Origin of the sequence: Pandoraea sp. PE-S2T-3 (assembly GCF_002179965.1) — a bacterium.
Classification (GTDB): Bacteria; Pseudomonadota; Gammaproteobacteria; order Burkholderiales; family Burkholderiaceae; genus Pandoraea.
On record NZ_NGUQ01000009.1, the window covers coordinates 1 to 57671 of the forward strand.

45 protein-coding genes and 2 pseudogenes are annotated in these 57671 nt (G+C 64.6%); 19 read left to right on the forward strand and 28 right to left on the reverse strand.

All coding sequences use genetic code 11. The annotated features are described in order from the left end of the window. Window positions 1-203 (forward strand): annotated as a pseudogene (locus CDV46_RS06845) (hypothetical protein); the annotation flags it as partial. A gap of 45 nt (window positions 204-248) precedes the next feature. Here CDV46_RS06845 and CDV46_RS06850 read toward each other — a convergent pair. Together CDV46_RS06850 and CDV46_RS06855 are read right to left on the reverse strand one after the other, a co-directional pair. Next, complete coding sequence (locus tag CDV46_RS06850) at window positions 249-1607, reverse strand: ATP-binding protein (RefSeq protein WP_087722164.1); 1359 nt, start codon at window positions 1605-1607, stop codon at window positions 249-251. Further along, the gene (locus CDV46_RS06855) at window positions 1607-2329 is read right to left on the reverse strand and encodes a response regulator (RefSeq protein WP_176399028.1); all 723 of its coding nucleotides are present in this window, start codon (window positions 2327-2329) and stop codon (window positions 1607-1609) included. Before CDV46_RS06855 ends, CDV46_RS06850 begins: the two co-directional genes overlap by 1 nt. Before the next feature lie 392 nt (window positions 2330-2721). Between CDV46_RS06855 and dacB the strand changes: the two genes are divergently transcribed. Beyond that, on the forward strand, window positions 2722-4266 hold the full coding sequence (gene dacB, locus CDV46_RS06860) for a D-alanyl-D-alanine carboxypeptidase/D-alanyl-D-alanine endopeptidase (protein WP_087722165.1): 1545 nt from the start codon (window positions 2722-2724) through the stop codon (window positions 4264-4266). Window positions 4267-4432: 166 nt separating this feature from the next. Continuing rightward, the gene (locus tag CDV46_RS06865) at window positions 4433-5329 is read left to right on the forward strand and encodes a sterol desaturase family protein (RefSeq protein ID WP_058377647.1); all 897 of its coding nucleotides are present in this window, start codon (window positions 4433-4435) and stop codon (window positions 5327-5329) included. Here the strand turns inward: CDV46_RS06865 and CDV46_RS06870 are convergent. The 5 genes from CDV46_RS06870 to CDV46_RS06890 form a co-directional block, all read right to left on the reverse strand. Next, window positions 5255-6334, reverse strand: a complete 1080-nt coding sequence (locus CDV46_RS06870; protein ID WP_087722166.1) for an L-threonylcarbamoyladenylate synthase — start codon at window positions 6332-6334, stop codon at window positions 5255-5257. The genes CDV46_RS06865 and CDV46_RS06870 overlap by 75 nt on opposite strands. 3 nt (window positions 6335-6337) lie before the next feature. Continuing rightward, entirely contained in the window at window positions 6338-7531 is a 1194-nt protein-coding gene (locus CDV46_RS06875) for a 5-(carboxyamino)imidazole ribonucleotide synthase (protein WP_087691599.1), read from the reverse strand. A 42-nt stretch (window positions 7532-7573) separates the two neighbouring features. Further along, the gene (purE, locus tag CDV46_RS06880; protein WP_087722167.1) at window positions 7574-8089 is read right to left on the reverse strand and encodes a 5-(carboxyamino)imidazole ribonucleotide mutase; all 516 of its coding nucleotides are present in this window, start codon (window positions 8087-8089) and stop codon (window positions 7574-7576) included. A 17-nt stretch (window positions 8090-8106) separates the two neighbouring features. After that, entirely contained in the window at window positions 8107-8997 is an 891-nt protein-coding gene (locus CDV46_RS06885) for a phosphoribosylaminoimidazolesuccinocarboxamide synthase (protein WP_087722168.1), read from the reverse strand. A gap of 88 nt (window positions 8998-9085) precedes the next feature. Then, window positions 9086-11083: a hypothetical protein gene (locus tag CDV46_RS06890; RefSeq protein WP_140413310.1), complete on the reverse strand. Its 1998-nt coding sequence runs from the start codon at window positions 11081-11083 to the stop codon at window positions 9086-9088. Between CDV46_RS06890 and CDV46_RS06895 the strand changes: the two genes are divergently transcribed. Beyond that, a complete protein-coding gene (locus tag CDV46_RS06895) occupies window positions 11077-11667 on the forward strand; it encodes a hypothetical protein (protein WP_087691602.1) in 591 nt (196 codons plus the stop codon). The two genes, CDV46_RS06890 and CDV46_RS06895, sit on opposite strands and share 7 nt — an antisense overlap. A gap of 37 nt (window positions 11668-11704) precedes the next feature. Here the strand turns inward: CDV46_RS06895 and fba are convergent, their stop codons facing one another. From fba to CDV46_RS06920, 5 genes are all read right to left on the reverse strand, one after another. Next, on the reverse strand, window positions 11705-12769 hold the full coding sequence (gene fba, locus CDV46_RS06900) for a class II fructose-bisphosphate aldolase (protein WP_058377640.1): 1065 nt from the start codon (window positions 12767-12769) through the stop codon (window positions 11705-11707). A gap of 123 nt (window positions 12770-12892) precedes the next feature. Beyond that, on the reverse strand, window positions 12893-14326 hold the full coding sequence (gene pyk / locus CDV46_RS06905; RefSeq protein ID WP_058377639.1) for a pyruvate kinase: 1434 nt from the start codon (window positions 14324-14326) through the stop codon (window positions 12893-12895). Window positions 14327-14565: 239 nt separating this feature from the next. Next, complete coding sequence (locus tag CDV46_RS06910; protein WP_058377638.1) at window positions 14566-15771, reverse strand: phosphoglycerate kinase; 1206 nt, start codon at window positions 15769-15771, stop codon at window positions 14566-14568. An 88-nt stretch (window positions 15772-15859) separates the two neighbouring features. Beyond that, complete coding sequence (locus tag CDV46_RS06915) at window positions 15860-16183, reverse strand: AzlD domain-containing protein (protein ID WP_058377637.1); 324 nt, start codon at window positions 16181-16183, stop codon at window positions 15860-15862. Next, a complete protein-coding gene (locus CDV46_RS06920; RefSeq protein WP_087722170.1) occupies window positions 16183-16920 on the reverse strand; it encodes an AzlC family ABC transporter permease in 738 nt (245 codons plus the stop codon). Before CDV46_RS06920 ends, CDV46_RS06915 begins: the two co-directional genes overlap by 1 nt. A 413-nt stretch (window positions 16921-17333) precedes the next feature. Between CDV46_RS06920 and CDV46_RS06925 the strand changes: the two genes are divergently transcribed. From CDV46_RS06925 to CDV46_RS06945, 5 genes are all read left to right on the forward strand, one after another. Next, a complete protein-coding gene (locus tag CDV46_RS06925; RefSeq protein WP_058377636.1) occupies window positions 17334-17531 on the forward strand; it encodes a zinc-finger domain-containing protein in 198 nt (65 codons plus the stop codon). 103 nt (window positions 17532-17634) lie between these two features. Next, window positions 17635-18660, forward strand: a complete 1026-nt coding sequence (gene waaF / locus CDV46_RS06930; protein ID WP_058377635.1) for a lipopolysaccharide heptosyltransferase II — start codon at window positions 17635-17637, stop codon at window positions 18658-18660. Window positions 18661-18708: 48 nt separating this feature from the next. Further along, window positions 18709-19164: a nuclear transport factor 2 family protein gene (locus CDV46_RS06935; RefSeq protein ID WP_058377634.1), complete on the forward strand. Its 456-nt coding sequence runs from the start codon at window positions 18709-18711 to the stop codon at window positions 19162-19164. A gap of 24 nt (window positions 19165-19188) precedes the next feature. Further along, window positions 19189-20226, forward strand: a complete 1038-nt coding sequence (locus CDV46_RS06940) for a YheT family hydrolase (RefSeq protein WP_087722171.1) — start codon at window positions 19189-19191, stop codon at window positions 20224-20226. Further along, the gene (locus tag CDV46_RS06945; protein WP_087722172.1) at window positions 20219-20929 is read left to right on the forward strand and encodes a DUF2946 family protein; all 711 of its coding nucleotides are present in this window, start codon (window positions 20219-20221) and stop codon (window positions 20927-20929) included. The genes CDV46_RS06940 and CDV46_RS06945 overlap by 8 nt, the downstream gene beginning before the upstream one ends. 3 nt (window positions 20930-20932) lie before the next feature. Here CDV46_RS06945 and CDV46_RS06950 read toward each other — a convergent pair whose 3' ends face one another. Beyond that, the gene (locus tag CDV46_RS06950) at window positions 20933-22234 is read right to left on the reverse strand and encodes an MFS transporter (RefSeq protein WP_140413311.1); all 1302 of its coding nucleotides are present in this window, start codon (window positions 22232-22234) and stop codon (window positions 20933-20935) included. A 145-nt stretch (window positions 22235-22379) separates the two neighbouring features. Beyond that, complete coding sequence (locus CDV46_RS06955; RefSeq protein ID WP_441339314.1) at window positions 22380-23864, reverse strand: M48 family metalloprotease; 1485 nt, start codon at window positions 23862-23864, stop codon at window positions 22380-22382. A 201-nt stretch (window positions 23865-24065) separates the two neighbouring features. Here CDV46_RS06955 and moaC point away from each other — a divergent pair, with 201 nt between their 5' ends. Beyond that, a complete protein-coding gene (gene moaC / locus CDV46_RS06960; protein ID WP_058377629.1) occupies window positions 24066-24542 on the forward strand; it encodes a cyclic pyranopterin monophosphate synthase MoaC in 477 nt (158 codons plus the stop codon). 31 nt (window positions 24543-24573) lie between these two features. Here the strand turns inward: moaC and CDV46_RS06965 are convergent, their stop codons facing one another. Further along, complete coding sequence (locus tag CDV46_RS06965) at window positions 24574-25458, reverse strand: EamA family transporter (RefSeq protein ID WP_176399029.1); 885 nt, start codon at window positions 25456-25458, stop codon at window positions 24574-24576. Between the two features lie 77 nt (window positions 25459-25535). Here CDV46_RS06965 and CDV46_RS06970 point away from each other — a divergent pair, with 77 nt between their 5' ends. Next, the gene (locus CDV46_RS06970) at window positions 25536-26066 is read left to right on the forward strand and encodes a MarR family winged helix-turn-helix transcriptional regulator (RefSeq protein ID WP_087722175.1); all 531 of its coding nucleotides are present in this window, start codon (window positions 25536-25538) and stop codon (window positions 26064-26066) included. A gap of 18 nt (window positions 26067-26084) precedes the next feature. Here the strand turns inward: CDV46_RS06970 and CDV46_RS06975 are convergent, their stop codons facing one another. Continuing rightward, complete coding sequence (locus CDV46_RS06975) at window positions 26085-27296, reverse strand: MFS transporter (protein ID WP_087722176.1); 1212 nt, start codon at window positions 27294-27296, stop codon at window positions 26085-26087. Window positions 27297-27399: 103 nt separating this feature from the next. On the opposite strand from CDV46_RS06975, the gene CDV46_RS06980 reads away from it, so the two are divergent. Next, window positions 27400-28347: a LysR substrate-binding domain-containing protein gene (locus tag CDV46_RS06980; RefSeq protein ID WP_058377625.1), complete on the forward strand. Its 948-nt coding sequence runs from the start codon at window positions 27400-27402 to the stop codon at window positions 28345-28347. Between the two features lie 153 nt (window positions 28348-28500). Here the strand turns inward: CDV46_RS06980 and groL are convergent. The 3 genes and pseudogenes from groL to CDV46_RS06995 all read right to left on the reverse strand — a co-directional run bounded on the left by groL (window position 28501) and on the right by CDV46_RS06995 (window position 32151). Further along, window positions 28501-30146: pseudogene (gene groL, locus CDV46_RS06985) on the reverse strand (chaperonin GroEL). 47 nt (window positions 30147-30193) lie between these two features. Beyond that, entirely contained in the window at window positions 30194-30484 is a 291-nt protein-coding gene (locus CDV46_RS06990) for a co-chaperone GroES (RefSeq protein WP_058377623.1), read from the reverse strand. Window positions 30485-30741: 257 nt separating this feature from the next. Further along, window positions 30742-32151 (reverse strand): isoprenylcysteine carboxylmethyltransferase family protein, encoded by a 1410-nt coding sequence (locus CDV46_RS06995; RefSeq protein ID WP_087722177.1) that lies wholly within the window; start codon window positions 32149-32151, stop codon window positions 30742-30744. Window positions 32152-32442: 291 nt separating this feature from the next. Here CDV46_RS06995 and CDV46_RS07000 point away from each other — a divergent pair, with 291 nt between their 5' ends. Then, window positions 32443-33453, forward strand: coding sequence for a serine hydrolase (locus CDV46_RS07000; protein ID WP_176399030.1), 1011 nt, complete (start codon window positions 32443-32445; stop codon window positions 33451-33453). A gap of 95 nt (window positions 33454-33548) precedes the next feature. Here CDV46_RS07000 and CDV46_RS27560 read toward each other — a convergent pair whose 3' ends face one another. Then, a complete protein-coding gene (locus CDV46_RS27560; RefSeq protein WP_140413312.1) occupies window positions 33549-39740 on the reverse strand; it encodes an autotransporter outer membrane beta-barrel domain-containing protein in 6192 nt (2063 codons plus the stop codon). 299 nt (window positions 39741-40039) lie between these two features. On the opposite strand from CDV46_RS27560, the gene CDV46_RS07010 reads away from it, so the two are divergent. Both CDV46_RS07010 and CDV46_RS07015 read left to right on the forward strand, forming a co-directional pair. Next, window positions 40040-40798 (forward strand): response regulator transcription factor, encoded by a 759-nt coding sequence (locus tag CDV46_RS07010; protein ID WP_087691617.1) that lies wholly within the window; start codon window positions 40040-40042, stop codon window positions 40796-40798. Next, a complete protein-coding gene (locus tag CDV46_RS07015) occupies window positions 40708-42720 on the forward strand; it encodes a sensor histidine kinase (RefSeq protein WP_087722180.1) in 2013 nt (670 codons plus the stop codon). The genes CDV46_RS07010 and CDV46_RS07015 overlap by 91 nt, the downstream gene beginning before the upstream one ends. On the opposite strand, the gene CDV46_RS07020 is transcribed toward CDV46_RS07015, so the two are convergent. Continuing rightward, window positions 42717-43244, reverse strand: a complete 528-nt coding sequence (locus CDV46_RS07020) for an eCIS core domain-containing protein (protein ID WP_254915956.1) — start codon at window positions 43242-43244, stop codon at window positions 42717-42719. The two genes, CDV46_RS07015 and CDV46_RS07020, sit on opposite strands and share 4 nt — an antisense overlap. Before the next feature lie 255 nt (window positions 43245-43499). On the opposite strand from CDV46_RS07020, the gene CDV46_RS27270 reads away from it, so the two are divergent. Then, window positions 43500-44675, forward strand: coding sequence for a hypothetical protein (locus CDV46_RS27270; RefSeq protein ID WP_087722181.1), 1176 nt, complete (start codon window positions 43500-43502; stop codon window positions 44673-44675). Here CDV46_RS27270 and CDV46_RS07030 read toward each other — a convergent pair. After that, window positions 44659-46167: a sensor histidine kinase gene (locus tag CDV46_RS07030; protein ID WP_087691652.1), complete on the reverse strand. Its 1509-nt coding sequence runs from the start codon at window positions 46165-46167 to the stop codon at window positions 44659-44661. The genes CDV46_RS27270 and CDV46_RS07030 overlap by 17 nt on opposite strands. Continuing rightward, complete coding sequence (locus tag CDV46_RS07035) at window positions 46167-46910, reverse strand: response regulator transcription factor (protein WP_058377568.1); 744 nt, start codon at window positions 46908-46910, stop codon at window positions 46167-46169. The genes CDV46_RS07030 and CDV46_RS07035 overlap by 1 nt, the downstream gene beginning before the upstream one ends. A 278-nt stretch (window positions 46911-47188) precedes the next feature. On the opposite strand from CDV46_RS07035, the gene msrB reads away from it, so the two are divergent. From msrB to msrA, 3 genes are all read left to right on the forward strand, one after another. Further along, the gene (gene msrB / locus CDV46_RS07040; protein WP_170936116.1) at window positions 47189-47803 is read left to right on the forward strand and encodes a peptide-methionine (R)-S-oxide reductase MsrB; all 615 of its coding nucleotides are present in this window, start codon (window positions 47189-47191) and stop codon (window positions 47801-47803) included. A gap of 127 nt (window positions 47804-47930) precedes the next feature. Next, window positions 47931-49811, forward strand: a complete 1881-nt coding sequence (locus tag CDV46_RS07045) for a cytochrome c biogenesis protein DipZ (protein ID WP_087722182.1) — start codon at window positions 47931-47933, stop codon at window positions 49809-49811. Between the two features lie 19 nt (window positions 49812-49830). Then, complete coding sequence (gene msrA, locus CDV46_RS07050; RefSeq protein WP_087722183.1) at window positions 49831-50649, forward strand: peptide-methionine (S)-S-oxide reductase MsrA; 819 nt, start codon at window positions 49831-49833, stop codon at window positions 50647-50649. Window positions 50650-50655: 6 nt separating this feature from the next. On the opposite strand, the gene CDV46_RS07055 is transcribed toward msrA, so the two are convergent. The 5 genes from CDV46_RS07055 to CDV46_RS07075 all read right to left on the reverse strand — a co-directional run bounded on the left by CDV46_RS07055 (window position 50656) and on the right by CDV46_RS07075 (window position 57208). Further along, on the reverse strand, window positions 50656-51033 hold the full coding sequence (locus CDV46_RS07055; protein ID WP_087722184.1) for a VOC family protein: 378 nt from the start codon (window positions 51031-51033) through the stop codon (window positions 50656-50658). 163 nt (window positions 51034-51196) lie between these two features. After that, on the reverse strand, window positions 51197-51886 hold the full coding sequence (locus tag CDV46_RS07060) for a helix-turn-helix transcriptional regulator (RefSeq protein WP_087722202.1): 690 nt from the start codon (window positions 51884-51886) through the stop codon (window positions 51197-51199). Between the two features lie 122 nt (window positions 51887-52008). Then, on the reverse strand, window positions 52009-53265 hold the full coding sequence (locus CDV46_RS07065) for a cytochrome c (protein ID WP_087722203.1): 1257 nt from the start codon (window positions 53263-53265) through the stop codon (window positions 52009-52011). A gap of 191 nt (window positions 53266-53456) precedes the next feature. Continuing rightward, complete coding sequence (locus CDV46_RS07070) at window positions 53457-54179, reverse strand: (2Fe-2S)-binding protein (RefSeq protein ID WP_087722185.1); 723 nt, start codon at window positions 54177-54179, stop codon at window positions 53457-53459. Then, window positions 54176-57208 (reverse strand): xanthine dehydrogenase family protein molybdopterin-binding subunit, encoded by a 3033-nt coding sequence (locus CDV46_RS07075; RefSeq protein WP_249277743.1) that lies wholly within the window; start codon window positions 57206-57208, stop codon window positions 54176-54178. The genes CDV46_RS07070 and CDV46_RS07075 overlap by 4 nt, the downstream gene beginning before the upstream one ends. Between the last annotated feature and the right edge of the window lie 463 nt (window positions 57209-57671).

The following is a 57671-nucleotide window of genomic DNA, read 5'->3' on the forward strand; positions in this document are numbered from 1 at the left end:
AAGGCAACTGCAACCGGGAAACCCCGGCGGACAATGCCATCGTCGGCAAGTCACTGACCGAAGCCAAGTCGCTGCTGCAAGGCTGCCCGTGGCGCATCGGCGAGCAGGACGGCAAGGCCATGCCGCTCACACGCGATCATCGCCCCGAGCGCCGTACGCTCACCATTGAAAACGACAAGGTCACGAACGTGACGCGTGGGTGAGGTCAGGCAGCGCGGCGCAAGATTGCGTCGCGCGTCTTCAACACATCAAAGCGCTGGCGGTACACCAGATGCGGCGGCGTCGAAACTCACACGAACGCGCAAACCATGGTCGCCGCGCGCATCCAGCAACTCGACTCGCGCGCCGTGCGCCTGCGCAATATTGCGCACGATCGCCAGCCCGAGGCCACTCCCTTCCGCACGGGCATCGCCCGTCTTCGACGGTTCACCGTCCCCACCCCGGAAGAATCGATCGAACACGCGCTCACGCTCGGCCGGCGCAATGCCCGGGCCGGTGTCCTCGACCTCTACGGTCACCGGGCCAGCGCTCACAAGCCGCACGTCGATTCGCCCGCCTTGCGGTGTGTATTTCAGCGCGTTATCCACGAGGTTGCCGAACAGCGTCTGCAACGCGTTGGCGTCGCCATGCACGCGCGCACGCGCAGCCATGTCGTCAGGCGCATCCAGCCCCAGATCGATACCGCGTGCCACCGCCAGCGCCGCGTGATGCGCCACCACATCATGCAGCACCGGCGTGAGCGGCAACTCGGTGAACGCACTCGCCGCGCGTGCGGCGTCGGGCTCCTGACGCGCCAACGTCAACAACTGCCCCACGAGATGCGACGCGCGTCGTACGCCATCACGCAGATCGCGCATCGCTTCAGCGCGCGCCTCGTCCGTGTGTGCGCGCTCCAGCAACTGCACCTGCAATTGCAACGCGGCCAGTGGCGTACGCAGCTCATGGGCTGCATCGGCGACGAAGGCCTTCTGCTGCACGAGCGCTTCGTCGAGTCTTCCAAGCAAGCTATTGAGCGCACGCACGAGCGGGCGCACCTCGTCCGGCAGCCCGGCCTCAGGCAACTCGGAAAGCGCCCCGGGCGCGCGGGCATCGAGTGCGCGCGTTACCCGTCGCAGCGGTTGCAGCCCACGGCCAACGACAATCCACACGAGCAGCGCGAGAATCGGCATCGCAATGACCAGCGGAAACAGCGTACGCAGCGCCATCGACACCGCGAGCGAATCGCGAATTACCATCGGTTGTGCCAGTTGCACGACGTTGTCGCCCACGAGCGCCGCATACACGCGCCAATCGCCTTCAGGCGTCTGTACCGTCGTGAACCCTAGTTCGGCACGCGGCGGCAACGGCGTGCGCGGATGCGAGTAATACAGCTCGACGCCGTTTCGGCTCCAGATCTGGATCACCAGCCCGCCCGCGTCGCTATGGTCGCCCGGCACGCTGGAAAACGGCTCGGCAGGCAGCGACAACGCCATTTGCTGCAATTGGAAATCGAACAGCGCGTTGGCTTCGGTGCGCGCCTGACGGAAGATGGCGATGCCCGCGAGCAACAGTGCCGCAACAAGCGTGAGCAGCAGGCCGACGAGCAGACGGCGACGGATCGAGCGCATCACTCGGCCTCCGGCGCAGCCGCGCCACCTGATGTACCCGACGCGGCCTGCGTGCCCTGCACGCCCGGCGACGGCATCATGTACCCGACGCCCCGTACGGTACGGATGGCATCGGCACCGAGTTTCTTACGCAGCCCATGGATATGCACCTCGACGGTGTTGCTCGCAATTTCCTCGCCCCAGCCGTAAATACGCTCTTCGAGTTGCGATTTGGACAGCACCGCCCCGGGCCGGTTGAGCAACGCTTCGAGCACCGCATATTCGCGCGCTGACAGCGTCACCGGTGTGCCATCGCAACTCACTTGCCGTGTGGCAGGGTCAAGCACGATGCCGCCGTGTCTCAGCAACGGTTCGCTGCGCCCGGCTTGGCGCCGCACCAGCGCCCGCAAACGCGCCGCCAGCTCATCCAGATCGAACGGTTTGACGAGATAGTCGTCGGCACCGGCATCGAGTCCTTTGACGCGATCGGCCACCGCATCGCGTGCGGTGGCGATGATGACCGGCAGTGTTTGACCACGTGCTCGTAACGTACGTAACACGTCGATACCGTCGCGACGTGGCAGCCCGAGGTCGAGCAGCAGCGCGTCGTACGTCTCGAGCGACAGGGCATCGAGCGCGCGCTGACCATCATCGACGTGATCGACCGTCCAGCCGTCCTGCCGCAGGCCTTTCGTCACTGCCGCAGCGATCATCGCGTCGTCTTCCACCAATAGAATTCGCATGTATTTGGCCCCCAACGGCGCGACATCATCGCGCGGCAGTCCGCGTTGCCGTGCGCAATTGCGACGTCACCCGCGCCATCGGCGATGTTGCCTCTGAGTGACATTCCGTCGATTTTCGACCCATTGTAGCGACAGTTCGTTGCATGCCCGACTTACAATGGCGGACATTGTGCGGTGCGCGTCAGACGCTCGCCACCGCACGCCGAACACACGACCGCTTCGCCCGCAGCCCACCGCACGCCCCCGCACCTGTCAAGGTGTCCGTTCGGTTTCGCTGCGCGTAACACTGGAGAACACCGCCCGCCATGCGCGTCTTCCGCCGCTCCCGCCACATGCTTTTGTCCGCTCGCTCCCTTTCCATCACGTCGTTGTCTGCGCACGCACCTTGCGGCATGTCCTCGCATGCAACCACACGTTCGGCGGCTGCCGCCGTCGCGCGTGCCGCAGGTTGTGCCGCGTTTGCCGTCGCCGTCGCGATGAGCGCGCCCGCACAAGCGAAAACTGCCAAGCACAAGATGCCGAAGGTGCCGGCCGCCGCCCCGAGCGCCACGCCGCTGCCCGCGCCGCTTGCCCGCTTGCTCGCTGCCAGCAAGGTGCCCGCGGGCCACGTGAGCGTGATCGTGGCGAAGGTCGACAATCCGCTGCAAACGCGCGGCCGTCTTGCTGCACCGCTCATCTCGATGAACGCGAAGGTGCCGCGCAATCCCGCGTCGACGATGAAACTCGTGACGACGATTGCCGCACTCGACACGCTCGGCCCCGACTATCGCTGGCGCACGCAGGCGTTCACCGACGGCCAGTTCGACGGCCGCACACTCAACGGCAATCTGTATTTCAAGGGCACCGGCGATCCGAAGCTCGTGCCGGAAGAAATGGAGAAGTTCGTCGCCGAGTTGCACAACGCTGGTGTCACCAACATCAACGGCGACATCGTGCTCGACCGCTCCGCTTATAGCTCTGACATCGGCGCGATCGAAGCGATCGATGGCGGTGGCGACCGCCCGTACAACGTCGCACCCGACGCGCTGCTGTATTCGTTCAAGGCCGTCTCGTTCAGCTTCTCGGGCAACCCGAACGGCACCGTCAACGTGAACGTGCTGCCGCCGCTGGCGAATCTGCAAGTGTCCAACGAGTTGTCGTCGACGGATGCCGGTAATTGCGGCGACTGGCTCACCCGCATTCATCCGACGCTCAATCAGGGCGCCGACGGCATGTATGTCGCGCGCTTCTCGGGCACCTACCCGACCGCCTGCGAAGACAAGGACTGGAACGTTGCCGCGCCCGATCGCGACCGCTTCTTCCTCGGCGGTTTCCGGGCGCTGTGGCAAGCGTCGGGCGGTCAGTTCAACGGCAATGTGCGCACCGGCGTAGTTCCCCCGGGGGCGAAGCTGCTCGTCACGCACCGTGGCCAGACGCTCGCCGAAGTCGTGCACGACATGAACAAGTTCAGCAACAACGTGATGGCGCGTCAGTTGTTCCTGACACTGGGCCTGCCGCCTGATGGCAAGACACCGGCCAGCGTCACGCGCTCGCGCGCAGCCCTCGATCGCTGGCTCGACAAGCACGATCTGTCGATGCCGGGTCTGGTGGTGGAAAACGGCTCCGGCCTGTCGCGCCGCGAACGCATCAGCGCCGCCGAATTGACCGGGCTCTTGCAGCACGCAATCAACAGCCCGACGGCGCAGGTGCTGGTCGAATCCATGCCGACGGTCGGCGTGGACGGCACCATGCGCAATCGCCTGACCGGCAGCCCGGTCGCCGGCAACGCACACATCAAGACCGGCACACTCGACGATGTTCGCGCCGTGGCGGGCTACGTCGGCACGCGCAACGGCGACATTTACGTGGTGGTTTCCCTCGTGAACGACGCGAAGGCCAACAACACGCGCGCCTTCAACGATGCGCTGATTTCGTGGGTGTACGAGAACGCGCCCTGAGCGCGCCCTGAACACTCATCGAGTGCAAAAGCGGCTTTCGAGGATTCACTCTAGCCGCTGCGCCAAGGCGTGACATTGGCCTCAGAATAGACGCTTCATCGGCGTCATTTCCGCTCAGACGGAAAGACGCCGGTCAGATGACCCTATCGTGAGGAGACGCGAGGTCATGAACGTCGAGTTGATTCTGCTGGCGCTCGCGCCCGTGTTCGTGCTGTGTATCGGTATCGAAGCGTGGTACTGGCGACGCCGCCGCCCCGGCATGTACAGCCTGAAAGATACCGTGAGCAACGCCACGCTCGCGCTCATGCATCAAGGTGCCGACAAGCTCGCCTGGCTGCTCATCGTGCCGTTCTATGCGTGGCTCTACGACCACCACCGCATCTACACGATGCCGGCGGGCTGGGTCGGTTTCCTGCTGCTCTTCGTCGTGCAGGACTTCCTCTACTACGTGTTCCATCGCGCCAGCCATCGCATTCGCTGGCTGTGGGCCGCGCACGTCGTACATCACTCGTCGGAGCGGCTCAACCTGTCGACGGCGTTCCGCCAGAGCCTGATGTATCCCGTCGCGGGCATGTGGCTGTTCTGGACGCCGATGGCACTCATCGGCTTCACCCCGATTCAGATCGTCGGCGTGGTGCTGCTCAATCTCGCGTTCCAGTTCTTTGTGCACACGCAGGCCATTCCGAAACTCGGCTGGCTGGAGTATGTGCTGAATACGCCTTCGATTCACCGCGCGCATCATGCACGCAACCCGCGTTACATCGACCGCAATTACGCGGGCGTGCTGGTGATCTGGGATCGCCTGTTCGGTTCGTATGTGGAAGAAAGCGACGCGGAGCCATGCGAGTACGGCATCGTGAATCAGATTCACACCCACAACCCGATCACGCTGACGTTTCACGAGTGGGGGTCGATGGCGCGCGACGCGATCACGCTGCCCGGCTGGCGCAATAAGTGGATGGCCCTGTTCGGGCCACCCGAATGGTCGTCAGGCTTGCTCGAAAGCCGCCGCAGCGCGGCCGAGGCGGTCGTTGACGGCAGCCCAGGCGGGCGTGTCCGGTAAGCGCTCGAAGAGGATACGCGTGACGTTTGCCCGATCCAGACGGCGCAGCAGCGCGTAGAGATCGGTCGCCAGCGCGTCGGGCGTGGGCGGCAGCGTGAACTTCACCACGTCGTCGCCTAATTCCACCAATGTGTCGGCACCCGACAGTGACGGCAGCGCCGCCAGCGTGCCGGCGAAGGCCACCACGGCCACGCGCTCGCCTTTCGGATGCACCGCCAGCGCGGGCGCGAACTGCGCGGCGTCGCAGAGATAGAGCGGCGTGCGCGGTGCGTAATGTGCCTTGAGCGTGCCCGAAGCACGCGGCGCATTGGTGTCCTGTCCCGGCAGGCGCGGCATCTCGCCCAGCACTTCGGCGATCTGTTCCGGCGTGATATGCCCGGGACGCAGCAGCGCCGGGAAACCCCGCGACAAATCCACAATGGTCGATTCGATACCCACGGCCGCTTCGCCGCCGTCGAGCACATGCACGGTCACGCCCGGCAGACCGGCGAACTCGTCGCGCACGTGCTGTGCAGCGGTCGGGCTCACCTGACCAAATCGATTGGCCGACGGCCCCGCCACGCCACCCTGCCCGCTGGCACGGCCTTTCACACGGGCGAACTCGCGCAACAGCGCCTGCGCAACGGGATGCGACGGCACACGCAGTCCGACGGAATCCTGACCGCCTGACACGGCCGCCGGAATATGCGGCGCACGTTTGACGATCAGCGTGAGGGGGCCGGGCCAGAAGGCGTCCATGAGCTTGCGCGCGGCAGGCGTCACGTCGTCGCTCCAGTAACCGGGGTCGCCCTCGGGCGAGAAGTGCACGATGACCGGATGATTCGCCGGCCGGCCCTTGGCCGCATAGATGGCCGCGACGGCCTGCGGGTTCTCGGCGTCACCCCCGAGGCCGTAGACGGTCTCGGTCGGGAACGCGACCAGTTCGCCCGCTGCCAGTTGCCCGGCGGCCTGCGTGATCGCTTCCGCAGACGGCATGACGATGCGAGGGGCCTGCGACGACGTCATCGCTCAGTCTTCCAGCGCGATATTGAGGCTGGCCGCCGCCGTGACGCACGCATCGCGCGCCTCGTCGAGCGTGGCACCTGCAAACGTGATGTGGCCCATCTTGCGGCCCACGCGCGCTTCTTCCTTGCCGTACAGATGCAGACGCGCCGACGGCAGTGCCACGACGTCGTCCCACGCCGGTGCGCGGGGTTGATCCTTAGCGTCGCCTTCGAACCACACGTCGCCCAGCACGTTGAGCATCACGGCGGGCGAATGCTGACGCGTCTCGCCCAGCGGCAGGCCGGCCATGGCGCGCACCTGTTGTTCAAACTGGCTCGCGGCACATGCGTCGATCGTGTAGTGACCGCTGTTGTGCGGACGCGGTGCCATCTCATTTGCGATCAGCGAGCCATCCTTGAGGATGAAGAACTCGACGCACAGCACGCCCACGTAGTCCATTTGTGACGCAATGGCCGCTGCTGCCGCGCGCGCAGCATCGGCGAGCGCCGGGGCCGCATCGGGCGCCGGGACGGTGGTGGTGGCCAGAATGCCGTCGATATGGACGTTCTGCGCGAGCGGATACGTCGCGACGGTGCCGTCGGCGCCACGCGCGCTCAGCACCGACACTTCATAGGCCAGCGCCAGACGCTTCTCCAGCACGCACGCCACGCCGCCCATTTCGGCATACGCAGCACGCGCTTCGGCGGCCGTATTGACGCGCACCTGCCCCTTGCCGTCGTAGCCCATGCGGGCGGTTTTCAGAATGCCCGGCAGCACGGTCTCGATCGCTGCGTCGCCAATGGCGTGCAGCGCGTCGGTCGACTCGATCACCAGATGGGGTGCCACGGGCACGCCGCAGCTTTCAATGAATCGCTTCTCCGCCACTCGGTCCTGCGCAATCGCAACGCAGCGGCCCGCCGGGCTCACCGTGGTGCTTTGCGCGAGGAAGTCGAGCGACTGCGCCGGCACGTTCTCGAACTCGGTCGACACGGCCGGACACAACGCTGCCAGCTCGGCGAGTGCGGTTTCGTCGCGATAATCGGCCACGATCAGACGGTCGGCCACGGCACCCGCCGGGCAGCGCGGGTCCGGGTCGAGAACGCAGACCTTGTAACCCATCGATTGGGCGGCGAAACAGAACATGCGGCCGAGTTGGCCGCCGCCCAGCATACCCAGCCATTGACCGGGGAGGATGGGCGCAGCGGAGGCAGGATTCATCTTCGTTGAGGCGAGAAAGCGTGCGGGGACGGGCTTGTTTTTTTACAGTGCCGGCAGCGTCATGCCGCGCGCCGCTTCGGTCTGCTTGGCGCGGAAGGCGTCGAGCTTTTCAGCCAGCGTCTTGTCGTCGGCAGCGAGCATGGCCACGGCAAACAACGCCGCGTTGGCCGCACCGGCTTCGCCGATGGCGAACGTCGCGACCGGCACGCCCTTGGGCATCTGCACGATCGAGAGCAGCGAGTCTTCGCCACGCAGGTACTTGCTCGGCACCGGCACACCCAGCACCGGCACGGTCGTCTTCGCGGCAATCATGCCGGGCAGGTGCGCGGCACCGCCGGCACCGGCGATGATCGCCACCAGCCCGCGCTCGCGAGCGGCTTCGGCGTAGCGGAACATGTCGTCCGGCATGCGGTGCGCCGAGACCACTTGCGCTTCGTACGGCACGCCGAACTCGGCCAGAATGGCGGCCGCGTTCTTCATCACTTCCCAGTCCGAGTTGGACCCCATCACCACGCCCACGCGGGGCGCTACGGCTTGTTTATCGCTCGTTGCAGTCATTGTCGTTTTCGTCCCGCTCAGGCCAGTTGCTGGCCGGTCAGGCGCTCAAGCGCCTCGCGGTACTTCGCAGCGGTTTTCTCGACGACTTCATCCGGCAGCTTCGGTGCGGGCGGGGTCTTGCCCCACACTTGCGTTTCGAGCCAGTCGCGCACGAACTGCTTGTCGAACGACGGCGGGTTGCTGCCCACGGCGTACGAATCGGCCGGCCAGAAGCGCGACGAATCGGCCGTCAGGGCCTCGTCCATCAGATGCAGCTTGCCGTCGTCATCGAGACCGAATTCGAACTTCGTGTCGGCGATGATGATGCCGCGCGTGGCGGCGTAGGCGGCGGCTTCCTTGTACAGGCGAATCGAGATCTCGCGGATCTGCTCGGCCAACTCGCGGCCGATGCGGCTCACCATGTCGTCGAAGCTGATGTTCTCGTCGTGCTCGCCCAGTTCTGCCTTGGCGGCCGGCGTGAAGATCGGCTCCAGCAGTTGCTGTGCGTTTTGCAAGCCTGCGGGCAGCTTCACACCGCATACGGCGCCGGTGGCCTGATAGTCTTTCCAGCCGCTGCCGGCCAGATAACCCCGCACCACGGCTTCCACCAGAATCGGCTTCAGGCGCTTGACCACGACGGCGCGGCCGGCCACTTGGGCGGCTTCGTCGGCCGACACCACCGATTCCGGCGTGACGCCGGTCAGGTGATTCGGCACGACGTGCGCGAGCTTGTCGAACCAGAAATTGGCCATCTGGTTGAGCACACGGCCCTTGCCCGGAATCGGCTCGCCCATGATGACGTCGAACGCCGAGAGGCGGTCGGTCGTCACGATCAGCAGCTTGTCGTCGCCGACGGCATAGTTATCGCGCACTTTGCCGCGGGAGAGCAGCGGCAGGCTCTTGAGGGAGGATTCGTACAGGGCGTTCAAGGCGGGGGTAGTCACGGCGGGACCCGATGTCAGAAGGGCAAAGGCGTAATTATACGCGCCTTGCGCGCCCCTCGGCGGCCTTCGGGACTTACACCGCCAACTCGTGCAACAGTGCGCCAATTCGCGCCGCATGGCCCTCGCCCACCAGCAACGCCACGACCGGCGCACGCGAGGTGGGATGCGACATGGGCTTGCGGGACCGCTGGCATTGTTGATGCCACTGCTCGACCGAGGACGCCGCGTAGTACTTGTTGTCGCACATGAGCGTTGCGTCGTCGGTGCGGGTGATCAGGCGCACGGCGTCGGGGCTGGCCGGGTCGATATCCTCCAGCGAGATCCGGTCGGTGTGCGGGCCAAGATAATGCTCGCTGGTGCGCTGGAAGCCCGTGAAGAAATCGGTTTGCCCCGGCAGCCAGATCAGCTCGGTCTTCGGCGGTAACGTGGTCGACGCCAGCAGGGAGACGGTCCGGTCGAAGTCCGCTTCGAGATAATCGGCCATCTGGTGTCGCCAACGCGCGATGCATTGGGCTTCAGCACTCAGGTTGATCGGTGGTGTGCGCCCTCGCGCGTCACTCTCACTCACCCGTTGCAGGCATCGATACAGTGCCGACAGGAGCCCGGTCGGATCTGACGGGCGCATGGCGGTGGGCATGTGCTGATCGTACGTCGGGAAATACAGGCCGTTTGAAACAAAGACCGCGAGTTCATTCGATCCAAGCGTCGCAGGCGGCATGACGGGGCCGCGATAACCCTCCGGCGGATCGCACCGTGCGATGACCGAGACGTGAAGCCCATCGAAGTCTCTGAGGCGATCAATCGCTCTGGGCAAAATGCGGTTCGCAGCCATGCACCAGCCGTCGGGGCTTCTCAGCGTGTTGATCAGTTCGGCACACTCGGCAATTTGCCCGAAACTCACGTGCGCCCGGCCGATATGGTATGCGCTCTGCCGGGCACGCTGTGTCTCGACCTGATCGACGATAGCGTCCAAGGTCAGTGGTTCGCCGTCAGCCGGTTGTTGTTGCAGTTGCAGCAGTGCACTGGCGATGACGGCGCAGGGACGCGAGATGCCTTGCTCGGAACACACGAGTGCGATCTTGCCCGGATGCTGGCGAAGGAAATCGGCCACCCCCTGCCCGGCCTTCCAGAGGGTCGCGCCGGAAATGGCGGCGCCGCCATGTTCCATCCCGCTGAATTCCATGAACTTCACGTGCGCGAGACTTCCCTCGAATTTCGAAACATCGGCGGCCGAACGTACGGCAAGCCGTGACTGCGGGGTGTCACCGCCCAGAGCCGCCACCCTCGCGAGATACCGGGCCGCCGGTCGCGGCAGATACCGATTGGTCTCGCCTGCCTTCTGCATCGCCCCCGGCTCGACGCAAAAGATGGCGCCGATCTCCGGATGCGCCTTGAGCATTCGGGTCAACGCCACGCCTTCAGTGGGCGTGGCCGCCGGCCCGACGATGAATCGGTGCTCGCCGAATTCGAGCAATCCATAGCGAGTGCATTTCCCATCCACGCAAATGAGGGTTTTCGGATTCACGCCATACGACTCGATCCACGCAGTTTTGTCCGAATTCGAGAGCAACGCGTCTTGCTGGAATCGGTCCAGTTGACCGAGTGTGAGCATCGGCAAGTCTGGGCGCGGCGGCTTTACCCGGTCGAAGTGGAGATCCGGGGCGCGATCCGGGGCGCGTTTCGCGACGCCGGTCAGCGCGCTCGGCAGTGCATCAGGCGGTGCCGCCACTTGCCGCTGCGGCGGCTCGACCGCGACTGCCGTGGCGCGGGAGCGGAAGAGGGACGAGAAAATACGGGGCATCGAAAACTCCAAAGCAGGCCTGCCGGTATCGGAATCAGACCAGGTGATCCGGGCCGAGAGACTTTCACGTCCGCAAGGGCTGGGCTTTGGCATTCGGGAGCCGGCTACGGAATTGCGGCCTTGGTGGGAAATACGAGCGGGGGAATAGGAACGAGTAACGAGGAACGGGAAACCGGAACCCCAGCCACGGGTCGGGTTTGCGTTGCTTGGCGCGGCGATTGTGCCGCCTACAATGGAAACGTCCACCCGGGAGAGGGGCTGCCATGTCAACCACGTCGAACGTCACCGTTGTGATCGCGGCCGTCATGGCACTCGCCAGCCCAATCGCCGGGGCGCAGACGTCGTCCGCCGCGCCGCCCGGCCAGTCGTCCGCCCCCGCTGCCTCATCGTCGGCGTCACCGCATATCCACGCCCCGGTACACCGCCCGGCCCCAGCGCATGCCGCCTCGGGGGCAACAGCGGCAACGGCAGCGACCGCCGACGACCGCCCCGTGCTGCCGCGCCTGATCGCCATCGCCACGCCGGAGCCCGACGACGCCATTCCGCGCTTCGCACTCTACGCGGCGCGAGATATCGAAACGATGGGATTGCAGTTCCCGATGCAGGTCGAGGGCATCGCGCCCGATGGCGACGTGGTGATCACGCTGAGCCTGCGCGAAGGGGCGACGACGCGCATGCGCGACTTCTCGCGTCAGCACATGAACGAGCCGATGACACTGATCGTCGATGGCGTGGAGATGCTCACCGCGACCATCCGCTCCGAGCTGGGCGGCAAATTCCAGTTACAGATGCCCAAAGAAAAAGCCCGGCTTCTGTTCCAGCGTGTGCTGGCGAAGGCCGGGCCTGCAACCTGAGGTCCGAAGACCCCAAGTCTGATACTGACTTCTCGACTTACTTCACGATCTGCGACAGCGCGCCGCTCTTGTACTTCTCGGCCATCTTGTCGAGCGACACCGTCTTGATCTTGGCGGCCTGACCTTCGCAACCGAACGACAGATAGCGTGCCTTGCAAACCTGCATGGCGGCTTCGCGCGCCGGCTTCAGGTAGTCGCGCGGGTCGAACTTGCTCGGGTTTTCGAACAGATAGCGACGGATCGCGCCGGTCATGGCCAGACGGATGTCGGTATCGATGTTGATCTTGCGCACGCCGTGCTTGATGCCTTCGACGATTTCTTCGACCGGCACACCGTACGTTTCCTTCATGTCGCCGCCGAATTCACGGATCTCGGCGAGCAGCTCTTGCGGCACCGACGACGAACCGTGCATCACCAGGTGGGTGTTCGGAATGCGGCGGTGAATTTCCTTGATGCGGTCGATGGCGAGAATGTCGCCCGTCGGCTTGCGGCTGAACTTGTAGGCACCGTGCGAGGTACCGATGGCGATCGCGAGCGCGTCGCACTGCGTCTGGTTCACGAAGTCGGCGGCCTGATCCGGATCGGTCAGCAGTTGCTCGCGCGTCATCGTGCCGTCGGCGCCGTGGCCGTCTTCCTTGTCGCCCTTCATCGTCTCGAGCGAACCCAGCACGCCCAGCTCGGCTTCCACCGTCACGCCGATGTAGTGCGAGAACTCAACGACCTTCTTCGACACTTCGACGTTGTATTCGTAGCTGGCGACCGACTTGCCGTCGGCTTCGAGCGAACCGTCCATCATCACGCTCGAGAAGCCGCTCTTGATGGCGGCCATACACACCGCCGGCGACTGGCCGTGATCCTGGTGCATCACCACCGGAATGTGCGGATAGGCTTCCACAGCGGCGGAAATCAGGTGACGCAGGAACGCCTCACCGGCGTACTTACGTGCACCTGCCGAAGCCTGCATGATCACGGGCGCGCCGACTTCGTCGGCAGCGGCCATGATTGCGGACACCTGTTCCAGATTGTTGACGTTGAAGGCCGGCAGACCATAGCCGTTTTCGGCGGCATGATCGAGCAGCTGTCGCATAGAGACTAGGGGCATGATGTTCTCCTTGGAATCACAAATTAAGCAAATCTTTCGTCGACCCAGGGGTGCCCTTCATGACGACGGCTCGCACGGGGCGATGCGCTTTTGCGCCTCGCCTCACGCGCGCGGCCCATTCAATCACGCGTGCCCCACCTGGACGATTTTCAACGTATTGGTACCACCGGGTTGCCCCATCGGCTCACCGACCGTCAACACGATCGTGTCGCCGCGCTTGACCACACCGCGCGCGAGCAGCAATTGCTCGGCCTGCTTCAACGCCTGATCGCGGTCATGCGTGGACTCGACACCCATCGCGAAAACGTTGCGATAAAGCGACATTTTGCGCAGGCTCGAGAGCTGCGACGTCAGCGCAAAAATCGGGACGTGGATCTTGTGCCGGGACAGCCAGAGCGCGGTCGCGCCCGATTCGGTCAGCGCCACGATCGCTTTCGCGCCAAGATGATACGCGGTAAACAGAGCGCCGGCGGCAATCGTTTGGTCGATGCGCGTAAAAGTTTGGTCCAGCCAATCGCGGTCGAGTTCCACCGTCTCGAAGCGCTCGGCCTCGACGCAGATGGTTGCCATCGTCGCGATGGTTTCCACCGGGTACTTGCCCGCAGCGCTCTCGGCCGACAGCATCACGGCGTCGGTGCCGTCGAGCACGGCGTTGGCGACGTCCGAGACCTCGGCGCGCGTCGGCACCGGGTTGTGGATCATCGATTCCATCATCTGCGTGGCCGTGATGGTCACTTTGTTCATCTCGCGCGCCAGGCGGATCATCCGCTTTTGCAGCGCCGGGACGGCAGCGTTACCCACTTCGATGGCCAGATCGCCACGGGCGACCATGATGGCGTCGGAGGCCGCCAGAATTTCTTCCAGCGCCGGAATGGCTTCCGCGCGCTCGATCTTGGCGATCATGCGCGGCTTGATGCCGTACGGCTCGCCGGCCACATTGGCCAGCCGGCGCGCCATTTCCATGTCGGTGGCGTTCTTCGGGAACGAGACCGCGACGTAGTCGGCGCCCAGCGCCATCGCGGTCTTGATGTCTTCCATGTCCTTCGCGGTCAGCGCCGGCGCCGTCAGCCCGCCGCCCTGGCGGTTGATCCCCTTGTTGTTCGAGAGATCGCCGCCGACCTTCACGGTCGTATGAATCTCGTTACCGAACACACGGTCGACGGTCAGCACGATCAGGCCGTCGTTCAGGAGCAGCACGTCACCCGGACGCACGTCGCGGGGCAGTTCCTTGTAGTCCAGACCCACGCGTTCGTCGTTACCAACTTCGCAATCAGCGTCCAGAATGAACGGGGCGCCGGTTTCGAGCGTCGTCTTGCCGTTCTCGAACTTGCCGACGCGAATCTTCGGGCCTTGCAGGTCGGCCATGATGGCCACTTCGCGGCCAGCGGCCTTGGCGGCGTCGCGCACCATCTGCGCGCGCTCGATATGGTCTTGCGCCTTGCCATGCGAGAAGTTCAGCCGCACGACGTCCACGCCGGCAGCGATCATGCGCGAGAGCACTTCCGGCGTGCTCGATGCCGGGCCGATGGTGGCGACGATCTTGGTGGAGCGGTTCATTACATCCATCTCTTCATCCTCTTTTGGTAGCAGCGCGTTCGACAATGCTGGCGCTTCGATGGTTGTACTTTATTTACGCGGCCAGAGGTTAACCAAAAAGTTCGTATTGTCCGTACGAAATCGTTCGATTCGAACTCAAACGTTCGCAATAAAGCGTGCAAAACGGCCGTGCACGCTCCATTTCCGGACTGACGAACTGGTCCTCCAGCCCCGCCCCACTTAGATCTCCTTCAGTCCAATTAGTTGGCTTGGGCTGCGCGTTGTTGCAGCACGTCCACGGCCGGCAGCGTCTTGCCTTCCAGGAATTCGAGGAAAGCGCCGCCGCCCGTCGAGATATAGCTCACCTGATCGGCAATGCCGTACTTGGCGATGGCGGCCAGCGTGTCGCCGCCACCGGCGATCGAGAAACCCTTGGCGGCGGCAATCGCGCGCGCCAGCGTCTCGGTGCCATGACCAAACTGGTCGAATTCGAACACGCCGACCGGACCGTTCCAGACGATGGTGCCCGCGCTGCCCAGTTGTTCGGCCAGCTTGGCGGCCGTTTGCGGGCCGATGTCGAGAATCATGTCGTCGGCGGCCACGTCGGCAGCGGCCTTCACGGTCGCCTCAGCCGTCGGGCTGAATTCCTTGGCGCAGACCACGTCGGTCGGGATCGGCACCGATGCGCCGCGCGCGGCCATGGCGTCGATGATTGCCTTGGCTTCTTCGATCAGATCGGCCTCGGCGAGCGACTTGCCGATCGGCAGGCCGGCGGCCAGCATGAACGTGTTGGCGATGCCGCCGCCCACGATCAGTTGGTCGACCTTGTCGGCCAGCGTCTTGAGAATGGTGAGTTTGGTCGAGACCTTCGAGCCGGCGACGATAGCCACCAGCGGGCGGGCCGGCGCGTTCAGCGCCTTGCCCAGTGCTTCGAGTTCGGCGGCCAGCAGCGGGCCGGCGCAGGCGGCCGGGGCGTACTTGGCGATACCGTGCGTCGTGGCTTCGGCGCGGTGCGCCGTGCCGAACGCGTCGTTCACGTAGACATCGCACAGCTTGGCCATCTTCTGGGCCAGTTCGTCGTTGTCCTTCTTCTCGCCCTTGTTGACGCGGCAGTTTTCCAGCAGCACGACCGCGCCCGGCGCGACTTCAAAACCGCCGTCGACCCAATTAGCGATGAGCTTCACGTCACGGCCGAGCAGTTCCGACAGGCGCTGTGCCACCGGGGCCAGCGAGTCGGCCGGCTTGAATTCGCCTTCCGTGGGACGGCCCAGATGCGACGTGACCATCACGGCAGCACCGGCGTCGAGCGCCATCTGGATCGCCGGCACCGAGGCGCGGATACGCGTGTCTTCCGTGATACGGCCCTCATCGTCCTGCGGCACGTTCAGATCGGCGCGGATGAAGACACGTTTGCCGGCGAGGCGGCCCTGAGCGATCAAATCGGAAAGACGTACGACGGAAGCCATGAGAATCCGGAATAAATAGTGGGAAAAACATGCATTTTAACTGATCCCACCCTCCGATTGACCATTTTGGGTACCCCCGGGGTTTTGCTTAGAGGAACAACCGCCCAAGGGTGTAGACCGCCATGCCGATGACAATCATCTCGATCATGTTGCGCCGCCAGACGAACCAGCCGGTGGCCGCCACCGCAGCGGCCAGCTTGTGATTGCCGATGTGCAGCGCGAACTGATGGTCGAGCAGCAGCACCTCAGGCACCACGATGACCGCCAGCGCCGCCGCCGGAGCGTAGCGCAGCGCGCGTTGCAGGCGCTGCGGCAGCGCCACCCGCTCACCGGCGAGCAGGAAGAAGGTGCGCGTGAGCACGGTCACGGCGGTCATGGCCACGAAGGCAAACCAGATTTCGAGCGTGCTCATTAGCGCTGCCCTCCGCTCAGCTTGCGCGCGTGGCGTGCGGTCAGCTCATCGCACACCATGCCCGCCGCGAGGGCGCCGACGACGCCCAGCACGAGGTTCAGCCGATATGGAAGATCGAATGCGAGCAACCCGATGACCGAGGCCAGCGTCACCGCGAGCAGCATCGAGCGGGTGGTGATCGTGTGCACCATCATCGGAATGAGCGCCAGCGTGCCCGCGAAGCCCAGCCCCCAGCTGTCGGGCACGAGGGCGCCGAGCATGATGCCGAGGATCGACGACACGTGCCACACCGCCCAGTTGCTGATCGTGATGCCGAAGTACGTGCCCTCCTTGCCCGGCACGTAACCATTGGCGAAGTTCTGGTTCATGAACATCACGAAGCCCAGATCGCCGTTCACGTAGCCCAGCACGATGCGCCGGGGCAGCGACAGGTAGGAAAAGTGGGGTTGCAGCGCCGCACTGAAGATCACGAAACGCAGATTGACGATGGCGACCGTGAGCAGAATCGTCCAGAGCGGCATGCCGGCGGCGAACAGGGGCAGCGTGGCGAGCTGCGCCGAGCCGGCGTAGAGCATCAGGCTCATGCCGATGGCTTGTGGCACGGTGAGCACTGATTTGCTCATGGCCACCCCGGTCACGAGGCCCCACGAGAAGATGGCAGGCAACAGCGGCGAAATAATGCGAAAACCGGCCGCGAACCCTTCACGTTCAGCGGCTGGCAAACGAAGCGTTGGCATGGTCTGGGGGCGAGCGCCGTGGCAAGCGGCGCACTGGATGGCATTGCGGGGCAAAGCGGTCCCGACGGCGCCCGGCACGCCCGTTCGCCCGCCTGGCGTTGCCGGATTGTCTCCTGAATATATTCATCATCTATGGCGGACGACAGGCCATTATAGTCACGGTAAATAGTTGCTTAGTACGCTGTGAGGCAGTTACTGCCGGTTTTTGCAGGTACAACGCTTGAGGTGTCGCATATGCGCCACGTTGCCGCGGCATTCGCCCGTGCGACGCGCGCCGGTGCGCGCCGCGAGCCGTCCGCAAAGGGGTCGGCTGCTTTACAATAGCGACTTTTGGTGAGCACGCTGGCTTGTATGGCAAGCCGTGCCGGCCCCGAAATTCCGAATACCCGAACACCCATCACGGTCTGAACCCCATGAGCGAAGTCAAACAAATGCCGATCGTCGAAGTCGGCGCTGAAGATCTGCCGGTGCATTGCCCGAACCCGAAGATGGAAGCCTGGAGCGCCCATCCCCGCGTGTTCATCGATGTGACCCATGGCGAAGCCGCCTGCCCGTACTGCGGCACGCGCTATCGCCTGAAGGCCGGCGTGGTACTCAAGGGTCACCACTAAGCTGCCTGACAGGTCGTGCAAGTCCTGACCGAGCGGGCGCAGTCGCCATGCCGGTCACCTGTGAGTTTCATCGCTACGCTTAACGTTTAGAGTCTCCGCCACGATGCATAAAGCCTTGGTGATCGCCCCCAACTGGATTGGGGACGCGCTGATGGCGCAGCCGTTGTTTACCCTGCTCAAGCGTCTGCATCCGCGTCTGACCATCGACGCGATCGCACCGAGCTGGGTCGCCCCGGTTCTGGAGCGCATGCCGGAGATTTCGCGCGTGGTCTCGACCGACCTCGCGCACGGCAAGTTGCAGCCGCTCGCGCGTTATCAGCTCGCGAGCGTGCTCGCCGACGAGGGTTACGACGCCGCCTATGTGCTGCCGAATTCCTTCAAGTCGGCGCTGATTCCGTGGCTGGCGCGCATTCCTTTGCGCATCGGCTACAAGGGCGAGCAGCGCTACGGCCTGCTCAACGTGCGCCACGCCAACCCGCGCAAGGACGAGCGCCCGCCGATGGTGCGGCATTACGCTGCGCTGGCGTTTGCGCCCGGTGCCAAGCTGCCCGAGACGCTGCCGACGCCGCGTATCGAAGCCGACCTGAACGAGTCGGCGCGCGTGTTTGCGCGCTTCGGTCTCGATCTGCGTGTGCCGCTCGTGGTCTTCTGCCCGGGCGCCGAGTTCGGGCCGGCCAAGCGCTGGCCGCCGGGTCACTTTGCGCAGTTGGCGCAACTGGTGCGCCGCTCGTTCCCGTATGCGCAGATCATCGCGCTCGGCTCGGGCAAGGATGGTGCGCTGGCCCAGCAGATCGCCGCCGACGCGCCGTTCGTGCGCAATCTGTGCGGTCAGACGTCGCTGGCGGAAGCCTGTGCGTTGCTGGCACGCGCCAACGCCGTGGTGAGCAACGATTCCGGGCTCATGCACGTGACGGCCGCCCTGCGCCGCCCGCAGATCGCGCTGTTCGGATCGTCCGATCCGCGCCACACCCCGCCGCTGTCCGATCAAGCCCACATCCTGTGGCTACAATTGGAATGCAGCCCGTGTTTCGCGCGCGAGTGTCCGCTGGGCCATACGCGCTGCCTGAACGAGCTGATGCCGGAGCATGTGTTCGCCAATCTGCGCAACATTCTGCTCACGCAGCGGTAAGTTTCGCCCCCGGTTAGTCCTAACGGTTAAACCCAACGGTAAATCCTCATGCCACGTTTTGTCCGCCTGTTCGATGCCGCCAGTGAAACCATCACGGCCTTTTATGACGCGCTGCGCAGGGGCCAGACGGATCGTGCGATGTCGCTGTGGGCGAACGAAGACTTCGTGAGCTACATCCGCCCCGACGGCACGCGCTGGGACGGTCTGGAGCAGATTCGCAGCGGGCTGGTCGCGCAGTTCTCGCAGAGTGTGGTGCTGATCGATTCGCTCGATACGACCGAGTACGACACCGTCGGCACGGTCGTGCACACCGCCACCGAAGCGATGCGCGTGGGCAAGGAAGACGCTGGGCAGACGACCGCCCAGCTCATTCACACGACGTACGTGCTGGTGCACGAGCAAGGGGACTGGCGCTTCGCGCACATCCATTCGAGCCCGTTGCCGCAGCACGCCGTCGAGCAATTCAGTTTGATGATGCACGCCCGTCCGGACGGGCTGCACTGATCGTCACAAGGTCATGAGGTCAACATGACGGCCCGGCCAGCGACATTCTTCCCGCCCGATTACCGGTCGCCCCGGTGGTTGCCCGACGGGCACAGCCAGACGATTTACCCGGCGCTGCTGGGCCGGCGTCCGCCCGTCGAATTCCGGCGCGAGACGTGGGATACCCCCGACGGCGATTTCGTCGACGTCGACTGGCTGGTCGCCCCACCGGCATCGGACAAGGCACCGCCCACGCCGACCGGGCTTGTCGAAACGCCGCTCGTCGTGTTGTTCCACGGGTTGGAAGGCAGTTCCGACAGTCATTACGCGCGCACGCTGATGCGTGAAGTCGAAGCGCTCGGCTGGCGTGGCGTCATTCCCCACTTTCGCAGTTGCAGCGGCCGCATGAACCGTGCGCCGCGCTTTTACCATTCCGGCGACAGTACCGAGATCGACTGGATACTGCGGCGCTTGCGCACGCATGTGTCGGGGCCGATGTTTGCGGCAGGCGTGTCGCTGGGCGGCAACGTGTTGTTGCGCTGGCTCGGCGAGCGCGAAGGCGACGCGGCACAAATCGTGACCGCTGCGAGTGCCGTGTCGGCACCGCTCGATCTTCGTGCGGGTGGGCTGGCGCTCTCGCACGGCTTCAACATGGTGTACACACGCAACTTTCTGGGCACGCTCAAGAAGAAGGCGCTGGCCAAGCTTGAGCAGTACCCGGGACTGTATGACCGCGATCTGATGATGTCGGCGCGCGATCTCGGCGAGTTCGATCATGTGGTGACCGCGCCGTTGCATGGTTATCACAGTGCGTTTGATTACTACACGCGGGCGTCGAGCAAGCCGATCTTGCCGGCCATTGAAGTGCCGACACTGGTGCTCAACGCACGCAACGATCCGTTCCAGCCGGCCAGCGCGTTGCCCGGCGAGGCCGACGTGGGGCGCTTCGTGCATTTGCTGCAACCGGCCAATGGCGGGCATGTCGGCTTCATGAGCGGACCGTTTCCGGGCGGGATGACGTGGATGCCGCGTACCGTCGTCGATTATTTCCGCCAATTCCTTCCCCGACCGCCCCATGGATGAGATCGTTCGACAGGCCATGGCCAAGTGGCCCAACGTGCCGCACTGCTACGGCTGGCTCTCGCTCGACCGACGCGGGCAGTGGCGCATGCGCGACGAGGCTGCGCAGGCCGCGGGCACAGCGGGCGATCCGATTCGCCACACGGCATTGCTGGCGTTCATCGCTCGCAATTACGACAGCGACGAGGCGGGACGGTGGTATTTCCAGAACGGTCCGCAGCGCGTGTATGTCGGGCTGGCGTATGCACCATTCGTCGTGCGCCTGTCGTGGGATGCGGCGGCGAACGAGGGCAACGGTGCACCGGTGCTGACGGATCAGTTGGGGCATGCGTTCGTGCCGCAGGCTTGTCTGCTGGATGAGGATGGCAACGTGGCGTTTGTTGGAGAAACGCCGGTTGCGCGTGGGAATGGTGGGAATGGTGGGAATGGTGGGAATGGCGATGACGACGCGGGTGATCGCATTCACCCTGTTGCGCCGCTGGCCTTGCTGCATGATCACGACATCGATCTGCTGACGCGTGTCTCCGATCTGGCGCAGGCCGCCGAAATCGCGCAAACCGCTGACGGCACGGCAGACGCCGAAGCGGCAGTTCGACTGCATTGGCAGAACGGCGAATCGTTACCGTTCACCACCGTGCATGCGGGCACTTTGCCGCAGACGTATGGTTTCGAGCGAGATCCGCAGGCCGACGGCGCAGGCAACTGAACGTTACCCGGTAGCGTCGCGCGATACCGATGCCCCCTCGGCGAACACCTCGGGATATTTGTCCGTGTAGAACAGCGCCGCGCGGCCTTCTGCGGTCTCTTCTTTGAGCAACGCCCACGGCTCGCGCATAACGAAAGCCACCATGGCCGCAATGGCGACGACGCTCGCATACAAACACCACAGCCACGAGAGCGACTCGCTCACCTGATCGCCGGCGAACGCGGCGCCATAGAGCGCGAACGACAACATGCTGGCCAATTGCGCGCTGAGCAGGGTTGCTCCGGCAACACGAATGCGCACTGACGGTGGCATGGCAATCATGCGTCGATCGACACCCGTCATTGCAAGGCACGCCCCCACGGCTCCTGCAAGCGCCAACCCGGCGGCAAGTCCAATGGCACTCCGCGCCGCGCACGTCACCGCAAGGCAGACGCCTAGCCCCAGCCACGTCAAGACATAACCGAACCGATGGTTCAACAGTCTCGATATGCGCGGGTGAAGGATCGCCACCCCCGCAATGGATCCGATGACGAAGGCCGCAATCAACCAGCCAACTTGTGATTCCGGAAGCGATGCCCATCGCGTCAATTGAGGGATAAGCATCGGAACGATGCTGGCCGTTGCGACACCGAGCAACGTATCGCATAGCGTGAAGAATCGCTCCGCGGGTAGTTGGACTTTCAGAACAAAACCCGAGAATACGTTGCGCAATCGGGCGTGCGCTGAGACGGTTTCCCGTGCAACGTCATCTTGCATGGACAACAACGGCAACCGAGTGACAAGGAGCGGTGTCGCACAACCGAGAATCGCGACCCCCCAAAGGGCATGTGCCGGAGACCAGAACGTCAATACAGCGGCCACGAGCATCGGGCCGCTGATGCGCCCGAGACTGATCACGACACGGCGCTGCCGAAAAGCGGCCATCACGCGAGCTTGCGAAACGGTTTCGGCGGGATAAACGCTCAGCAGCGGTTGTGCCAGCGCAAAAGCAACCACCGCGACGGCATCGTTGACGACCCAGAATACGACGCCACTCGTCACGCTCATGACGGCGAGCCGTGAAATGCCCGACACCGCGATCATCACGCAAGCCAGACGCATCACGTGGCCACGCGGCAGACGCTCAGCCCACGCCGCTGCCACCGGCAGCGCAACAAGCGCACACGCGGCCAGCGCGATCTCGTACGCGACGACGCTCGCGGTGCCAAAGCGTGTGAGCAACAGCACGGGTACCGTCGCATTCCACATGCCGAGGTAGCACGCGAGCAGCAGGTCGAGGGTGAGGTAGGCGACGAAGGGTTTCACGTACGAGGCGCGCAGCAAACAAGGTCAATGCATGCTGGCCCCATGTCCGGCGACGCGCAATGGCGATTGTCTGATTACTCGATGGGGAATATCCGAAGACGCGGGTCGCTGTTCGAAATCGCATCCGTCAATCAATGCGCGCCCTTCACCCGAACTGCTTGAAGTCCTTCTCGTCTTCCTTGTCTTCTTTATAGCGACGTTGGAATTCGTGCAGTCGTGCGTCGATGGTCGACATTTCGTAGAAGTCGGCGTCGCCGGCGTCGCGGGCGAGTTTCAACTGGCTGACGGCGGCCATCCATTGGCCTTGTAGCGCGTACTGCTCAGCCAGCGCTTCATGCTGCTTGGCACGCTTGCCACCCGCCGCCCACGCGCCTGCCAATGCGCGCCACCAGATCGGCTCACTGCGATAGCGCTCGACCTGATCCTTCAGAAATTTGGTGGCTTCGGGAATTCGTTGACTGGCCACCAGCGCATCCGCATACGCCATGTCGGACGCCTGTGACAGCGGGAACGCCGCACGCGCATCCGTAGCAATGCGCAACGCCTCGGCCGGTTTGCCCTGCATGCGCGCGATGTCAGACGCCAGCACCGCCAGACTCGGCGTGCCCACGCCCGAGCCGCCAAATGCCGCACGGGACTTCTCCAGCGCCTCGCGCGCCGGTTCCCATCGATGCTGTTTGTACTCCGCCAACGCCACTGCGTACCATGCCCCCGCGACACTCGGTGCCGTCTGCGAGCGAATCGCCGTGCGTTGCGCTTCGGCAATCGTCGCGAAATCGCTCGCCGACTTCTGCTGCAACACGAGTGAGCGCGCCCGCGCAAACGCATATTCCGGCGACTGCTCCGGCTGACGATAGCCGGCGTTGCGCGAACGGTTGAGCATGTCGGCAATGCGCTCGGTCGTCAGCGGGTGAGTGCGGACATACTCGGGCACGCCCGCTTCGTTGATCGCATCCGCACGTTGCAGGCGCTCGAAGAACGTCGGCATCGCATACGTATCGAAGCCCGCCGCTTGCAGCAACTGAAAGCCGACACGATCCGCCTCACGTTCGGCGTCGCGCGAGAAACGCAGTTGCCGATCCACTGCCAACCCCTGCCCGCCCATGGCGATGCCCATCCCCAGATCGGAGCTGCGCGCGCCAATCCCGGCGAGCAAGCCAAGCAGCATGCCGCCAAGCGCAATCCACGAGTTCTGCGCCTGCTGTCCGAGCATTCGCGCGATGTGGTGCTGCAAGACGTGCCCCGTCTCGTGACCGACCACCGACGCGAGCTCCGATTCGGTACGTGTCGTGACGATCAGGCCGGTATTGATGCCGATGAACCCGCCGGGCAGCGAAAACGCATTGATGGCGGCGTCGCGCACCACGAAAAACTCGAAGCTCTGGCTAGCATCGAGCCCCACCTTGCGCGTGGCCGCGACCAGCTTGCCGCCAAGCGTATTGATGTAATCGGAGAGCAGCAGATCGGAGAGATAGTCGGGGTCGGCGCGAATCTCGCGCATCACCCGCTCGCCGAGCTTGCGTTCCATCGCGGGAGATAAATCGGAAGCCGAACTTTGTCCGAGGGTCGGCAGCGACTGCGCCGCCGCTTGTGTGGGCACCACGGCCGCCGCGAACGTCATCGCGCTCATCACCGGCAGCAACGCCCAGGCGACGGCCCGCCGCCAGCGGGAAATGCGTGACAAAGCGCGGAACGAATGTGATGAACGCGTCATGGAAATGGGCGCGGCATGGCGCAGGTCATTCGAGGCTGCTGCTATGATAGCAGCCAAGTGTGGACGTTCCCGGCGTGTTTCCCGACGGGCTCCGCACATCACATTTGGCATCTATCCATGGCAGAACTCACCCATTTCGACACCGCTGGTCAGGCCCATATGGTCGACGTCGGCGGTAAGGACAGCACGCACCGCATCGCCGTAGCACGCGGCACCATCCTGATGAAGCCCGAAACGCTCGCCCTGATTCGCACGGGCACCGCGAAGAAAGGCGACGTGCTGGGCATTGCGCGCATTGCCGCCATTCAAGGCGCCAAGCGCACAGCAGATCTGATTCCCCTTTGCCATCCGCTGGCGCTCACGCGCGTGACGGTCGAGTTTCTCGTCGACGACGGCGCGAATGCGGTCCATTGCCGCACGCAAGTGGAAACCATCGGCCGCACGGGCGTTGAAATGGAAGCCCTCACGGCCGTGCAAGTCGGCCTGCTGACGATCTACGACATGTGCAAAGCGGTCGATCGCGGCATGACCATCACCGACGTGCGCGTGCTGGAGAAGCACGGCGGCAAGTCGGGTGACTGGGTCGCGGCGTAACCAGCGACTTTCGCGAGCGTCCGGGGGGACATCACTTCCCCCGCGACGCCGTCCACTGCACGGCGAGAATGCTTGCGAACACCATCGCGAGCCCGACGAACGCCAACCCCGTAATCGCCTGCCCCAGCAACACCCATCCCAGCACTACAGCCGTCAGCGGACTCAACAACCCGAGCGACGACACCGCGACCGGCGCGAGACGCGCAATCCCGCGAAACCACAACGCGTAAGCCAGCAACGCCCCCGCCACCGACAAATACAGATATCCCACCGCCTGTAACGTCGTGAGCGACGGCAGCGGCGCGTCGACGAACAACGCCAGCGGCGCCAGCATCACCCCGCCCAGCACCAACTGCCAGCCCGTCAGCGCAAGCACCGGCATGTCCACGCGCCAGCGACGCGTGAGATAAGTCCCCGTCGCCATGCTCGCGGCCCCGGCAAGCGCCGCCAGAATCCCCACCGGCTCGAATACCGTCGTCGGCGACAGCAGCAGAATCGCCATACCGACTACACCCGCCACCGCCGCCCACACCGTGGGAGCCAACGGACGATGACGCTCCACGCCCCACGCCAGCCCCATCACCAGCAACGGCTGAATCGCACCGACCACCGCAGCCAAACCGCCCGGCAACCGATACGCCGCCACGAACAACAACGCCTGAAACGCGCCGATGTTCAACGCCGAGAGCACCAGCAACCGCCCCCAATCACGCGTTACCGGCCATCGGCGCGCGTAGATCAGCAACAGCAGCCCTGATGGCAACACACGAATCAGTGCCGCCGTGAACGGCCGGTCCGGCGGCAAAAGCTGCGTCGTCACGATGTAGGTCGATCCCCAGATCATCGGGGCCAAGGCCGTCAGCAACACGTCGATCCAGTTCAATCGCGCGGGCGAAACCAACGTCGAAGTCGTCATGATTATTTATCTTCAATTCAAGATAAATTGCAGTTTGGTATCATTTTGTCTTGATGTCAAGATAAGTGAGGTCACGCATGGTGAGCCGACAAACAAGCAAGGGTGCGGGTAATTCGGGCGACGCAGTCGACGCGATCCTCGCGCAGTGGAATCGCGAGCGCCCCGATCTCGACGTTGCGCCGATGGCGATCATCGGCCGGTTGAAGCGCTGTGCAGCGCTGGTTCAGCAGCAACTCGACGCAACGTTCGCCGAGTTCGACATGAGTGGTTGGGAATTCGACATGCTCGCGACGTTGCGTCGCGCAGGTGCGCCGTATCGACTGGCGCCGACGGCGTTGTTTTCCACGTTGATGGTGACGTCCGGCACGATGACGCATCGCCTGCAACGTCTGGAAACGAGAGGTTGGATCACACGGGTGCCGAACCCGGAGGACGCGCGCAGCACGCTCGTCCAGTTGACCGACACCGGCTTCGCGCAGATCGAGCGCGCCGTCGATGCGCACGTGGCGAACGAGCATCGCATGCTCGCCCCCCTATCGGCGGCAGCGCTCGCCCAGATCGACGCCGGGCTGATCGCCTGGCTCAAACTGCTGGAAAGCGAGCGCTAGCCTGAGCTAGTCCGTTCGTTAAGCCGCCGCAGCATTCCCCACACTCTGGCGCTGCGGCCAGAAGTACCACACGGCACCCAGCACCTGAAGCACGATCAGCGCCGCCCAAGCGGTGAAATGCGCATTCGGGCTATGTGCCGGATAAGCGCCGAGCACTGCCCCGATGCCCACCTGACACAAGAAGATCAACACGAAGATGACGAGCGTGAGCGACGTGTTCACGCGTCCGATCAGCGTGCCGTGGAAATACTCGGCCAGCACGGCGTACGACAGAATGCCCGTGCCGCCGAAGATGCCGTAGGCCGTCCACAGCCAGACCGGCGGAATCGGCGCGCCCAGCATCAGCAGCAACTGCACCGCGACGAAGATCACCATGCCGACGCCGGAGAACGCAAACACGCTCACCCCGCGACGCTCGAGCGAGCGTGCCGCCGCACCGAACACCACACTGCCGGCCATCATCGCAAGACCGACCACCGACACGAGCGATGCCGCCTCTGCCGCCGACAGGCCTTCGAAGTCACGCATGAAGGGCGCCATCCACAGCGACTGCATCGCATAGAACACGCCCTGCGTGATCCCCGAGAGCGACGTCACCTTCCAAAACATGGCGCTGCCGAGCACTTGGCGCACGCCTTGCAGCGCCTCCGACAAACCACCCTGCGCATGCGCCCCCTGCTTCTCCGGTGCGCCAAACCACAACGCCACCGACATGAATACGGTCAGTCCGGCCAGCCCGAACGACACCACACGCCAGTCGGTCATCCCGAGCAGCCAGTTGAGTGGCGTGCCGACCACCACGCCGCCCATGCCGCCAACGGCCATCACGAGCCCGTTGAGCAATGGCAGACGGGCAACAGGAAACCACTGCGCCAGCGCCTTGAACGCGCTGCCCAGACACACCGACACGCCCACACCGATGAGCAGACGTCCGACCATCAGCGCGCCCAGTCCCTGTGCGAGACCGAACAGCGCTGCACCCGCCGCCGCCAGCAACAACACGATCGACGCCACGCGGCGCGGACCGAACTTGTCGAGCAGCACACCCGCCGGCAACTGCGCACCGGCGAAGCCCAGAAAGTAGAGACTCGTAAGCAAGCCGAGATCGGCCGAGGAGAGTCCGAGTTCACGCGTCATGAACGGCGCAAACCCAATGTTCACACCGCGGTACACGTAGGAAACGAAGTACCCGCAGGCGAACAGCACAAAGATGCGTAGTGCTTTCGACATGAAGCCATACCTTAGTAATTTACTTGGGTATCCATTGTCCGAGGAACGTCGATCCCAAGCCAACGAAACCTTTGAGCGCGCATTGTGAGTAGAATTTGACATCATGTTTCGACACCTTCCTCCCCTCCAATCGCTGCGCGCACTTGAAGCGGCCGCCCGTCACCGGAGTTTTACGCGGGCGGCCGACGAATTGAATTTGACGCACAGTGCTGTCAGCCATCACATGCGCTCGCTCGAGCAGCAACTCGGCACGCCCCTCTTCCGGCGGGTCGGTGCCCGTATGATTCCGACCAGTGTCGGGGCGCGTCTGGCCGAGCGCATCCGCATCGGCATGTCAGAGCTGGACGAGGCCTTCACCGAAGCCCGGGCGGGCACGGCAGCGGGGGCTTCGCCCGCCACGGTAAGACTGGAAGTCAGCGTGATGACCGATTTGGCGGCCCAGTGGCTGATCCCACGGCTCGATCGCTTCAGCGCGCAACATCCCGGCATCGATCTGATGATCCGGCTCCACACAGATGTGGCCGCCCCCGACCCGTATTCGGTCGACGTCGGTATCTGGCATCAACGCGTGGAGGCAACCGGCTTCGTGTCTCGCAAACTATTGACTGACTACGTCATCGCCGTTTGCCGCCCCGAGTTGATCGACCGGCTCCCGAACTTCACGATCGACGACACGCCGAAGCTGCCGATGCTGCGTTTCGCGCACCGGTCTTGGCGCGACTGGCTGGTCGCGGCGGGTCTGCCGCCACACGAGCCCACGCGCGGGCCAATTTTTGACGATGCGGGATTGCTGCTACGCGCCGCCGTCGCCGGACAAGGGCTAGCGACCACGCGCAGCCTGCTGGTGCGCGACGCCATTGCGGCGGGCGAACTGGTGCAAGTGGGCGACGTCTGCATCCCACCGAGTCTTGAGTACTACGTGAGCTGGCGCGAGCATCATCCGCGCGAGCGCGCTATCCATGCGTTCTGGCAGTGGATGCAGGATGAGATTGCCGCGACAGTGCCACTCGGCAAGGGCATCGCACGCGGGGGCAAAACCGCGCGCCCATAAAAAAACGGCAACGAATTCGTGAGAACTCGTTGCCGCTTTTCTTTGGCGCGGACTTCGACGGTAAATCAATGCCAACCGTTGAAGTCCGACGACCGGGCAATCGGGGCACCCCGAACCATGGAGGCACCCCGGACATGCCGTCTCTTGCGAGACTTACATGCCCATGCCCATGCCGCCCATACCGCCCATGTCGCCCATACCGCCGCCCATCGGGGCATCTTCCTTCGGCAGTTCGGCAACAGCGCAGTCGGTCGTCAGCAGCAGGCCCGACACCGAAGCGGCGTTTTGCAGCGCGGTGCGCGTGACCTTGGTCGGATCGACAACGCCCATTTCCACCAGGTCGCCGTACTCACCCGTCGAGGCGTTGTAGCCGTAGTTGCCCTTGCCGGCAATCACGTTGGCCACCACGACGCTGGCTTCTTCGCCACCGTTCGCGACGATCTGACGCAGCGGCTCTTCCATCGCGCGCAGCACGATCTTGATACCGGCGTCTTGGTCAGCGTTGGCGCCCTTGATGTCGGCAACGGCCACGCGAGCGCGCAGCAGTGCAACACCGCCGCCCGGGACGATGCCTTCTTCCACGGCAGCGCGGGTAGCGTGCAGCGCATCTTCGACGCGTGCCTTCTTTTCCTTCATTTCGACTTCGGTCGCAGCACCGACCTTGATCACGGCAACACCGCCGGCCAGCTTGGCCACGCGCTCTTGCAGCTTTTCACGATCGTAGTCGCTGGTGGCTTCTTCGATCTGGGCGCGGATTTGCTTGACGCGTGCTTCGATGTTCACGGCTTCGCCAGCACCATCGATGATGATGGTGTTTCCTTGCCGATTTCGATGCGCTTGGCTTGGCCCAGTTCGTTGAGCGTTGCCTTTTCCAGCGTCAGGCCGATTTCTTCAGCGATGACTTGGCCGCCCGTCAGGATGGCGATGTCTTCGAGCATGGCCTTGCGGCGGTCGCCGAAGCCCGGAGCCTTGACGGCGCAGGTCTTCAGGATGCCACGGATGTTGTTGACCACCAGCGTTGCGAGGGCTTCGCCTTCGACGTCTTCGGCGATGATCAGCAGCGGACGGCCAGCCTTGGCGACTTGCTCGAGCACCGGCAGCAGGTCACGAATGTTCGAGACCTTCTTGTCGAACAGCAGGACAAACGGGTTGTCCAGGATGGCGACTTGCTTTTCCGGGGTGTTGATGAAGTACGGCGAGAGGTAGCCGCGGTCGAATTGCATACCTTCGACAACGTCCAGCTCGTCTTGCAGCGACTTGCCGTCTTCGACGGTGATCACGCCTTCCTTGCCAACCTTGTCCATTGCTTCGGCGATACGGTCACCGATCGACGAATCGCTGTTGGCCGAGATCGAGCCGACTTGCGCGATTTCCTTGTTGGTCGTGCACGGCTTGCTGATCTTGCGCAGTTCTTCGATCGCAGCGGCGACAGCCTTGTCGATACCGCGCTTCAGATCCATCGGGTTCATGCCCGAGGCAACGTACTTCATGCCTTCGCGAACGATCGACTGAGCCAGCACCGTAGCGGTGGTGGTACCGTCGCCGGCGTTGTCGCTGGTCTTGGAAGCCACTTCCTTGACCATTTGCGCGCCCATGTTCTGGAGCTTGTCCTTCAGTTCGATTTCCTTGGCGACCGACACACCGTCCTTGGTCACCGTCGGGCCGCCGAAGCTGCGCTCGAGCACCACGTTACGGCCCTTCGGGCCCAGGGTCACCTTGACGGCATTGGCGAGGATGTTGACGCCCTCGACCATCTTGGCACGAGCGGAATCGCCGAAAACGACTTCTTTAGCTGCCATTGCAATAACTCCTTGAATTCTTTACGTAGATGTCTGGGGGGACAGTCTTACTTGACCAGAACGGCCATGATGTCTTCTTCGCGCATGACCAGGAGTTCCTGGCCATCGACCTTCACGGTCTGGCCGGCGTACTTGCCGAACAGGACACGGTCGCCCACCTTCACGTCGAGCACGATCGACTTGCCTTGATCGTCTTTCTTGCCCGGGCCAACCGCCAGGATCTCGCCCTGATCCGGCTTTTCAGCGGCGGCTTCAGGGATCACGATGCCCGATGCGGTCTTCGTTTCGTTGTCCAGGCGCTTGACAATAACGCGGTCATGCAAGGGACGAAGGTTCATTACAAGCTCCTCTTTTCTCTCAGTGAGATTGTCAAAACGATATATGCAAGATATTGCATATAAGATGAATTCATGACGTTAGCACTCTACACCAACGAGTGCTAATTATAGGGACGGGGTTTTACGATTTCAAGACGCGGGGTTTTCCCGGAGGTGAATATTCTTGGATGCGAAGGCTCGGCGTCGACGGGATCGACGCCACTTCAGCGGTCGATTGTCCCGTTTTTGACGATGCCTGACCGGCGGGGTTCCCCCGCCTAGCTGGCGCGTTCGGTCCGCCAGCGCCCGCCGAACCATGACAAGTTCGGCAGAAACCGAAACAGCCCATGCGCGTCGATCCAGCGCGCGTAGGCCACATAGACCGGATCGCGAGACAGATGGCGCTCTTCGGTCCACGCCCGCATCGCGTAGAGACCGTTGACCCCGAGCAGCAGCAGGCAGTGGCGCAGCGCCTCATCCACTGGCCCGCGCGCCACGAACGGAATGAAGATCAGCCACCACGACAGGTTCTTGGCCACATACGCCGGATGCTTGGTCCAGCGGTACGGGCCGTTGGTAATGATGCCGCGATGGGTGAGGTTGGAGAAGCGCCCGCCAAAGCTCACGGTGGCCCAGACGTAAATCATGGTCAGCAGCAGGATCGCGCTGCCCCAGATGCCGTAAAGCAGCGGAGCCCCCCACAGCCACTCGCCCCATGCGAACCCGGTGTCGTAGTGCAGATACTGGCGGCCGATCAACGACCAGAACGGCTCGTAGCACGCCAGCGCCACCGCCCAGCCCAGCATGGTCGGCTCGGCCGAGCGCAGATGCGTATCGGCAAGCCGCAACGTCAGCAGGTAGCCCATCACCGTCAGGCCCACGTCGACGAAATAGCACAGGCCGTACAACAGATCGAACCAAGGCTTGAAGCCTGAGAGCTGGCTGACATCGGCGCTGAGAAATCGGGCGAGGTCGTTGCACAGGTAGCCGAACATCAGCGGCAGAAAGAACCCCTTCACCAGCCAGCCAAGCAGATGCTGCCCGACGATGCGGCGGTCTACGTTGGCCCACTGCAACGTCACGAGCTGGCCAACGTGCCAATAGCCGTCCAACGGCTGCGGCATCCTGCGGTCGACGAAGTAAAGATACGGCAGCGCCAGCACCAGCAAGGGCGGCATTATCAGCGTCAGCATCCGGTAGTAGCGATCGTAGAAGTCGCCGTGATACTCCGGGAACAGCCAGTACAACAGCGCGACGAACCCTAAGCTGCCCAACAGTCCGGTGAACTTGACGAGCGTGCGAGACCACGACGGATCGTCGCGCTCGAAACTCAATCCCGTCGACGCGCGCCGATACGTCTTCTGCCACAACAGGTCCACCAGCAGCACCGTCGCCGAGGTCATGCCGACCATGAACAGTGCACTCGCCACCATGTCGTCCCCGAAGGGGCGGTAGGCGCGCAGCAGGATCAGCGACAGGAGAAAGGCCACGAAACCGGCGGCGCCAACCGCGCCGTGTGTCGCCGAGCGGGGCCGCGCCGGGACAGGTCCCTCAGGATTGCCGGGGCCGCCGGGGTTGCCGGGGATATCTCGGTTGCCGCGGTTGCCGGGGCTGTCGGGGCTGTCGGGGTTATGGCGTGCGGTGTCGGTCACGGTACCAGTCATGTCGTTCGTCATGTCTTCCGTCATGTCGTCCAATCGGTGGCACTACGGGGATACGATGTTGCTCGTCACGTCCGCGCTCACGACTGATGCTGCCCCACGATTCCGACGATCCTGACCATCCCGGGCAGCCCGCGCACGTCGCCATCATAGCTTGGCCCGGCCGCGCATAGGCGACTACTCAAAAGAGGGGATCGTCATCGTAAAAACTGCGTGCTAACGTCAGCCCCGGCCTCGCCGCAAAGCAACACAGGCAAGAACCTGCGGCATCCAAGCCTCATGTTCCGCCCCCTGCTCACGCTTCGGAGACCTCTCGCGATGACCGATTTTCGTCCCACCCGCCGGCAAGCCCTGCAATTTGCCGCCGCCTCACTCGCCACACCGGCGTTGCTCACCCCAGCCGCCAGCGCCATCGCAGCGGGCCGTGCAGATCTCGACGCCGCCGTGCGCCGCTTCGGCGCCCTCGCGCCACAAACGACGGGTTGCCTCGTCCTCGCCGACATTCCGTCCGGTGGCTGGCAATCGGCCTACGCGCCGGACCGGATGCTGTTCGTCGGCAGCGCGGTCAAGACGTACATCCTCGGGCAGTTTCTGCTCGACGTGGAAACCGGCTACAACCAGCGCTCGGAAACACAACTCTGCGACGTCAACGACGCCGTGCGCACACCGGGCAGCCCGGTGCTGATCGGGCTCACCGGACAGACCCAGTACCGCACCGCCCTCGAAGCGATGATTTCGCATAGCGACAACTTGGGCACCGACATTTCGCTCGCCGCCGTCGGCCCCGACCGCGTTCGCGAACTGCTCAAGCGCGTGGGCCTGCCTACGGCACGCATCCCGGACTCCACCCGCAAGCTGTTCTCCTATCTCGCGGGCGCGGCACCGGGCGTCGATCTCGGCTGGGCCGGCATGCAGAAGATGGAACGCAACGAAGACCTCGGACTGAAGCCGCGCACCGACGTCATCAACGATCACGAAACGATGACGAGTTCCGCCGCCGATCTGGTCAAGTGGTATCGGCAGGTGCTGCGCGGGAAGCTGTTCGCGAAGCCGTCTTCGCTGACCGAGTTCAAGCGTATTTCCGCCATGGCCGATGCCGTGTGGATGGCCGTGCCCGACGGGCTGCTCGCGTATGGCAAGGGCGGCAGTCTCGATTGGGAGAACTTCCACGCGCTGTGCTTCGCGGGCGAGATGCTCGTGGGCAAGACGCCCGTGACGTTCTGCTTCACGTCCAACTGGCTCGACGGCAAGACGAGCGTCGAGCGCACCGGCGAGTTCATCGCCGCCGCCAGCGACGTGCTCAAGGCGGCCGCCAAAGCCGCCGCCTGACCTACCGATCCACCGCTGCAATTTGCACCACGCAAAGGCCTGCGCCGCGTTGATTGCGGCGCAGGCCTTTGTCATTACGTCACATCAGCAACGCGTCAGAAGTGTTTGGCCAACCGTAACGCCGCACTCTGTACCGTCTGCGAAGGCGCGGTGCGCAAACTATATTCGGCACGCATTTCCAGCCCCTTGCCCGAGAGCAGCTCCACCCCCACGGCGAAGTTGCCGTAGGCGCGGGGTTGCGACGACGAAATCACGAACGGCGCGCTCGGAAACTGCACCAGCGACACTTCGGTACTCACATCGCCTTTCGACGCAAAGCTCATCCCGAGCGACAGGTAAGGACGCAGCGTCACCCCGCGATAGTCGAATCGGCCACCCACCTCGACCGTGGGACTCAACACGGCCGTCGTGCGCCCCTGACTTTGCACCGCAAGATCGAGCACCCCCGCACCGCTTTCGCTGTACGCACCACTGCGGTCGTACACGACGTCGAGATCCGCATACGGCTTCACATACCAGTCGGCGAAATTCACCTGATACGACAGTCGCGACCGTGCCCCGACGAAGAACGCATCGGGCTTGCTCGTCGCCCGCGCGACAGCCTCCGGATAGTCGATCGTCCGGTTCTGCGTACCGCTCTCGTAACCGCCCAGCACCGCCAGCGCAATTTGCCACGGCCCCATCTGCCGCTTCAACGTCACGCCGCCACGGAACCCGTCGCTCGACACATCGAGCGAGCGATCCGACGAGCGCGCATGCGTCACCACATAACTCGCCGAGCCGCCGAAGAACCAATCCGGCGCAATCTCCTTTTGCGCACCGAACTGATACGTCACCTGCTGGCTGCGGAAACCGACGTCATCCGCCGTATCGAAACGATCGGCGCGCGTGCCGATCACGCGCCCCCACACACAACTGCCCTCGGACAGCCGCGTGCCCACGCCGTCGAACTGCGGACAACTCATCAGCCGATTCAGGAAGTCGTAATTTTCGTGTCCGCGCGAACCGGCGCGCATGAGCGTTGCCGCGCCCGAGAGCACATCCAGCGCCTTGCGGTACGACGCGGCGTCGCCCACATTCGCAAACGGCTGGAACAGCGGCCCGGTATCCACGACACCCATGTCCCAATGCGTTTGCAGAAAGTTGGCGAACGACGTCTGGTTGGCGTTCAGGGCGACACCCGGCGGCCGGAAATTGGCGTCGACGGAGATCAGCGGATCTTGCGAGCCGCCGCCATTGTTTTTCATCTGGTAGTTGAACACGATGGCCGTGCTCTTCGCGACAGCCGTCTCGCCTGTCGGCGCCTGATCGAAGTGGCCGATCCCGAGCCAGATGTTCTTCACCGGGTTGTGAAGCACCGGCACCACGCTGCCGCCGAACGTCAGCGCGCCGGACACCACCAGAAAGTCGCTGTTGTGATGCGTGAAATCGAGATCGGGCGCATACACGCCGGTGCCTGTCTGCGAAAACGCACCGTACACGTGCGACACCTGAAAGACGCCCGGACCGCCGGGGCTGAACGTGCCGAAATTCTGAAGTTGTCCCACCGTCACGCTTTGGCCCGCTCGCAATTCGCCACCGGCCTGATTCACGAACGTGCTGTCGGTCGTGAGTTGCACGTTGCCCTGCACGATGCCGCTGTTGTTGACGCTCGCCTTGCCCAACGACTCGATGGCCGTGGCCGCCGAGACGGTGCCCGCATTGTCGATGGTCACGCCATCGGTGTTGATCGCCAGAATGCCGATACCCGAGGTCGCATTTGCCATGACCGTCGCGCCCTTGCCCACCGTCACGCTGATCGGCTTGCCCTCGATGACGTTGTTGCCGGTCGCGCCCGCGTTGCCCATGCTGATCGCGGCAATGGCGGGTGAGCCGGCGCCCATGGCCGCCACTGTCGCGCCGGGTTGCACGCTCACATCGATCTCGCCACCGGCATTGCCGCTCCAGTTCGGCGGGTTCTTCAGCAGCACACCACCCTCGGTGAACACCGCGCCACCGCCCAGACTCATCGCAAGAATGGCGGGGGCGTTCACGCCGTACGTCACGATGCTGCCCGACGCGCTCACTCGCACCGTGTTGCCCGCGCCCACAGCACCGGACACGTTTGCCAATCGGACCATGTCCAGACCATAAGTCACGGCAGCCGCATCGCCCGCGATACCGCCCCCGCCGCCAACGCTTTGCGCAAGCACGCCAGCCGCGCCATCGCCCTGCGTGCGGATGCCACCGGCGACTGTCACTTCGACCGTGCCGCCGTCATTGATCCCCGCGTTGCTGAACGTGTTGTTCACCGACGCCAGCGTGACAAGCCCCGGCGCCGTCGTCAGACCGGCGAGACCGCCGCCACCGCCCACGCTCTGTGCGACGACGCCATGCGCGTTCTGTCCCTGTGTTTGCACCACGACGTTATTGCCCACCGTGACGGCAACATCCGACCCGGCACCCCCGGTGTGGTCCTTCGCGCCGAGCGCCAGACTCGTGACGGGCAGCGTCGACGGTGCGCCACCGCTCGTCAGTGCCGCATAGCCGCCGCCACCGCCAATGCTTTGTGCGAGCACGCCGAACGAGAGCGCGCCCTGCGTTGCAATCACCGAGGGCGAATTCGCACTCCCGGTGGCGCTCGACAGATCGACAAGCACGCTCCCGGCATTGGCAAGCAGGCTGTTGCCGCCGGATTCCGATGCACCCAGCGCGATGACAGACCCCGCGAGCAACGCGTACATTGACGCACCCGACGTCAGCCCGGCAACCCCGCCACCGCCCGAGACCGACTGCGCGAGAATACCGTGCGAGAGCGTGCCGCTGGTGTAGATGCTGCCAGCGCTGAGCACGTTGACGCTGCTGCCGGTCATCAACGCAGGCGACATCGAACCGCTCAACGTGCTGCCCAGCGTGATGGTCGGCGCACTGGCCTGCTGACCATCGGCCAGATGCGTACTCGCGTTACCCGCGAGGCCAACCGATGCCGCCCCGCCACCGCCCATGATGCTCTGCGCAACGATGCCGCTTGCATCGGCCCCTTGCGTGGCAATCACGCCGCCACTCTTGACCACCACGGGATACGGGGCGGTATTGACGCTGCCCAGATTGCCCGCGTAAGCCGCGCCGAGCGAGAGCGACAGCGCCGGTGTCGATGCGCCGGCGGCGGTGCCGAAGCTGCTCGCCCCGAACGTATAGCTGGTGGCGCCCGCCATCCCGCCACCGCCCGAAACGCCTTGCGCGAGAATGCCCGGCGAGCTGTCGCCGCTTGTCTGAATATTGCTGGCGGGGTCGCTGGCATCCACGTTCACCTGTCCGGCCACGCCCGCACTGCCGCCTTGCGAGCCGACACTGACGTTGACGTTGTGCTGTGCGCTCGCGAGATTGGAGCCGAGCAGATCGATGATGCGCGTCACTTCGCCGATGATTTCCGGCGCGCTGCCGGGTGCCCAGTTCGCGACGAACGCTTCGAGATTCTGCGCGGTGGCCACGCCTGCGCCGCCACCGCCGCCGACGCTTTGCGCCACGATCGCTGGCGACGAAAAGCCTTTCGTCGCGAGCAGGCCACTGTTGGCGATACTCACCGGACCGCCATTGCCGCCGCTGCCGCCGGAACCGCCGACCGCGACGTTCGTACCGACATTCGGCGAGACATCGAAGTACGCGCTGGCTTTGCCCGCGACCACGCCAAGCAGATTGTCGATGCTGGACATCAGGCTCGATACACTCGTCGAGGCCGCCGTCCCGCCCTGACCGCCCCCGCCGCCGATACTTTGCGCGACGATGGCCGCCGCGCCGTCGCCGGCCGTTGTCACCCGCCCCTTGTTGAATACGCTGGCACCCACGCCGTCGCCACCGCTCCCCCCGGTGCCGCCTACGCGAACATCCACGCCCGCCGTCAGCGATCCGAACGAGATCGAGGGCGGCTGGCTGCCGTTCTCCAGCCATTTGACCAGCGACTTCAGACTCCCGAGCGCCGCGCTGGGTCCGCCAAGCGTTGCCGAGAACGACTGCGCAGTCTCCTGCTGGACGATACCGCCGCTGCCGCCACCGCCACCGACACTCTGCGCAACGATGCCCGGCGCGTGATCGCCTGCGGTGGCGACGCTGCCGGAGACCTCGTTGGTCACCGTTGCCACGCCACCGAAACCGCCTTGCCCACCCGATCCGCCGATGGTCGCGCCCACGCTGATGTTGAGCCGGCTGCCCGCCGCCGCGATCGTCGACGTGCGCAACGCCGCCGCCGCACTGCCGCCGCCCCCGCCGCCACCGCCGATGCTCTGCGCCAGAATGCCGATGCTCTTGTCGCCTTGCGTCCAGACGCCGCCCGCGTTGTCGACTTGGGCGAAACCGCCGTTGCCGCCGTCGCCGCCACTCCCGCCTGCGGTGTAGTGCGGGCTTAACGTGCCCGTCGGGATTTCCGGCCCGAGATCGGGTGCGATGGTAATGGCCGCCGAGCTGGCCAGACCGCCGTAGCCACCGCCACCGCCGATGCTCTGCACCACCGCACCATCGCTGGCCGCGCCTTGCGTGGTAATGCTGCTGCCGTTCTCCAGCGTCAGGCGGGACGTACCCCCTTGGCCACCGCCACCGGCGCTGCCGCCATGGCTGACCGCCACGCCGAGCCCGACACCCACGGTGATGGCGCTGGCAGACCCGCCAGCGCCGCCGCCGCCGCCGATGCTTTGCAGAATGAGGCCCGCAGAACCGGCGCCCGCTGTCGAGATCGCGCCGCCCAGATCCATCGTGGCCGTGCCCCCCGCGCCGCCGGCGCCACCGTGTCCGCCAGTGGCGATGCCCACGATGATGCCGGTCGTATCGGCGTCGCCACCGTGTCCGCCCCCACCGCCAATGCTCTGAATCAGGGCTCCGGCACTCTGATCGCCGGTGGTGAAGATCATGCCATTGCTGTCGGCCTGAATATTGCCGCCCAGCCCGCCGTTGCCGCCCGCGCCACCGCCGATATTCATCAGGCCCTGACTCACGTCGGCCGAGCCTGCGCCGCCGCCCACGGCGTGCGCGAGAATGCCGAGCGCGTCTTTGCCTGCGGTCGAAATGTTGCCGTCGTTATGGATCGTGACGGCCAATTGTCCGGTGTTGCCGCCCCCGCCGCCGTTGCCGCCGTGGCCCGACCACGGGCCCGCCGCCCCACCGTTGCCGCCCGCGCCGCCAACCACGGATACGCGAATGCCCATCGAGCCCAGGCCCAGCGTGGTAATGCTGCCGGTGTTGGTCACCGAGGCCCCGCCCGGCGTGCCGCCATCGCCGCCGGTGAAGCCGCTGCCCGTCACACCGCCCCCGCCATCGCCGCCACGCCCCCCAAAGCTGTACACGGCAATGCCCGGCGCGTTGGCACCGTCGGTCGTGATGGCGGCGCCATTGGTCACCGTCACCTGCCCCGAGTTGCCGCCATTCGAGCCCTTCACGTCTGTGCTCACGCCCGCCGGGCCGCTGCCGCCGATCGAGCGCGCCAGCACGCCCACTACGCCATCGCCGTGGGCGGCGACCGTGCCGTCTGCGATCGAGACCGTGACGTTGCCCGCGTTGCCGCCCCATCCGGAGAGCACGTAACCGCTCTCCGAATCGTCCACGCCAAGGCCGCCTTGTCCGCCCAGCGACTCAGCGCGAATCGCCGCACCGCCGTTGTTGCCAACGCCCGTCGCCGTGATGCTGGCCCCGCCGCGCACCACCACGCTGGCGTCTCCGGCGTTGCCGCCCACCCCGGCATTCAAGCCGGCCGCCGCCCCGCCAAACGACGGAATCGCGCTCGCCTGACCATTGCCGCCAATCGCCTGCGCCGACAGGCCGTATCCCATGGCTGTCACCGCGCCGCCGTCGATCGTCAGCCGTGCGAAATTGCCGTTGTTGCCGTTGCCATTGCCGTTCCCGCGGTTGCCCCAAAGGCCGCCATCGCCGCCCTTCGAGAGCACCGACACGCCGGCGCCGTTGCTGATGACCGTGCTGTTGACCAGCCCAAAGTCGACGATACGGCCGAAGCCGCCGTTGCCCCCCCAGTGATCGCGACCGTTGTCGTCGTCGTTGGTGTCGCCGTTGCCGCCGTTGCCGCCGCTCACATCGACGGCCACCCCGGTGGCGCCGTTGGTCGAACGAATGTTCAGGCCGGTGATCGTGCGCTCGACGTCGATTTGTCCGGGCGCACCGTCATAGCCGTTGTGGTTATGGCAGCACCCGCCCGCGGCACCGCGATAGTCGAGAAACAATGGCCCGGAGGTTTGAGAGAACGCCGGACCGGCGAGCATGACGCCTGCGACGCTGCAAAGCGCCTTCAAACGAAGCGGTACCGCCACCTGAGATGATTTGCCTCGCACGCTTGCCCCCGTACTCCGAATCATGTGCCGACTGACAGGATGCGCGCCGCTCTGCTGATCGCTTTTGATCGTTTTTGGTGCGGTTGGAAAGGCGCGGTAATTTCCGGAGAAACTTAGCACTGCGCAGCCCTTGTGCACTATCCCCCGAATTGAGTAAGGGGAGCAAAGGGAAGCCGGGCGCCGCGCCGCCTCCCCTGTTTCGGGGATGGGCGCCCGTTACGCCGGTGTGCTAATTTGCCTAACCAGTCAGTCCCTTTTTGCCGATACCCCACACCGCCATGTCTGCCAGCACGCCCGCCGTTGCCGAGCCGGTTCTGCCCGGCCCGCTGTTGCTTGTGGAAGACGATCCCGCCACCCAGACGCGGATGCGCAGCATCCTCACGTCCCTCGGCTATACGGACGACGCCGTGCACGTGGCCGGCAGTCTGGCGCAGGCGCGCGCGATTCTGGCCGATCAACCGTTCGCGCTCACGCTCATCGACGTGGGCCTGCCCGACGGCAGTGGCATCGACCTGATTGGCGAGCTTCACGCCCGAGATCCGGCGTTACCGATTCTGGTAATCTCCGCGTGGAGTACCGAGCAGATCATCGTGGGCGCGTTGCGCACGGGCGCCACCGGCTATCTGCTCAAGGAGCGCGACGATACGGAGATCGCGCTATCGATTCGCAGCGCGTTACGCGGGGGCGCGCCGATCGATCCGTTTGTGGCCAGACACATTCTCAGCCTTGTCGGCGTCACCCGGCCATCGCAGGCCGCCGTGCCGCTGCCGGCGGCCGGTGTGGCCGGTGTGGCCAGTGGGGCCGCTCAAGGTCAAAGCCAGACACAAACGGCCGACGCGCCACCGGCATTGAGCCCGCGAGAAATCGAGATTCTCGGGCTCGTCGCCAAAGGCATGACAAACCGCGAGATTGCAGCCTTGCTCTCCATCTCAAGTCTCACGGTCGCATGCCACATCAAGAACATCTACAAGAAGTTGGCGGTCAACTCGCGCACGCAAGCCGTGTTCGAAGCCCGCACGTTCGGCTTGCTGCCCTGACGCTGATTGCTGCGCTCCGGCACTTCCTGCGACTTCGCCAATTCCGGCTACGCCATCTCTTTGCCATCTTCGGTCTGCTTGCCGGTGCCGCCCATGCGCAGTTGCCGGGCGCGGACATCGATCTTCGTCCCCTGACGTTCGAGCGCATCGAAGCCGTGCGGGCCGGTGCCGACTGGCATGCCACGCAGCCGCCTGAGACCGGCTGGGAGAGCGTCACGCTGCCGGATGTCTGGAGCACCCGCTGGCCGCACTACGACGGCGTGGTCTGGTACCGGCTCACGTGGCAGGAGACGTCGCCCGCGCAGGCGCGCGGCTTGCTGCTGGAGTATCTGAACATGGCCGGGGCCGTCTATCTGAACGGCAGCCTCCTCTCTCGCGACGACTCGCTGGTCGAACCGCTCACCCGCGCGTGGAATACCCCGCGTTATTGGGTGGTGGAAGCGCCAGCGCTGCGCCCCGGCGTCAACACGTTGCTCGTGCGCGTGTCCGGGCTTTCCGCCTACAGCCCGGGGCTCGGCCCGGTCGTACGTGGTGCGCCGGCCGAGATTCACGCGCGCTACGAAAAAGAACGATGGGTGCGGCGCGACCTGCAACTCTTCAGTCTGGCCATCACCATCACGCTCGGCATCTTCGTGCTCACGCTGTGGCTGTACCGGCGCGAAGAAACCGCCTACGGCTGGTTCAGCGCAATGTCGTTCACGTGGTGGCTTTACGCGGTCAATCAGGTCGCCACGCGCCCTTGGCCTTGGGTCTCGAACGACGCGTGGGAGGTGTTCGTCTCGATTGCCTTTCTGGCGTATTGCGGCTGCTTTACGATGTTCGTGCTGCGCTTCTGCGGGCGCAGGATGCCGCGAATCGAAACGGCCATGTGGACGATATTCGGCGCCGGTGCGGTCTGGCTAATGGTCATGCCGCACCAGAGTATCGCGAGCACACGCGCCATCTGGGCGGTCGTCCCCGGCGTGACGTATCTGGCGAGTTGCATCCTGCTCTTCGCCCTCACGTGGCGCGAGCGGCAGCTTGAACAGCGTGTGGTCTCGCTTTGTGCGCTGACGTTCGTCATCGCCGGCACGCACGACTTTCTGGTGTTCTTCGGGGTGCTCGCGTCCAATGTCTACTACACCGCGCAGACGTCGCAGGTGTTGATGATCGGCATGGCGGTGGTGCTGGCGCGGCGCTTCGCAGAGAACGCGCGTCGCATCGCCCAATTCAACGACGAGTTGCGCGTGCGGGTGGACGACGCCCGCGACGAACTGGCGCTGACGCTCAATCGTCAGCACGAACTCGAAGTCGCGAACGCCCGTCTGGCTGAACGGCTGAACCTCGCGCATGACCTGCATGACGGTCTGGGCGGTGCGCTGGTATCGAGCATCGCCGCCATCGAACACGCACCGCATACGCTGCCGCCGGAGCGATTTCTCGGCTTGCTGAAGGAGTTGCGCGACGAGTTGCGCATGGTCATCGATACGGCCGCCACGCATCAGAACGGCGGGCTGACGCTGGCCGAACAGATTGCACCGTTGCGGCACCGGATCACCGTGCTGTTCGAGAGTCAGAAGATCGAATGCGATTGGCGGCTCGAAGGCATCGGGCAGTGCGAGCTGAGCGCCGCCCAGTCGCTGGAGTTGCTGCGTATTCTTCAGGAAGCGCTCACGAACGTGCTCAAGCACAGCCGCGCGAGCCGGGTTCGCATCGACTTGCGAGACGAGGGCGAAGCGATCACCTTGCGGGTGGAAGATAACGGCGTGGGGTTTGAGGTTGGCAGCAGCAGTAGCGTTGGCGGCGGCAGTGATACCCAACACGCAGGCGCCGGCCTGCATAGTATGCGCAGGCGTGCGCAGCGTCTGGGCGGCACGATGGCGTTGCTGCGGGAGAACGGTGCGACGGTGGTGCTGGTTCGCGTGGCGACGAGGGCCGGCTAGGCTGTCGCCGGGTTGCCGGACGCCAGCGCTTTCGTGCCCATTTCATCGGCTTCGCGCTCCAGCCCTTCGTCGTCATTGACGGGCACACCGGCCTTCAACTGCATTGTTGGCCGCACCCGGTTCTGTGCCTGTTGCACCACGTGCCAGGCTTCATGCGGCAGGTGCTGCTCCTGACCGGGTCCGAGGTGAATGTCGCTGCCCTGCGCGTAAGCGTGGGCATTGAGCTGCGCCGGGGCCGACGAGTTATAGTGCACCCGCACATGATCCATGTTCATGCCGGACAACGACTCGACGCCGGATTTCAGTGAATCGGGGAGTCCCGTGCGGTTGATCGGCGCCTGCGCCTGACGCTGCGCGACCATGCGCGGGCTGTTATCGGCCATGGCCTGCAACTGGCGCAGCCCCTCGGCCTCGGGCCGGTTGTCCGCGAAGTCGGACTGGCCACCACCCGCCACGGCCGAGCGGGCCTGTACGACGTGTGTCGCGTCCTGAGACTGCGCTGGCTTTCTCATCCGGTCACCCATGCCCACTCCCCTTACGTCCGAAAAACATCGCTATGAGGTCGAAACGTCCGGGCAATCATAAGGCCCAATGGTGGCAAAAACAAATTTCTGCCGGGCGCGCTTGATCTCATCACTTTCCCCCGCTTTCTCCCCATTTGCCCCCCCTGCCCGGGCGAAGCCGAGAACGTGTCACGCGGAGCCGGTACAATCGGGGAAAAATTTCTCCGGCAACCTTTCGTGATGACGTCCGCTTTATCTGTCCGACCTGTCCGATCCGTGTTCTCCGCGCGTCCTGTCCTGGGTTCTCTCGCACTGGTCCTCCTGCTGGCCGGTTGCGCCGCCAGCCCGCCGCGCCTCACGGCACCTGCCGCCCAGCCGGCAAACGCCGCCAGCACCTCCCCTGCAACGCCTTCACCCGCCGCGACCGACGCCGCCAGCGCCGCGCCCGCTGCACTGCCGTGGTGCGTTCAGACGTCGTTGCGCGAAGAAGACGACCTGATGCGCAACTTCGGCGGCATTCCCGCAGGCGTGCGCCGTATCGAAGAAACCCGTTTCATTGCCAGCTACGACCGCACGACCGGCAAGGTCGGCCCGCTCGATAACGGCAATCGCTTCGTGATGGAATTCGATCCGCAGGGACATCTGCTCACCAGCACCGATCGCGGGCGCTACACGTATGCCGCCGATGGCCGGTTGCTGAGCGTCGATGGCGCGTCAGTGGCATGGCAAGGTGCGGACGAATGGATCGTGAACGGCGCCGCACGACGCGGCACGTGGAAGGAGCAAGTCCGTCAGGAAGGCGAGCGCGTCGAGTGGACCCGCCGCATCATCGTCGGCGCCAACGGCACCCATCATCGCCGTCAGGGCAGCTTGCAGGCGCGTCTGTTCGACGACGAGTGCTTCGTGCTCTCCCGGCAATGGGAAGCGCCCAACGAAGCCCGCCAGATCGTCACCGCCGACGGCAAGGTCCGTCCGGCCCCCAAAATCGTCTCGTATCGCACGTTTGCCAACGTGGAACGCAAGCCCGACGGCAGCCGGATCGTGCGCGATACAGGCGCTGCCGCCTTCATCGACGGCCAGTGGCTGCCGCTCGCGTGGGATAACGAAGTCTCGGAATACTCGCCGCGTCACGAACTCATGCGCGTCACGCGCACCGACGCCGCAACCGGTGAGCGTCACGTCTCGGAATATCACTATCGCCACGACAAACGCGGCAACGTCGTGCGCGTGGTGATTACCTCGCCGTCCGGCGCAGGCGAGAAGGTCGACCCGTTTGCGAACGTCTTCGTGCGCAAACTGACCTATTTCGAACCGGCCACGCCGGTCGCTACCGACAAGCCGGCGGCACCGGGTGCCGCCAAAGAAAGCGCGACGGCACCTGCGCCCGCCGCAGAACCCGCCCCGTCGGCAGCACCGGTGCCGGCCGACGGCAAGCTTACGTCGGCAGAGTAAAGCGGAACGTCGCGCCCTGCCCTGCATGACCGGGCTGCCCCGGCTGAACATTGGTTTCCACCAGCGTGATGCGGCGGCCATGCAGTTGCAGGATACGATGCACGATGCGCAGGCCCAGACCGCCCTCGCGGCGGGCGCCGCCCACCGTAAAGGGCCGCTCGAAGAGGCCTTCGCGCGCACTCTCCGGAATGCCCGGCCCCGTGTCGCTCACCCGCACTTCGATATCCGCCCCGGCCGGGGCCACCGCTACCACGATCTCCCCGCCCGACGGCGTGTAACGCAACGCGTTCTCCAGCAGATTGGTGAACACGCGCTCGATCAACCCGAGATCGGCGCGCGCGGTCGGCACTTGCGGTGCGAGTTGCGCCCGTAATGCGACACCGCGCGACTCGGCGCTCAACTCGAATTTCTGGAATACGTCCTGAATCAGATCGGTCACCGAGAACGGCTCGGCTTCCGGCTGTACGAAACCGTGCTCAAGACGCGCGAGCTCGAACAGCGACTGCGCCAGTGCCCCCACCTTGCGGCTCTGATCCAGTGCGATGCCCAGATAACGCCGACGGTCGGCCGGTGCCAGCGTGGCGTCCTTGAGCGACAACGTTTCCAGATAACCGTGCAGCGACGAGAGCGGCGTGCGCAGATCGTGCGAGATATTGGCGATCAGTTCGCGACGCTCCTGATCCTGACGCGTCAGCGTGCGCCATTGCTCGCCCAGCCGGTCCACCATCTGCCGGAACGCGCGCTCCAGCACCACGATTTCGTCGTTCGGCCGCGCCTGTTGCGACGCCAGTTCATCCGCTGACACGGCAGGCAGCGCCGCCGGTGCCGCGTCGATATCGAACTCGCGCACGGTATCGGTCAGCCGGCGCAGCGGGCGCGTAATCCACGCAAACGCCGCCAGACCGGCAATCAGGCACAACGCCGCGACCAGTCCGATCGACCACAGCGCGGTACTGAGCGCGGCACTCGTCGCGCCTCGCGCCGCAAAGCGGTCATGCGCTTCGCCCAACAGCACCACGTAGATGTAGCCCACTTCCTGCCCGTTCACCCGTAACGGCGCGGCACTGAAGACCTTGCGCACATCGGTGTTGCGCGGGTCGTCACCATAAATCGGCAGCGCTTCGCCATCGATCAGCCGATGCACCGGCGCCAGATCGATCTGCGTGCGCCGCAGATGTCCTTCCGGCGCTGCGTGTCCGGTAATGCGCCCCTGTTCGTCGAGCAGATACACCTCGACGCTCGGGTTGACCACCATCAGTTGCCCGAACAGGTTTCGCACGGCGTCCGGCTTCATGCCGTTCGCGTCCATCAGTTGCGCGTTGGCGGCGATGTGCTCGGCCAGCCCACGCGAGAGGCCCTGAATCACTTCGGCCTCGTGCATGCGGTTTGCCCGCACCTGCAACCAGGCCGACGTGCCGCAGCACACCAGCAACAGCGCCGCGAAAACCAGCGACAACCGCTGCGTGAGTGTGAGATTCCATTTGCGCGTCATCATGCGGCCCCTGCGTCGGTCGAATTGCCTTCGGGCGTCGCATCGCTGGCGAATTTGTAGCCACGCCCCCAGACCGTGAGAATGCGGGCCGGCTGCGCGGGATCGGCTTCGATCTTCGCGCGCAGGCGGTTGATGTGGGTATTGACGGTGTGCTCGTAGCCTTCGTGCTGGTAGCCCCAGACGGCATTGAGCAGGTCCATGCGCGAGAACACTTTGCCCGGCTGGCGGGCGAAGAAGTACAACAGGTCGAATTCGCGCGGCGTCAGGTCGAGCAGCTTGCCGCCCAGCGTCGCCTCGCGGGCGATCGGATCGATGAACAGGCCCGCCACCGCCAGACTGCCCGCTTCCATGCGGGCGTTTCGGGCGAGCGCATCGACCCGGCGCATCAGCGCCTTGACCCGTGCGACCAGTTCCAGCACCGAAAACGGCTTGGCGAGATAGTCGTCCGCGCCCAGTTCCAGCCCGAGAATGCGGTGCACTTCGCTTGCCCGGGCACTGGTGATGATGATCGGCGTGTAGCGGGTCATTTCCCGCGCGCGGCGGCAGATTTCGAGGCCATCGACGCCGGGCAGCATCAGGTCGAGAATCAGGGCGTCCCAACCGCCTTCGGACAGGCGCCGCAAGCCCTCGTCGCCATCGGCGCAATGCACGACGTCAAAGCGTTCGTCGCGCAGGTGCAGCGTGAGCAGATCGGCGATATGCACGTCGTCTTCGACGAGCAGGACACGGCGCGGCGAATCCATCGTAGGGGGAACTCCCGGGAAAGGTGGGTCTGGGTGACCTCATTGTGCGCAGTTCAGGCCCTTTGAGGTATCACGAATTGTTTAATCTTACGTGAGGACTTTGCCATCACGGACGCACTACCCTTCAGTCATCGATCCGGCGCCAGCACCCGCTCTACCAAGGTAATGCGCTGCAACGCCGTACCGCTGATGCGCCCGGCCCCCGCGCCCCCCAGGTCTTGCGAGGGCCGGGCACGTCAGCCCCGGCGCCGGATCGGCCCCACTCACCGGAGGATGCCATGAAGTTGTCCGACCAGACGCCGTCCCAGAAGGCCGCCCAGCCCGTCGCTACCGCTGGCAGCGCTGCCAGCACTGCTGCTGCGACTCGCCCAGCGACGTCGCGCCGCCTGTTCCTGCTCAGCACCACGGCAGCGGCCGCCGCCGTGGCCGTCGGACTCGTGCCACGCCTCGTGCGCCCGGCCCGTGCCGACGATGCCCGGCGCGCCAGCGCCCCCGAACACTTCGAAGTGGCCTACAGCGACGCCGAATGGCGCAAACGCCTGACACCCGGCCAGTACGAGATTCTGCGTCAGGAAGGCACCGAGCGCCCGTATTCGAGCCCGCTCAACGACGAACACCGTACCGGCACGTTCTTCTGCGCCGGTTGTGCCCTGCCGGTGTTCTCGTCGCGCACCAAGTTCGACAGCCATACCGGCTGGCCGAGCTTTTGGACGCCGCTCGACAACGCCGTGGCCACCCATACCGACACGAGCTTCGGCATGACCCGCACGGAAGTGCACTGCCGGCGCTGTGGCGGCCATCTGGGGCATGTCTTCGACGACGGCCCGAAGCCGACCGGCCTGCGCTACTGCATGAACGGTCTGGCCATGACGTTCCGCCCGCAGCCCGCTTGATAGCGCACGGGAAACAAGCCGGCAACGAGTCGGCAACCCGCTGGCAACACGCGGACAACCAGCGGACAACAACCTGACAACACGCTAATCCTCCGGCCCCGCCGGACCACGCTAAAGGAGCGCTTTCATGACCTTGCTCATCCTCGCCTATCTCGGCGGGATCCTGACCATCGTCAGTCCATGCATTCTGCCGGTGCTGCCGTTCGTCTTCTCGCGCGCCGGACAGTCGTTCTCGCGCAGCGTGCTGCCGATGCTCGCCGGTATGGTGCTGATGTTTGCGCTCGTCGCCACGCTCGCCGCCGTCGGTGGCAGTTGGGTCGTGCAGGCCAACCAGTACGGCCGCTGGCTCGCCCTCGCGCTGGTCGCGTTGTTCGGCGCCACACTGCTGTTCCCGAAGTTGTCCGAACGCCTGACCCATCCGCTCGTCTCGCTGGGCGACCGGCTGTCGCAATCGGCCCAAGGTGACGGGCAAGCCAGCGACGCCGCCACGGCGGGGACGCGTCCGGGGGCATCGTTCCTGCTGGGCATTGCCACCGGCCTGCTGTGGGCCCCGTGCGCCGGTCCGATTCTCGGGCTGCTGCTCACCGGCGCGGCACTGCAAGGCGCCAGTGTCGGCACGACGCTGCTGCTGATCGCGTACGCCGCCGGTGCCGCCACGTCGCTCGCTTTGGCATTGCTCGTGGGTGGCCGTGTGTTCGCCGCCATGAAACGCTCGCTCGGTGCCGGTGAATGGATTCGCCGCGCGCTCGGCGGCCTCATGCTCGCCGGTGTCGCCGCGATTGCGCTCGGTCTCGATACCGGCGTGCTGGCCCAACTCTCGACCGCCTCGACGGGTGGCATCGAACAGAAGCTGGTCGACCAGTTGGGTGCCCGCCGTGGTGCTGGGAATAGTGCTGGGAATGGTGCAGGCAATGGTGCCGGTGCAGGCGATGCCGCCGCCGCTGAGACGGGCGCTGGCAGCCAAAGCGCCAATAACACTGGCAACACTGGCAACGCGGGCAACGCCATGACGCGCACGGCCGCGACCGAGCCTGCGCCGTTGCCGGTCGAAGGTCAGTTGCCGTCGCTCGACGGTGCCGTGCAGTGGCTCAATTCGCCGCCGCTGACCGCAGAGTCGCTGCGTGGCAAGGTCGTGCTCGTCGACTTCTGGACATACTCCTGCATCAACTGCCTGCGCACGCTTCCGTACGTGAAGGCATGGGCGCAGAAGTATCGCGATCAGGGCCTCGTCGTCATCGGCGTGCACGCCCCGGAATTCGCCTTCGAGCGCGATATCGGCAACGTCAAGAAAGCCGTTCATGACCTCGGCGTCGACTATCCGGTCGCCATCGATAACAACTATGCGATCTGGCGCGGCTTCAACAACCAGTACTGGCCCGCGCATTACTTCATCGACGCGCAGGGACGCGTGCGTTATCACCACTTCGGCGAAGGCAACTATGCCGAGTCGGAGCGCGTGATCCAGCAACTGCTGCGCGAAGCCGGCGCCACGCAGGTGGCCAGCGGCCTCTCGGACGTGCAGGCCAGCGGCATTCAACAGGCAGCCGATATGCGCGACGTGCGCTCGCCCGAAACTTATGTCGGCTACGAGCGGGCCGAAAACTTCGCGTCGCCGGGCGGTGCATTGCGCAATCAGGCAAACGACTACCGCGCACCGACGACACCGTCGCTCAACGCGTGGGGCCTTGGCGGCTCGTGGAAGGTGGGTGCCGAACAGGCAACGGCCACGCACGCCGGTGCCCGCATCGTCTACCGCTTCCATGCCCGCGACTTGCATCTGGTACTGGGCCCGGACGCCAACGGCAAACCGGTGCGTTTTCGCGTGACGGTCGATGGTCAGGCACCCGGTGATGCCCACGGTACTGACGTCGCCGCAGACGGCACCGGCACCGTGACCTCGCAGCGGTTGTATCAGCTCGTGCGCCAGTCCGGCGACGTGAGCGACCGTACCTTCAGCATCGAGTTTCTTGACCCGGGTGTGTCGGCGTATGCCTTCACGTTCGGTTAATCGAATCGGGAGTCTTCAGATGAACAAGCATCATCCGCAACACACTGCACCGGCCACCTCCGCTACCTCCGCTAACTCCGCCACGCCCGCCAAGCATGCTACCAAGCGCGCTGCCGCACTGGCCTCGGGCCTGCGCCGGTCGCTGCTGGCGGCCGCAGCCGTCGCCGCCGGTGTCTTCACATGGCAGGTTGGCGCTTACGCCTTCGGCGGTGCCGAGCCGGCCGTGTCGATCGCGGCCCCCAAACTGGACGAGCCGGCCACCGGCGCACGCACCGAAACTGCGGTCTTCGCGGGCGGCTGCTTCTGGGGCGTGCAAGGGGTCTTCCAGCACGTACAAGGCGTGACGAAAGCCGTTTCCGGTTACGCAGGCGGCACCGCAAAAACGGCCGACTACGAAACCGTGAGCAGCGGCAGCACCGGCCACGCCGAATCGGTCGAAGTCACGTTCGATCCGCAGAAGGTGTCATACGGCAAGCTGCTGCAAATCTACTTCTCGGTCGCCCACAACCCGACCGAACTCAATCGTCAGGGCCCGGATAGCGGCACGCAATATCGCTCGGCCGTGTTCCCGATGAATGACGCGCAGCGCCGCGTGGCCGAAGCCTATATCGTGCAACTCGACGCCTCGCACGCGTTCACGAAGCCGATTGCGACGAAGGTCGAGAAGTACACGGGCTTCTATGCGGCCGAGGGCTACCATCAGGACTTTCTGACCGAGCACCCGACGTATCCGTACATCGTGATCAACGACCTGCCCAAGGTGAAAGACCTCAAGCGGATGTTCCCCACGCAGTATCGCGATACGCCGGTGCTGGTGAAGACGGCGTCGGCGTCCTAAGCCCCCTTACTTCGGATCATCCGCCAGCTTGTACACGCGCAGACGGTGACCGTCGGGATCGGACGCCACGAACGTGCGGCCGAAATCCATCGTGGTGGGCGCTTGCAGAATCGTGATGCCGCGAGCGCTCCAGTCCACATGGGTGGCGTCCACCTGCTCGTTGGACGCTACCGGCAGCACCACTTCGCTGCCGCCCGGCGGCGCAATCACGGTCGGCACCACCGTGTGCTTCGCCCACAGGCCCAGCTTCAGTCCTGACGGAAACACGAACAGCGCAAAACCCGGCGACGTGTCGACCGGTTGACGGTCGAGCAGATCGGCGTAAAACGCAGCGCTCACAGCGGTATTGGCAACATACAGAATGACCATATTCGGATGCAGCATGACTAGCTCCTGTCGATTTGGATAACTGACGTATTCACTAACGTATCAACTGACGTTTCTCACGCACCGGACATCTCGGTGTGCGTCGTCATTGCCCGTATCGTAGAAGGACATGCTGTCAGTTTTTGTCAGTAGTCGACAGACAACTTACCGTCATTTCCTGTCACTCTCCGTGCCGCCCCGTCGTCTCCCGCCACGCCTTGAGCAGTGAGCGGCGGCCGCGCGGATAACGCGCCGCCGACACGGTCATCGCCTCGATGCGGTCGGCGCGAAAATGCCGGAACCCGTCGCGCAATTCGCACCACGCAACGACCATGCGCACGCGCTCGAAGAAGCCCAGTGCGAACGGCCAGATCACGCGCTCCGACGTTTTACCGGCTTCGTCGCGATACGCCAGATGCAACTTGCGCTCGGTGCGAATCGCCTCGCGAATGACGGTCAGATCGACGGTCATCGGCGGCAGCGGATCGCCCGGCCCGATGAGCAGTGTCGAGGCCTCGAGCGACGCGCGCAGATCGGCCGGCAGCACGGCGGCGATCTTCGCGAGCGCGTTGCCCGCCGCATCGGCCAACGCGCCATCCGTACGATTGGCCACCCAGCGCGACCCCAGCACGATGGCTTCGATCTCCTCTTCGGAGAACATCAGCGGCGGCAGCATGAAGCCCGGCTTGAGCACATAGCCCAGCCCCGGCGCGCCCTCGATATGCGCGCCCTGCGCCTGCAAGGTCGCAATGTCGCGATAAAGGGTGCGCAGGCTTACGCCCAGCGATTCGGCGAGCGACGCCCCCGCCACCGGATACCGGTGACGGCGCAGCAGTTGCATCAGAGAGAAAAGACGTTGTGTGCGGGACATGGCGCGCATTATGCGCCCGATCAGAACGAAAAAAGCGCACGTTCAACCGTTCGGTCGAAACGTGCGCTTTCCCCATCAAAGATCACAGCCGTGGCCCTGATCCTCGTTGCACTTGCCGCGGATTACTTCTGCCGCAGTTGCTTGACGATTTCCGAGTTCACATCGCCGGGCTGACCGCCGTAGGCCACGCGCAGGTAGTTGGTCAGTTCGGAAATCTGTGCGTCCGTCAGCCGCTTGTCGAAACCGGGCATGTCCTGCATGGCTTCGAGCCCCGGGAATTTCTGCGGCTCGATACCGTCGAGAATCGCCACGATCAGGTTGCGCGGGTCCTTCTGACGCACGGTCGAATTGCCCAGCATCGGCACGGCAACGTGCGGCTTGCCCGTGCCGTCCGCCGCGTGACAACCGGCACATACCGCGAGGTACATATTGCGTCCCGCGACGAGCTTGCTGGTATCCGGACTCGCCGGCAACGGCGTCGGTGCAGGCGGTGCATCGCCCAGCAGGTAGGTGCTCAACGAGCGCAAGTCATCCGGCGTCAGATACTGCGAGCTCAAATGCACGACCGGATACATCTCGCCGAAGGCCGAGCCCTGCGGCGCGACACCCGTGCCGAAGAACGTCTGCAAGTCCTTCAACGTCCAGCCACGTGCAGCGAGCGCTTCGGGCGTCAGGTCCGGCGCAGCGATACGGGCGAGTGCGGCACCGCCGAGCGGCTTCGCGCTATCGAGTTGCCCGAACGTGCCGCGCGGCGTATGGCACTCCGCACAGTGACCGAGCGCATTGGCAAGGTAGCGGCCGCGCAACCAATCGGCAGACTGGCCCTTCGATGCATCGGGCAACGTGTCCTGGAGGAAGATCCAGTCCCAGAAGCGCATGCCGAAACGCATGTTGTACGGGAACGAGAGATCGTGCTTCCGATTGGCCACGGCGACCGGCTTCACCGACATCAGATAGGCGTAGATCGCATCGCTGTCGGCACGCGTCATCTGCCGGTACGACGTGTACGGCATGGCCGGATACAGCACCTTGTCCGGCGCTTTGCCATCGTGCAGGGCGCGATAGAAATCGTCGGCCGTCCAGTTGCCGATGCCGTTGGCCTTGTCCGGCGTGATGTTGGTGCCGTAGAACGTGCCGAACGGCGACTTGAGCGGCACGCCACCGGCAAACGGCGCACCGTCGGCGCTCGTGTGGCACGCCGCGCAATCGGCCGCGCGCGCGAGGTATTTGCCGCGTGCAACCAGTTCCGGCGGCGCCGGGTTACCCGGCGTCATGACGACGGCCGTTGCGTTGCCGGTTCCCGCAGCACTGGCAGCCGCCGAAGCACCGGACGCCGGCGCATCGGCCGCCATCGCGCTCGTGACGAGCGACGGCATCATCGACGTCTTGGGTTGCGGCGGCTGCGAAGGGTCGGGGGGCTTGGGCGAGGTCGAGTCGTTGCACGCCGCGAGCAGCAGCGCCGCCGCGACGCAAACCGCACTCGCGCCCAAGCGGCTCAGCCGGCTCAACTGATGCAGTGAGGACGGCAAGGACGAAGAGGTGACACGATTCAGGTTCATGGCGTGTCCTCTCACTTCGCGTCGGTCAGACAGCCGGGCGTCTTCAGAACGACGTCGCGCACGGCCTCGTAATAGCGCACATACCCGGTGCAACGGCAAATATGGTCGTTGAGCCCTTCGGTAATGGCAGCCTCGAGATCGGCGCGCGCCACCGGTTTGCGTTTCAGTTTTTCGATGAGCACCGTCGCCGCGTTCACGAAACCGGGCGTGCAGTAGCCGCACTGGAAACTGAAGTGATCGAGAAACGCTTGCTGAATCGGGGCCAGCGTCACTTTGCCGTCGGCATCGTGGGTGGCGTGTCCTTCGACCGTTCTCACCGTCTTGCCGTCGAAGTAGTTCGCGCCGGTGATGCAGGTGCGCACCGTTTCGCTGCTGCCGTCGGCATGATCGACGATCACCACGCAGGCGTGGCAAATGCCTTGTCCGCAGCCCAGACGCGAGCCGGTCAGCCCGAGCGTCTCGTGCAGGTAGTCGATCATCATCAGACCCGCCGGCACATCGGTTGGCCCATGTGAGACGCCGTTGACCTTTACCGTCACCGGCAAGACATCCCAAGGCGCTTTGCCGTTGCCGGTAGTTGCGGGTGTTGCCTGCGCCGACGCGCCGCCATTCTCCGAGCCTGCGCCACTTGCCGCGGCCGGTGCCGAGGCGCCAGTGATCGATTGTCCTGCACCCGCTGCCGCGCTGCCCGCAGCGTTCGACGCCGCTTGAGGGGCGTTTGTCGTGTCCGTCATGCCAGTACCTCCTGGATCTTCTCCGGTGTCACCGGCAAGTCAGTAAAACGATGGCCGATCGCATGCGCGAGGCCGTTCACAATCGCGCCCACCACGGGAATCATCACCACTTCGGCGATGCCCTTGGGCACATCGGATTCGGAAATCGGTGGCAGCACTTCACCGGTCTGCGTCCACACGGCAACATCGGTTGCGCGCGGCAGGTGATAGCGGTTGAAGTTCCACGTGCCGTTGCCCGGGCCGTCTTCATAGAGCGGCAGGTACTCGTGCAACGCGTGGCCGATACCCATGGCGAGACCGCCCTGCAACTGACCGGACACCAACTGCGGCGAAATCTGATTGCCGCACTCCATGATGGAGTGGTGCGTCAGCAACTCGACCTTGCCCGTCGCCTCATGCACCGAGAGTTCGACCAGCGTGCCGACGGCGCTGTAATACGTCACCGCCGCGTTGTTGCGCTGCACCGGCGGGTAGAACACCCGCTTGCGGTCGATCACGCGATAGCCGGTGGCCGGCACGGGCGCTGCGACCTGCGTGGCAGAAGCGTTCGCCGCACGCGCTGCGGCAGCCGATTTCGCCGACGCATTGCTGCTGTTGCGATGACTGCCCTTGCCCGCCGGCGCTTGCACCGGTGCGGCTGCGGGTGTGGACGCCGGAGCCGCAGCCGGTGCATTGGCACCGCCCTTGCCGAAGCGCAACGCAATGCCGTCGACCGGCAGGCGCTGCGTCGTGCCGTCGCCCAGATCCCAGTCGGCTTCTGCCCACTGCCAGCGGTTGAACACGTGAACGGTCGCGCCCGTCACCAGCCCCATTTCGTGGGCCGTCTTCGCGATCATGGCCAGCGGCAACGCTTCCATGCCAGCGGCCGAGAGCTTGCCCTCGACCCAGCGCGCGTCTTCCACACGCACCACGAGCGGTGCCGCCTGACCACCGCCAAGCCCCCGGCGCCAGATCGACAGCGCCGCCGGCCAAAGCCCTTGCATAAACAGCAGTCGCGCCGCTTCGCGCGTGCTGTGCGTGAAATAGAACGCCGAATTCGTCGCGCTCGACGGCGACGCGTAACCCGGCGACCAGCGCGGGTTCGCCGCCAATTTGTCCTGATCGGCCTGCGACATCAGGTACGGGTCACCACTCGTGACGACCGGCAACTCCGGCCAGTCGGTGATGGCGATGTGCACGTCGGTGGCCGGCATGCCAAGCCACTTCGCGACGGCCACGGCCTGAGACGTCGATGTCCCGGTGCCGATTTCGGCCGCCGTGTGATGCAGGCTGATCTTGCCCTGATCGTCGATCTCCACCCGTGCGAACGAGGTCTCTGCGCCGGTGCCGAAGTCCTTCTGCACGCACGCGAAGCCCACGCCGTAGCGGCGGCCCGGATGCGCCGCTTCGTACTCGGCCTTCTTCTTGTCGCGCTGCGTCCAGAGCGGATGCGCCTTGGCTTTCGCGAGCACTTCATCGACGCGCACGGCACCCGCAGGAATCGCGCCCTGCGTGTTCTTCATGCCCGAACGAAGTGCGTTCTTCATGCGGAAATCGATCGCGTCCAGCCCCAGTTGCGCGGCCATTTCGTCGATCATCATTTCGGTGGCCGCCATCGACTGCAACGTGCCGTAGCCGCGTGCCGAGCCCGCGTCGATGGCGCGCGAGGCAATCGCCACGCTCGCCAGATCGCTCTGCGGGAAGTAGTAGATCGACTGCGCTGCTGTGGCGCCGACCATGGCCACCGACGGCGAGAAGTTCATGCGCCCGCCGCCGTTACATTCCATGTCGGCAGCAAACGCCTGCAACAGGCCGCTCGTTTTGTCGACACCGATGCGATAGCGCATCGTGAAGGCGTGGCGCTTGAGCGAGGTTTGAAACTGTTCGTAGCGGTCGTTAGCGAGCCGCACGGGCAGTCCGTCGCCGTACATCGCAGCGGCCAGCCCGTAGAACGGCATGTTGTAGTGGTCTTTCGAACCGTAGCCGACCGTGTAGCACGGGTAGACGATCAGGCGCTTGACCGGAAAGTGCCCCTTGGCCACCATCGCAGCCGCATTCTCGGCCACTTCGGACGGCGACTGTGTCGGCACGACCATGTGCAGCGTCTGCGTGCTGGCGTCGTACCAGCAGTTGGCGTTGTCGGGTTCGAGCGCCGCCGTGTCGACCGACTGCGTGCGGTACTCGCGCGACATCACAAGCCAGTCGCCCGGCGGGTGCGTCAGCGACTCGCCGATCTTGCCCGCGTAAGCCATGCCCTGCTCGTCGAGCTTGCCGTGATCGTTACCGTCGGGCCACACCGGCAGATGCTTGCGCATCATGCTCGGGAAGATCGGTGCATCTTTCAGGCTCGAATAGATATCGTCGTCGTAGGCCGTCTTTCCGCCCACGCGCACAAAGCGGAAGGTGCCCCACGGATCGCGTTCCAGCGGGCCGCTCACTTCGCCGTAGCGAATGATTTCGTCGTGGAACTTGAGCTTGTCCTTGGCGAAGCGAAAACGCGCGAAGTCGTGATAGATCAGAATCGCCACGGCATGGCCGAGATAGGCCGGCGTCTTGCCCGCAGGCAGCAGCATGTCGTCGCCATAAAACTCTGGAAATGCGACACCGTCGCGCGCCAGATCATCGGCTGTCACCACGCGATCGGGCTTCAGCCCGTCGTCGAGCCGCGCGAGATCGAAGCCGAGATAGGGCCGGTCGGCCTGCGTCGCGCGCAGCACGAACGCATGCGCCTGCTGCTTCGGCCAGCCGGGCATATCGGCGGCACGCACGTCGCGCGCGAAAATCTTCGCGCCGGTGACTTTGGCCGTGCCGTCGATACGGAATTTGGCTTGGCCCGTGGCGGCATCCCACGCGACCGGGGTGAGGTTCTTGTCTTCGAACAGCGCGGCAAATGCGCGGCTGCCGAGCGGGGCGATGTAGACCGAAATGCCCGCGATCACCGAAGCTTTGAGAAAGCCGCGTCGCGACAGGGCGAAGCCTGAGGGACTTGAGGTATCGGGGGTCTGGGGGGTATCGGAAGCAGCAGATGAGCGAGCATCATCGCTCGACATTGCCGCTGGCGGACAGTGTTTTCTTGGCAGGCGCGGCATAAGCGTTCCGTCCGTCGGCCGGGGGTACGGCCTTCTTGTTTGGGGGGACGTATCACCAACACGAAACGGAAAACGGCACGCAAAACAGCACGATTACGATCACGACGCCTGGGGCAAAGTCATGACCCACGATGCTTGTGCGCAGTGCGCGACATTCATCTGCCGTGATGTCGTCGTGAAGTCTTATAGGACCACGCTTCATGAGTGACACCGGACACCTGAAGGCTACACGCCGCCTATGTGAATGACAAGGTGACGGATGACGCGCTGCGTGAGAACTGGCGCGGCTTTGCGCGCATTGCGCACCGTGCGGCGGGCAAGAGCGGGCGATATTCGGCGCGGATGATGTTGCTTATGCTTGATCGGAAATGGCGCTATATCCACTGGAATACGGCGCCATCCCGATATCGGCGGGCACGGCAAA

Coding starts and splice junctions, on each gene's coding strand:
- msrB (WP_170936116.1), top strand. CDS start 47,189: ATGAAGTTGTCCGACCAGACGCCGTCCCAGAAGGCCGCCCAGCCCGTC.
- CDV46_RS06965 (WP_176399029.1), bottom strand. CDS start 25,458: ATGACGACTTCGACGTTGGTTTCGCCCGCGCGATTGAACTGGATCGAC.
- CDV46_RS06990 (WP_058377623.1), bottom strand. CDS start 30,484: ATGAACCTTCGTCCCTTGCATGACCGCGTTATTGTCAAGCGCCTGGAC.
- CDV46_RS07020 (WP_254915956.1), bottom strand. CDS start 43,244: ATGGGTGACCGGATGAGAAAGCCAGCGCAGTCTCAGGACGCGACACAC.
- CDV46_RS06935 (WP_058377634.1), top strand. CDS start 18,709: ATGCCACGTTTTGTCCGCCTGTTCGATGCCGCCAGTGAAACCATCACG.
- CDV46_RS07065 (WP_087722203.1), bottom strand. CDS start 53,265: ATGATGCCGTCGCTCGTCACGAGCGCGATGGCGGCCGATGCGCCGGCG.
- CDV46_RS06865 (WP_058377647.1), top strand. CDS start 4,433: ATGAACGTCGAGTTGATTCTGCTGGCGCTCGCGCCCGTGTTCGTGCTG.
- CDV46_RS06895 (WP_087691602.1), top strand. CDS start 11,077: ATGTCAACCACGTCGAACGTCACCGTTGTGATCGCGGCCGTCATGGCA.
- CDV46_RS06850 (WP_087722164.1), bottom strand. CDS start 1,607: ATGCGCTCGATCCGTCGCCGTCTGCTCGTCGGCCTGCTGCTCACGCTT.
- CDV46_RS06970 (WP_087722175.1), top strand. CDS start 25,536: ATGGTGAGCCGACAAACAAGCAAGGGTGCGGGTAATTCGGGCGACGCA.
- CDV46_RS07070 (WP_087722185.1), bottom strand. CDS start 54,179: ATGACGGACACGACAAACGCCCCTCAAGCGGCGTCGAACGCTGCGGGC.
- CDV46_RS06995 (WP_087722177.1), bottom strand. CDS start 32,151: ATGACGGAAGACATGACGAACGACATGACTGGTACCGTGACCGACACC.
- CDV46_RS06920 (WP_087722170.1), bottom strand. CDS start 16,920: ATGCCAACGCTTCGTTTGCCAGCCGCTGAACGTGAAGGGTTCGCGGCC.
- CDV46_RS06870 (WP_087722166.1), bottom strand. CDS start 6,334: ATGACGTCGTCGCAGGCCCCTCGCATCGTCATGCCGTCTGCGGAAGCG.
- CDV46_RS07000 (WP_176399030.1), top strand. CDS start 32,443: ATGACCGATTTTCGTCCCACCCGCCGGCAAGCCCTGCAATTTGCCGCC.
- CDV46_RS06975 (WP_087722176.1), bottom strand. CDS start 27,296: ATGTCGAAAGCACTACGCATCTTTGTGCTGTTCGCCTGCGGGTACTTC.
- dacB (WP_087722165.1), top strand. CDS start 2,722: ATGTCCTCGCATGCAACCACACGTTCGGCGGCTGCCGCCGTCGCGCGT.
- fba (WP_058377640.1), bottom strand. CDS start 12,769: ATGCCCCTAGTCTCTATGCGACAGCTGCTCGATCATGCCGCCGAAAAC.
- purE (WP_087722167.1), bottom strand. CDS start 8,089: ATGACTGCAACGAGCGATAAACAAGCCGTAGCGCCCCGCGTGGGCGTG.
- moaC (WP_058377629.1), top strand. CDS start 24,066: ATGGCAGAACTCACCCATTTCGACACCGCTGGTCAGGCCCATATGGTC.
- CDV46_RS06875 (WP_087691599.1), bottom strand. CDS start 7,531: ATGAATCCTGCCTCCGCTGCGCCCATCCTCCCCGGTCAATGGCTGGGT.
- CDV46_RS07045 (WP_087722182.1), top strand. CDS start 47,931: ATGACCTTGCTCATCCTCGCCTATCTCGGCGGGATCCTGACCATCGTC.
- msrA (WP_087722183.1), top strand. CDS start 49,831: ATGAACAAGCATCATCCGCAACACACTGCACCGGCCACCTCCGCTACC.
- waaF (WP_058377635.1), top strand. CDS start 17,635: ATGCATAAAGCCTTGGTGATCGCCCCCAACTGGATTGGGGACGCGCTG.
- CDV46_RS07015 (WP_087722180.1), top strand. CDS start 40,708: ATGCCACATCAAGAACATCTACAAGAAGTTGGCGGTCAACTCGCGCAC.
- CDV46_RS07055 (WP_087722184.1), bottom strand. CDS start 51,033: ATGCTGCATCCGAATATGGTCATTCTGTATGTTGCCAATACCGCTGTG.
- pyk (WP_058377639.1), bottom strand. CDS start 14,326: ATGAACCGCTCCACCAAGATCGTCGCCACCATCGGCCCGGCATCGAGC.
- CDV46_RS07035 (WP_058377568.1), bottom strand. CDS start 46,910: ATGGATTCGCCGCGCCGTGTCCTGCTCGTCGAAGACGACGTGCATATC.
- CDV46_RS06925 (WP_058377636.1), top strand. CDS start 17,334: ATGAGCGAAGTCAAACAAATGCCGATCGTCGAAGTCGGCGCTGAAGAT.
- CDV46_RS06980 (WP_058377625.1), top strand. CDS start 27,400: ATGTTTCGACACCTTCCTCCCCTCCAATCGCTGCGCGCACTTGAAGCG.
- CDV46_RS07010 (WP_087691617.1), top strand. CDS start 40,040: ATGTCTGCCAGCACGCCCGCCGTTGCCGAGCCGGTTCTGCCCGGCCCG.
- CDV46_RS06915 (WP_058377637.1), bottom strand. CDS start 16,183: ATGAGCACGCTCGAAATCTGGTTTGCCTTCGTGGCCATGACCGCCGTG.
- CDV46_RS06955 (WP_441339314.1), bottom strand. CDS start 23,864: ATGAGCGCGATGACGTTCGCGGCGGCCGTGGTGCCCACACAAGCGGCG.
- CDV46_RS07060 (WP_087722202.1), bottom strand. CDS start 51,886: ATGTCCCGCACACAACGTCTTTTCTCTCTGATGCAACTGCTGCGCCGT.
- CDV46_RS06940 (WP_087722171.1), top strand. CDS start 19,189: ATGACGGCCCGGCCAGCGACATTCTTCCCGCCCGATTACCGGTCGCCC.
- CDV46_RS07030 (WP_087691652.1), bottom strand. CDS start 46,167: ATGACGCGCAAATGGAATCTCACACTCACGCAGCGGTTGTCGCTGGTT.
- CDV46_RS06945 (WP_087722172.1), top strand. CDS start 20,219: ATGGATGAGATCGTTCGACAGGCCATGGCCAAGTGGCCCAACGTGCCG.
- CDV46_RS07075 (WP_249277743.1), bottom strand. CDS start 57,208: ATGTCGAGCGATGATGCTCGCTCATCTGCTGCTTCCGATACCCCCCAG.
- CDV46_RS06855 (WP_176399028.1), bottom strand. CDS start 2,329: ATGCGAATTCTATTGGTGGAAGACGACGCGATGATCGCTGCGGCAGTG.
- CDV46_RS06910 (WP_058377638.1), bottom strand. CDS start 15,771: ATGGCTTCCGTCGTACGTCTTTCCGATTTGATCGCTCAGGGCCGCCTC.